The following is a 57,671-nucleotide window of genomic DNA, read 5'->3' on the forward strand; positions in this document are numbered from 1 at the left end:
ACAGGACAATTAACGTGGTAGAGTGCCCGTGCTTTCCACACTCATCCCCGAACTGCTCCAGCTTGAGCATAGACTCAACCATGACTTTCAGTAAGTAATTTTGCTCGCCGCTGATTCTATGGCACTCAATGACTTCAGGTGCAGATTGGCAAAACTCAACAAATGAATTGCATTGATTCGTGTGCACGAGCACGTGAGCCATGATCGGCTTCCCGACTTTCTCATGTGAAACTATGGCGCGATACCCGGTGATAATACCTTTATCCTCCATGCGCCGCACTCTTTCCGTTACGGCAGGCTGGGAAAGCCCAACCTCCTTACCCAGCTCGGTCATGGAGATACGCGCCTGGTTTTGTAGACACAACAAAATTTTATGATCCACTTGATCCATCAAATCTACCTCCTTAATTCCAAGGCAATATTACAAAAACACAATTATTATTATGTATTATTTCGAATATTGCCTTATTATTTTATGATTTATTGAAATATTAGCATGCAAAATCAAGGACGTAAAGCAGGAAGACGTGGAAAGGGAATGAAACCAATGAAATATAGTAAGCCCCTGCTTTTCATTGCGCTTGGCCTATTTGGTGTATACACGATTGAGTTTGGTGTGGTTGGCATTTTGCCGGTCATCATTGAACGTTTTCATATTACGGCAGCTCAGGCCGGATTTCTTGTCAGTTCATTTGCATTGATTATCGCGCTGTTCGGTCCCTTCATGGTGCTATTGATGTCCAGGTTTAACCGCAAGCGAATCATGACAATGTCGTTGTTTGTTTTTGCCATAACAAGCTTGCTGTCAGCCTATACGTCCAACTTTTATCTACTAGTGATTTTACGTATCATTCCGGCTCTGTTTCACCCGGTGTATTTCTCGCTTGCCTTTGTCGCTGCCACTGCGTTGTATCCCCCGGAAAAAGCAACGCAAGCTTCCGCCAAGGCCTTTCTCGGCACGAGCATGGGAATGGTACTCGGTATTCCAATTACGGCCTATATCGCCAATCAATTTTCATACGAGGCCTCCTTCTGGTTTACTGCGGTAGCGAATGGGCTTGCAGGGATCGGTATTTTATTTATGCTGCCGGATACACCGCAAGCCGAAATGTTCTCCTATCGGAAGCAGCTTGGCATTTTGCGTAAAGTATCGCTGTGGCTCAATATCGGGGCGGCTACTTTTATTTTTGCAGCCATGTTCTCGGTGTATAGCTATTCTGCCGAATATTTGGGGCAAAATACAGGGATGAGCAGCAAGGTTATCAGTTTTCTGCTTATTATTTTCGGCATCGGCGGAATGCTCGGCAATCTGTTGGCTGGCAAGCTCATGGGCTTGCATAAGGTACGCACCGCTCTTTTTCATCCAGTAGTCTTGGGGGGCACCTATTTGCTGTTGTACGGGATCAGTTCTTCATTTATCCCTACGCTCTTCATCATTATCGTGTGGGGGGCCGTTCATACCAGCGGACTGATTGTCGCCCAGATTTGGGTGATTGATGAGGCCAAAGAAGCTCCCGCGTTTGCCAATAGTCTTTATATCTCGTTTATTAACTTAGGGGTATCACTGGGCTCGCTGGCAGGGGGGTGGTTTATTGCCAGAGCGGGGATCCATGGGACGCTGTGGAGCGGTTTGCTGTTCGCCATGCTGGCGATGGTATGCATCGGGTCTAAGTTGATTTATCCACGTATTTTGCGAAAATATAAAGGATTAGATGTGCAAAGCTAAAGAGTTGCAAGAGGGCCAAGCCTGTTATCATAAAAAATCGGTTCAACACTTTGTATGGTGTTGAACCGATTTTTGTTCAAAGATTGATTCCTGCCTGTCGGATTGGATCATGCCCAGCGATCACGATGCTTGCCTCTTGCTTTGCTGCTTCTATGGCTGTTGCCAGCCCTATACCTGCACTGCCGCCAATCACAACGACACGTTGATTATGTAAATTCATATTATTCTCAGCTCCTTTATAAGAGTTATATCATAACTATTTTTAAGACATACTCATTTTTATTCGTATGGGCTTTCCTGTACCGTGCTTTTGCGATAGGATGTCGGCGATTGGCCCGACCAGCGCTTGAACTGTCTGCTAAAATGCGCAATATCCCCATAGCCGAGCATATCGGCAATTTGTTGCACCGACCATTGCGGATCAGCCAACAGCAACTTGGCCTCATGCAGTACAAGCCCGGATAGGTATACACGGGGAGATACGCCGAAAACGCTACGGAATACACGATTACAATGGGACACGCTAATACCTAGTTCGGATGAAATCCCCTCAATCCCATCCTGTTTTTCCACCGATCCAGCCTGTCCATAAGGCTGATTTACTCTGCCCTGAAGACGACTGGCAATCTGATGGGCAAGCTCTGCCTGCACATATCCACGCCCCGGCAGATGGGCCGCTTCACTGGATACAGCCTCCCACAATGTTGCGAACAGTTCAAACACAGCAGATTGAATTCGCATACGCTTTGCCACCGAATCACTACCTACTCCTATGTCTTCTGGCGTTGAAAGATCGAGCAGCTTGCTCAACGCTGGTCCCAACTGCCCTGCTACTGTTCCCTCGACTGGAAACAGCACCTGCTCCAGACGACTCAGCAGCGAGAGAAACAGTTTATCATCAATATCGAAATGCATACAAAAATACGTAAATCCCTCTCCGTTACTATGGCTGGAATGGACAATGCCCGGGCGCAGCAGCACCAGATCACCCTGTCGCTGGGTATAGCTGCGACCATCCACAACCATGATCTGTTCTCCCGCAAGCACGATGTTAATTTCATATTGAGGATGCTCGTGTGGCGGATAGCTCCACTCTCTTCCGACACTTCGTGTATGAATGGCAAACAAATTGACCGTGGTCCGTACATCGGGAAAAAAGAATTCCTCTCCGGCAGCTGTAAGGTCTGGATGATGGGGATGCTTCGGTAAACGTGGTGACGACATGTTTTCCCTCCTGGTTACTTACATGGATATACTCCAGTATATCGCTTTCCGCGCGATTTGGATAAATAGTTGCGCGATTTGACAATGGTTCCCCGCCACATGACATGCTAGGCTCTAAGTGAAGTTAGTCAAAGTTAAACCTTACTATGAAAGGGGTTTCATTATATGGCGAAAAATATATTTTATAACACACAGCATGCACCGATCGGTTCTTTTTCCAGCTTTACGCTTGGATTTAAGGGCAATCGCGGCGGACTTGGTTTGGAACTGGGCAAGCCTGCCGATGAAAATGTATATATCGGGCTGCAATCCAGAGATGGCGAAGCATACGAGGCGCTTCCATTTTTTACATCCACACAGGATGAAAGCGCCCGCTACGACGTGGAGAAAAAGGGTAAACGAACGGAACCACAGCTTATGGCCTTTGCCGATTCAGACATTACCCGTGAGCTAAAAGCAGGAACGGATACATGGCAGGCTGGTGATTTGACGTTCCGGCTGTACTCTCCTGTTCGCCCGGTGCCCGAGCCGGGAACCGCGGGTATGGATGAGCTGCGAGCAGCGTTGGTCCCGGCGGTATTCGCTGAGCTAACCGTCGATAACACGCAGGGAACTGCAGCACGAAAGGCTTTTTTCGGCTATCAGGGCAGTGATCCGTATAGCGGCATACGCATTATAGGAGAAGATCCGCGCAGGGACACTACGGATTCTACCCCATTGGAGGGAAGACTCACAGGCATCGGCCAAGGGCGCAGCACGGCCATTGTGACCAACAGCAGCGAAGCAGTACCTGCCAGCGGATTTGCAATGGAGAAGCTGCTTGGGGAGACCATGGCCGAGAATTTATCCTTTGGCCTGGGCGTGACGGGTGCGCTTCTGATGGACGTCCCCGCAGGTGAGAAGCGCACGTATGCCTTCGCCATATGCTTCTATCGCGGCGGCATCGTAACGACAGGCATCGAAGCATCGTATTACTATACCCGGCTGTTCAAGGATATTGAAGACGTGGGGAGCTATGCATTGAAGCATTTTACAGACCTCACCGCAGCCTGTGTTCAGGCTAATCGCTGGATGGAGTCGGCCAACCTGAGCCCGGATCAGGAATTCATGCTCGCTCAGGCGATCCACAGCTACTACGGCAGCACCCAACTGCTTAGTCACCAAGCGGACGGAGAACCGATCTGGGTTGTGAACGAAGGCGAGTATCGGATGATGAATACACTCGATTTGACGGCAGATCAGCTCTACTATGAATTGATTTTAAATCCATGGACGGTGCGCAACGAGCTGGAGTGGTTTGTCCAAAGGTACAGCTATCGGGATGAGGTACGCTTTCCGGGAGAGGAACAGACCTATCCGGGTGGTATCACGTTTACGCATGATATGGGCGTGGCCAACGTGTTCTCCCGGCAGGGATACTCCTGTTATGAGCTGGCAGGGATTGACGACTGCTTCTCTTACATGAGCCATGAGGAGCTGGTGAACTGGCTTTGCTGCGCCACGGTATATATCGAGCAGACACAGGATCAGTCATTTACAACACGCATGCTGCCTGTCTTGTGTGACTGCTTCGAAAGCATGCTACGGCGGGATCACCCCGACCCGGCACAACGAAACGGCTTGATGGGCTTGGACAGCTCTAGAACCCGGGGAGGCGCAGAAATTACAACCTACGACAGTCTGGACGTATCTCTGGGTCAGTCCCGCAACAACATTTATCTAGGCAGCAAATGCTGGGCGGTATATGTTGCACTGGAAAAAATATTTGCCTCAAAAGGGCTTAACTCCCTCTCACAGGAGGCTGGCTTACAGGCGGACAAATGCGCAGCCGCAATCACAGCACATATGACAGACAAGGGCTATATTCCTGCAGTTATTAAGGAAGGCAATGACTCGCAGATTATTCCTGCCATTGAGGGGCTGATCTTCCCTTACTTTACAGGATGTGAGGCTGCGCTTAAGCCTGATGGACGGTTCGGTGGATATATCCAAGCACTGCGGCGCCATTTGGAAACTGTACTGGTACCGGGAGTTTGTCTGTTTGAAGACGGAGGCTGGAAGCTGTCCTCGACCAGTAACAACTCCTGGCTGAGCAAAATCTATCTGTCACAGTTTATTGCCCGCGAGCTGCTGGAACTGCCTTGGGAAGAAGCTGGGCAGGCCGCAGACGCTGCCCACGTCTCATGGCTCCTTCACCCTGAAGAATCCTATTGGTGCTGGAGTGATCAGATACTGTCCGGTATTGCTCACGGCAGCAAATACTATCCACGCGGAGTTACCGCCATTTTGTGGCTGTATGAAGGCAACGGCAACCGTCTGACTCTCCCTGAACATATGAGTCAGGATCAGGAACAGCATGTCTGAGGATCATCTTCACCTGCCCAAAAGGAGGCTCCAATATGAGCAAGCTTATGGATATGCCAAAAGAGAGCGGCTATGCGGCTTGGCTGCATTACAGCCGCAATAGTAAGGTAGAAAAGCTGCCCGCTTGGTGCAGGGTCATCGTGGTCCATGAGACAGATGAAGTGCTTCAATCGGCTGCGAGTGAGCTTCAGCACGGATTGACCTCCATGTTTGGACAGCAGCCGAAAATCAGCGCCGTTCCTGTGGATGCGCCATTCGTTGCGCTGGGTACGTTCCCAGCGCATCCTTTGGTCGCAGAACGATTCAGCGCAGAGGAACAGGCAGAAGTGGGTGCAGAAGGCTACCGAATTCGCGGGATAGAGATGCCAGATCCGGCATACTCAGCTTCGCATGGTAACGATGAGTTCAAAAGACAATACGTTACAGTCGCAGGGCAGACCTCCAAAGGCGTATTGTACGGAGTCTTTCATCTGCTGCGCTACCTGCAGGGAGGACTAGATGGGAAGTTGAAGCCCACCACCGAATCATTGCACGCCCCCATTCTAGACCAATTATCCAACCCTGTTAATCCCATCCGCATGATCAACCACTGGGATAACATGGATGGTAGTGTTGAACGTGGATATGCGGGCGGATCTATTTTCTACGACAATAATGCCTTTACTACAAATATGGAGCGCCTGCGAGACTACGCCCGTCTGCTCGCTTCTGTAGGCATTCAAGCACTATCCATCAACAATGTGAATGTCCATCAGGTAGAAACCGAGCTGATTACAGATAGATTCCTACCGGATGTGGCTAAAGTAGCTGCGGTGTTTCGCGCCTATGGCATACAGATCTACTTGAGCATTAACTATGCCAGTCCTATTCAGCTCGGCGGGTTAACCACGGCCGACCCCTTAGAATCAGCTGTAGCTGAATGGTGGCAGACCAAAGCCCAGGAAGTTTACGCCGCCGTTCCCGATCTGGGTGGTTTTGTGGTCAAAGCTGATTCCGAAAATCGGCCTGGACCGTTCAGCTACGGGCGCCATCAAGCCGATGGAGCCAATATGCTGGCAGATGCGTTGCAGCCCTATGGCGGACGCGTGATTTGGCGCTGCTTTGTCTACAACTGCAAGCAGGACTGGCGCGATCGCAAGACGGATCGGGCCCGCGCAGCCTTTGACCATTTTAAACCGCTGGATGGACTGTTTCGAGAAAATGTCATTTTACAGATCAAAAATGGTCCCATGGATTTTCAGGTGCGGGAGCCTGTCTCCCCCCTGTTCGGTGCGCTAGAATCCACTCAGGTACTGCTGGAATTTCAAATTGCGCAAGAGTACACCGGCCAACAGAAACATCTATGTTACCTTGTTCCGCAATGGAAGGAGGTATTGGATTTTGACACCTACGCCCGAGGAAAAGGCTCCACCATCAAGCGTATCGTGAGTGGCGCTTTGCATTCTCCCAAGCATACCAACTATGGAATAGCCGCTGTATCCAATATCGGTGCAGACACCAATTGGACCGGACATTTGCTCGCCCAATCCAATCTTTATGGCTATGGTCGGTTGGCTTGGGACCCGGACCTGTCCGCAGACGAAATCGCTGATGAGTGGGTTCGGCTGACGTTTGGCAGACAAGGGAATAGCGACGGCGACACAGATTTAATTTCTAGCATTAAGCAGATGCTGCTCGATTCATGGAATATCTACGAATCCTACACCGCCCCTCTCGGGGTCGGCTGGATGGTCAGTCCCGATCATCACTATGGGCCGGATGTAGACGGGTACGAATATTCTATGTGGGGCACCTACCATTTTGCTGATTGCCGAGGGATCGGGGTAGATCGCACGTCCGCAACCGGAACGGGCTATGCAGGACAATATTTTTCTCCCAATACTAATATCTACGAATCTACGGACACCTGCCCGGATGAGCTGCTTTTATTCTTTCACCATGTTCCTTATACACACTTGCTCCACTCCGGCCAAACTGTCATACAGCACATTTATGATACCCATTTTGAAGGTGCAGAACGTGCGGCCCATCTCCGAGACACATGGGTTAGTCTACGAGGACAACTGAATGATGCCATGTATGAACAGGTGCTGGAGCGGCTGGAGCATCAGACTGAGCATGCCAAAGAATGGCGGGATCGGATCAATACGTATTTCTACCGTAAAAGCGGCATTGCCGACCAGAAGGATCGCCCTATTTATTAAGCAAGCTGCCTCGGCAATACTTTCATACAGACTGGAACAAGGCTTCTCTACGCCTAGATTCGCTTTCTCCTATACTGGCATTGTCTATCCACACATCATTAAAAGGCATGCGTCTTACTCAGACCTATGCCTTATTTTTTTGCCTGGAAACTTTTAAGCACACGGTTGCTTACGTAAAATGTCATATTTGTCCACTCTGAGTGTGCAATAAATTCTTCTTTTTATGCAACCGCTTGCTTTATACTATTTTTGTAGACGTTTACAAAATGTTGTCGAATTAGACTATGCTTTGGGGAGGATGATCGGTTTGACCTTGTATCGAAGTCTATGGAAAAAAGGGTGTATGCTTCTACTAAGCCTTGTGCTGTCTCTGACCGCCTTCATTGGCTCACCCTCTAATACGGCGAGCGCTGCGGTTGCAGATGATTTTCAGGCTTCCGTTATGGGACCGCTGGCGAAAATTAATGACTGGGGTTCCTTTAAAAAGCAACTGCAAACGTTGAAAAACAATGGCGTGTATGCCATCACTACCGACGTCTGGTGGGGCTATGTGGAGAGCGCAGGAGACAACCAGTTCGATTGGAGCTACTACAAGACCTATGCAGATGCCGTGAAAGAAGCGGGACTGAAGTGGGTTCCTATCATCTCAACGCATAAGTGTGGAGGAAATGTGGGAGATGACTGCAACATCCCACTGCCAAGCTGGCTGTCGAGCAAGGGCAGTGCAGATGAAATGCAGTTCAAGGACGAAAGCGGTTTTGCCAATAACGAAGCCCTCTCTCCATTATGGAGCGGGACTGGTAAACAATATGACGAGCTATATGCCTCATTTGCTCAAACCTTTGCTAGCTACAAAAGCATCATTCCCAAAATTTATTTAAGCGGTGGGCCCTCTGGAGAATTGCGATATCCTTCATACTATCCGGCAGCGGGATGGAGTTATCCTGCACGGGGCAAATTCCAAGCCTACACTGAAACAGCCAAAAGTGCGTTCCGCACGGCCATGAATGAAAAGTACGGATCAATGGACAAGATTAATGCAGCATGGGGTACCAAGCTGAGTAGCCTTAGCCAAATCAATCCGCCGACCGATGGGGACGGATTTTACACGAATGAGGGATATAATTCCACGTATGGAAAGGATTTTCTGTCGTGGTACCAAAGTGTGCTTGAGAAGCATCTGGGCGTCATCGGAGCAGCTGCACACAAAAACTTCGATTCTGTGTTCGGTGTCCGTATCGGAGCCAAGATTTCCGGTCTGCACTGGCAGATGAACAATCCTGCCATGCCGCACAGCACAGAACAAGCGGGTGGATATTATGATTACAACCGTCTCATTCAGAAATTCAAGGATGCCGATCTAGACTTGACATTTACTTGCCTGGAGATGAGTGACAGTGGCACAGCACCGAATTATTCGTTGCCGTCCACCCTGGTTGATACCGTCTCCTCCATCGCGAATGCCAAGGGTGTTCGCCTGAATGGTGAAAATGCACTCCCGACAGGCGGCAGCGGCTTCCAAAAAATCGAGGAAAAAATCACGAAGTTCGGTTATCACGGGTTTACGTTATTGCGCATCAACAATCTCGTCAACAATGATGGCTCACCAACCGGTGAGTTGAGTGGATTCAAACAATATATCATCAGCAAAGCCAAGCCTGACAATAATGGCGGTACAGGCAACAAAGTAACGATATACTATAAAAAAGGCTTCAACTCGCCTTACATTCACTACCGTCCGGCTGGTGGTAGCTGGACTGCTGCACCGGGTGTGAAAATGCAGGATGCTGAAATTAGCGGCTATGCTAAAATTACCGTCGATATCGGTTCTGCCTCCCAATTGGAAGCCGCTTTTAACGACGGCAATAACAACTGGGACAGCAACAACACCAAAAACTACTCCTTTAGCACAGGCACTTCTACGTACACGCCCGGTAATAGTGGCAATGCAGGAACGATCACTTCAGGCGCTCCATCGGGCGCGAATCCCGGGGATGGCGGCGGTACAACTAACAAAGTAACGGTATACTACAAAAAAGGCTTTAACTCGCCTTACATTCACTACCGTCCGGCTGGTGGTAGCTGGACTGCTGCACCGGGTGTGAAAATGCAGGATGCCGAAATTAGCGGCTATGCTAAAATTACCGTCGATATCGGTTCTGCCTCCCAATTGGAAGCTGCTTTTAATGACGGCAATAACAACTGGGACAGCAACAATACTAAAAATTACCTTTTCAGCACTGGAATTTCTACCTACACACCCGGCTTGAACGGAGCTGCAGGATCTATCCGAACGGGGGCACCTTCAGGAAGTGCCGTCAGCGTAGTGACTTCCACCTACACAACCGACCTCAACGAAGTGGCAGGGCCTATCCAAACAGAAAAACTTTCGGGTGTATCCTTAAATGTAAGCACTTCTACCTACACACCCAATGTTAACGGAGTTGAAGTAACTGCTCAAACGGAGGCGCTTTCGAGCGCCTTCACCTCTATAGATCCGGGCACCTTCTCCAAGCCCACTCCCCTTGGCACAGACTGGAGCAAACAGAGCATTTATTTTATCATGACAGACCGTTTCAGCAACGGAGATCCATCCAACGATAATTACGGTGGTTTCAATTCTAACAACAGCGATCAGCGCAAGTGGCATGGTGGCGATTTTCAAGGTATTATTAACCAACTCGACTACATTAAAAATATGGGGTTTACCGCCATCTGGATTACTCCGGTAACGATGCAAAAGAGCGAATACGCTTACCACGGCTACCATACGTATGATTTTTATGCGGTAGACGGACATCTCGGTACCATGGACAAGTTCAAAGAGCTGGTTGGTAAGGCACACGACAAAAATATCGCTGTTATGCTGGACGTAGTTCCCAATCACACCGGCGATTTTCAACCTGGGAACGGTATCGCCAAGGCTCCTTTTGACAAACCAGATTGGTATCATCACAATGGTGACATTACAGGGGCGGACTACAACTCCAACAACCAATGGAAAATCGAAAACGGTGATGTGGCTGGATTAGATGACCTGAATCAGGACAACCCTGCAACAGCAAATGAGCTCAAAAACTGGATCAAATGGCTGTTGAACGAGTCGGGGGTCGACGGACTGCGGGTGGACACTGTGAAGCATGTACCCAAAGGGTTCCTGAAGGATTTTGACCAAGCCGCCAATACCTTCACCATGGGCGAAATTTTCCATGGCGACCCTGCTTATGTGGGGGATTACACCCGATATCTCGATGCCGCATTAGATTTTCCGATGTATTATACAATCAAGGACGTGTTCGGACACGATCAATCCATGAGAAAAATCAAGGAGCGCTACTCCGATGATCGTTACTATCGCGATGCCCAGACCAACGGTGTATTTATCGACAATCATGATGTAAAACGTTTCCTGAATGACGCCTCCGGCAAGCCGGGTGCTAACTATGACAAATGGCCACAGCTCAAAACTGCTTTGGGCTTTACTCTGACGTCACGCGGGATTCCTATCATCTATCAAGGCACCGAGCAAGGCTTTAGTGGCGGAGATGATCCTGCTAACCGGGAAAACGTTGTGTTTAACGCCAATCATGATCTGTATCAGTACATCGCTAAGCTGAACCGTGTGCGCAACAGCCATCCTGCCCTGCAAAACGGGAGCCAAAAGGAAAAATGGGTAGACGACTCCTTTTACAGCTTCCAGCGCTCTAAAAACGGCGACGAGGCCATCGTACTTATCAACAACTCATGGAGCAGTCAAACTCGCACGATTGGCAACTTCGACAATCTGTCCAACGGTACCCGTCTGACCAACCAGCTGAGCAACGACTCCATTCAGATTAACAACGGTTCGATCACCGTGACTCTCGCTCCAAAGGAAGTTAAAGTTTTCACCAAATAAGTTACACCGAATATTCAATACACTGTACCATCTGTCCATAAAACAAAACAGGCACCTGCAACGAAGCGTACACTTCGTTGCAGGTGCCTTGTTTATATATAAACAACGTGGGATTACTTAGGCCTCAGTAGCCACGTTGATATTGTTCAGGTATGGAAGGCTCCTCGCCGCGCAGCGTCACTGCTGCATGAATCGCCCAATATGGATCGCGCAGCAATCCGCGTCCCACAGCGACCAGATCGGCATCCTCGTTGCCGATAACGGACTGCGCCAAGGCTGGGTCATCCAACGAGCCTACAGCAATCACCGGGATGTTCAGTGCCTCGCGAATTTGGCGTGCGAACGGCACTTGATAGCCTGGATAGTTGCCCGGCTTTCTGGCGCCAGCAGGGCCTTCCCCGCCCGTGCTAACATGGATCACGTCTACGCCTGCAGCCTGATATGCACGGCTCAGCTCAATCGCATGATCCACATCGTACCCACCATCTACGTATTCCACCGCGCTGATGCGTAAGATTAACGGCATACCCGCAGGCATTTGCTTGCGTACAGCCTGAATGACTTCAACGCCAAAACGGGATAAATCCTTACCGTACTCGTCGTCCCGCTTGTTTGTAACTGGCGAATGGAATTGGTGAATCAAGTAACCATGTGCCCCGTGAAGTTCAATCGTATCCACGCCCGCTTGAACTGCACGCCGGGTAGCGTCTGCGAATTTTTGCACCATGCCACGGACTTCCTCCGTCGTAAGCGCGCGTGGCTGTTTATAATTCGCATCCGGGTATGCAATCGCGGAAGGAGCAACTGGCTCAGCTGCATCCTCAGCTTTACGGCCCGCGTGAGCAATCTGGATACCTACCTTGGACCCGTGCGCATGAATGCCGTCAACCAGCTTCTTATAAGCCGGGACATGCTCGTCTGACCAAAGACCCAGATCATAATCTGTAATCCGTCCATCCGGTTCCACGTCCGTCATTTCTATAATAATCAGGCCCGTGCCTCCAATAGCTCGGCTCAGGTAATGGACATGATGCCAATCATTCGGAATCCCGTCCTTGGCTGTCACCGAGTATTGGCACATCGGGGGCATCACCACACGATTCTTTAATTCCAAATCTTTGATTGTATACGGCGTAAACAACGAAGTCTTCAAAACGCTCATCTCCTTTTTCATCTCTACCACATAACTAAAAATACGCTCCAAATTAACACGGTCTATTATAGGCATAATCGGCATAGTCCAAACGGAATAAAGAGATTCCCTCCAACGGGGGATCTCTCACATTTGCAACTTGCAGTCATTATGTATGTTGTATGGTGTAGATATATTGCACACAACCTATTATCCACAACTCAATAACTTTTTGCAAGTAAATATTTAATTATTATTAAGTATTTTTTTATCCATCCCCTCCCCACCTCCTGGCTATAACATAAAAAGACGCCCTTACGGACGCCTCTGCGGAACTAATCTTATTGTGCTGAGCCTAATTGCACCCATGCCTTCTCAATTTCTGCAACCGCCTGATCCTTATTCATGTTACCGCTGATATATGCCTGCATCAACTCGCCAAATTTTTGGTGGAACGTATCCAGCGAGTAGTTAACAGACAGATCACCGGACTTCGACGTTTTCAAAATGCTTTCCATTTCCTTAGGCATTTCCAGATCAGGAAGCGGTGCATCCTTAATTGGAGGAATCACCTTCGCTACCTGGGAGAACCAGTTCTTACCGTATTCCGAAGTGTACAGCCAGTTGAAAAATTCAATCGTTTCCTTCGATACTTCGGAATCCTTGTTGATACGCAGCGCCTGATCTGCACCGGTAATGATGACCGATTGATCCGCTTTGTCACTCACCGGATATCCCATGATGCCAATCTTGAGATCAGGGTTAATTTTCTTGATCGCTTCCTCATCCCACGCACCTTTACCGGTCATAAATGCAGCTTTTCCGGATGCAAAATCACTTACTTCCGCATTGCTGTCCCGTTCCAGTGGCTTATCTGTGCCATGTTTCACCGTCAAATCAATGAAGCTAAAGAAGTTATTGTACAGCACTGGGTAGTCCTTGATTTTTGCTTTGCCTGCGATAAAATCACTAACGAGCTGCTTCGACTCCACGCCTGCATCCTGTGCGGCAGCATCTACATAGTGCATGAAGATGTGCTTCCATACCCACCACTCTTTATATGCGTTCGCAAATGGAGTAATGCCCTTCGCCTCCAGCTTGGTAACAGCATCCTGCATCTCTGCAATCGTCTTTGGCGGGGAGGTTATCCCAGCCTTGGTAAGCAAATCTTTGTTGTAAATCAACGAAAACAGGTTCCCCTTCACCGGGAGTCCGAGCACTTTGCCGTCACTGGAACTCATATTCGCTCGAACGGCATCCGTCATGGCTGCTGCCAGCGGCTCATTGGTCAGATCGGCGCTATAATCCGCATACGTATCGATGTCGCCTCCTGCCGTCGTTTGGAATACATCCGGTGTACTACCTGAGGCTATTTTCGACTTCAGAATCGTGTTGTAGTCTGCCTGCATGATCTCCAGATTGATCTTCACGTTAGGTTTGACCTTCTTATACTCCTCGATATACGCGTTAAAAGCATCGGTATACTCTGGTGAAGCTGTGAACATGTTTATTGTAACCGTTTTCAAATCTTCTTTGCCGCCAGCACTTTCTTTCGACGCATCCGTGCCGCCGTTGCTTCCACATCCGCTCAACAAACCGACCGTCAAAAGCAAACTGCCGGATAACGCCATCATCTTCTTTAACATGGATACTCCCCCATTTGTTTGTGATCAACGTCCATGCGATCATTCTAAAAAATATACTCCCATTTAAAAAGGCAGATTAGTGAAGCGTTAAGGGTAAAAAAGTGGTTTATTGCAGGCTCACGCGATACTCAGACGGTGACACCTGATAATAATTACGAAAAGCCTTACTGAAATAATTTTTATCTTTGTAGCCGAGCATATCCGAGATTTCCTGTATTTTCAGGCTAGAATCACCCAGCAGCTCCTTCGCCTTGTCCATTCTAACCTTCTGTACATATTCGTGAATACCGTAACCAAACTGCTGTTTGAACAGCTTCATCAGGTATTCCCGACTCAAGAAATAGGTTTCGGCAAAAAACGAAATTTTGATATCCTCAAAATAATAACGGTCGATGTGCCTTTTGATGTCCGTTATGTCAAAGGGCTGGTTCCCTGATTGAGTATGTTGGACCCCAGCAATGTAAAGCTCCAGCATCCGATTCAATCTCTGACCGTAGTGGACAAAGCTCGTAAAATCAGCAGACAAATCCTCTTCACCCACGTACTCCGGTTCTTCCAAAGCTCTATCTTGATTCAAAACTGACGTAGACGCACCTAACTCAACCGTAGCTTCTCTCAGTAAAAAATGGAACTCCTTCATCATTCGATCCGCATCCTGTAAACGAAAAATAGGGCCTGATGCCAATTGTTTCAGCAGATCGCCCAGCAGTACTTTTGCCCGGTTCGCCTGACCTGTCTGAGCATCCTTTTGGATCGACAGCAGTCGCTCCGTCCATGACATTTCCTCTAACGTAACTATTTGCCGTGGCACTGTATGAAGAATGGATTCCCCCTCCAGCTTCAACACATCCGTGCTGTGAATGAGCGTCTTGGCATCCATATAAGCAGACGCTAGCTCCAATACATCTGTGCAGAGCTTACCCAATCCGGCAACTACCACCATGCTGAACAGCCCATGCAGGTTCACCACCGCCTTCTGTGTCACTTGTGCCAATAGTAAGGCCATATGTTCTTCTTGTCCTGGGGCCAAGGTACAGATCGAAACGACCTCACGCTCCCGTCGCGGATGGGAGAAGCTAAAACAACTCAACCGTTCATCTGACGTCTGAGCTAACACATTGGTCACGGCAAAATCCATCAGATCGGCATCGCCATGAAAACGCGTCCTGCGAATCTCATCCCTGTTCAGCAGCCGCAGCACGATCACCCCAAAGCGATTCCCCGGCTGATCCGCTCCGATCAATGGGAGCAACGCCGTATTGGCCTGCCTTTTAAAGCTACCGTCCAAAATGGACAAATATAGCTTCTCTTTCAGCTTCGGCAGTGACATATTCAGCGTAATGTTCTGGCTAATGAACTTGTTTTTGCTTTGCTCTCGACTTTCCAGAATGTCCACTGCTTTGCGCAGTGCCTGGTTCAGATCCTGACGATTGATAGGTTTGAGCAGATAGTCCACCACCCGGGATTGAATCGCCTGCCGTGTAAATTCAAAGTCATTGTAGCCACTAATGACAATCGTCAGCAGGTGGGGATATGCCTTTTCGATGGCACGAAGAAATTCGATACCGTTCAGCTCAGGCATTTTCATATCGACCATCACCACATCTATATGGTGCTGACCCAACAGCTCCAGTCCCAACCTTCCATTCGTCGCCTCATAAATATGTTCGATGCCCAGACCGTCCCAATCCCCGATAATACGAATGGCTTCGCGCAATGGCTCCTCATCGTCAATAATCAATACGTTATACATGACTACTTCCTCCCCGGGGAATTTGCATTCTCATTTCCGTTCCCGTTTCATCCGTAAGTATGAATAATCCTGCCTGATCTCCATACAAAAGCTTCAACCGTGTGTTCAGATTTTTCAAACCAATATGCTCGCTCTCCCGTTCTTCCCATTTTTCATGGAATGAATCCAGCACCATTTTCAGCTTGTCCTCTGAAATTCCAGGTCCGTTGTCCCTGACTGTAATTGTGGCATTTGTAGAACTCGATTCGGCTGAAATGACGATCAGAATATCGCTTGATACTTTTTCCAACGCATGCTTGATAGCGTTTTCCACCAACGTCTGCACAGATAATCTCGGAATCGGCAGCTCCATCAGCGTTTCTTCCCATACCACTTCGACCCGCAGTCTCGCTCCGAACCTTGCCTTTTGCAGACCTATATACCGTTCAATGTGCTTGAGCTCTTCGCGGGCAACTACGATATCCTTGCCGTTGATGGAATACCGCAACGTTTGGGCCAACGCATCCACCATATCCGCCATGTCGAACATCTCCCGCTTTAATGCCTGCGTGGATATGGCTTGCAGGGCATTGTACAGAAAATGAGGATTAATTTCAGCCTCCAACGCCTTGAGTATGGCGTTCTTTTCGACCAGCTTCATGCGATAGCGCTCATTAATAAGTTCTTCGGTTCTTTGTACCATTTCGTTAAAATGCAGCGACAAATATGCAATCTCGTCATGTCCCTTCACAGGAGCTGTTGCTCCAAAATCTCCGGTGCTAAACCGCTTCATCTGGGTGGACAGCTTATGTAAAGGTCGGGTAATGGCGTTCGAGGTCAGTGTCACTAATATAATAGACACACCTAAAAATAAAGCTCCGATGGCATAGCTCCAATTCCGTGTTGTCGTAGCTGCTTCATAAATCTGGCGGTATGGGATGGGCTTAATGAGCTGCCACCCCTCTTTTTCACCAACATCATAGACGACCAAATACTCCTGATCCCCACTGCTATCTGACCACGTTACTCGCCCGCTTCCTCCCTTGCCGATCTGTGACAACACTCCAGAATCACGCATCCGCTCATATAGCGGAAAGCTGTTCACATAAAAGGGAACCTCTTTAGGGCTCATTAGCATCAATTGGTCCCCTTTGCCCAGTGGAATGTTCTGCATGATTTCATTCACGGCGCTCGTATTGTAATAAAAGGACAGCACCGCCTGCGGGTGGCGGGATGCAATCGACCTCAGCACTCGATGGTATGCCATAAAGCTGGCTTGTGGTGCCACATAGCCCATATCAGAGCGGGACCCCACAAAGGATTGAAATGATTCGTTCGTGGTACTAGCCATCGCCTCTTTATACCAGGGAAGCTTGGGAATATCCGTGTTTATTCCTTTGCGCACCGTAATGTTGTATGTCTCCCTGGTGACCACATAGTATTGATGTCGGTCCGCCACGTACAGATAGATCGCTTCCAGATCATTACGTGAATAAAACATGCTGCGCAAGTAATTTTCAATGACCATTCTCGAAGCATAGTCTCGATTCTCATTGGCAATGGCGTTCATGATATCGTTATAACGAAGCTGCGGAAGAGCCAACTGCTGCATTCCCTCCAAGTAATCCTCCAAATTCTGATTGACCAGCAATAGATTATTGGTCGTGCTGGCGATGCTATGGTTAACCGACTCCTTTTCAATCATCTGATAGGAAATAATTGTGAGTGAGCCCACCACCAGAATAATCACCGAGGTAAAAAGTAGAATGAGCTTGTTCACTAATTTTTGCGTGATCCTCCTCCACATAGAGCGAAGAAACGTTCCTACACGCTCTGACATCATGATAATCGCCCCTTTTGAAAGCGTACACATTTTTACCCTCAACTGTTTTCTTAAATCCATTGGTCCGGCCCTAGGGGCTATCCTATACTTTCATTATATCTTAAACAGCTTGGAGCGAAAGAGCGGAAAATGTTGAGAAAAAGAGGTGCGTTATGCTGAAAAAAAGGGGAACTTGGGGCGACAAGGGCAGTAAACTGGAATTCGGTTTATTCACACTGCCCGTAATCCTGTGCATTACGATTGCATTTTATATTCCGTTTTTGATGACGATACGCTATTCCCTGACCAAGTGGAACGGCATATCCAAACATCCGAAATTTGTAGGTCTGGATAACTTCAAGCAAATCCTGCTTGGGGACGCCAATTTTGCACATGCAGCCTGGTTTACCGTCAAATATGCCATTCTGTACATTGTATTGGTGAATGTGCTGGCCATTTTGCTGGCGCTCGTTCTCGATATGAAGCTGAAAAGCTCGGCTTGGCTGCGGGCGGCTTTCTTTATCCCGTATATCCTCAGTCTCGTGATTGTCGGCTTTATATGGAAATTCATCTTCATGCAAGGCTTTGAGTCACTGGGACACAGTACAGGCTGGGGCATCTTCCAGCTAAGCTGGCTGGGTGAGGAAGGGCTCGCGTTTATTTCCATTTTGGCGGTATCGATCTGGCAATCCATTGGCTTTTACATGGTCATTTATATTGCAGGCTTGCAATCTGTGCCAGAGGATTTAAAAGAAGCTGCCATTGTCGATGGCGCGGGGCCGATTCGGAGATTTTTCAGTATTATTCTACCGATGCTCGCACCTTCCATTACGATCTCAGTCTTCATGGCACTGACCAACTCGATCAAAGTGTTTGACGTCATTTTATCTCTGACCGGCGGTGGGCCAGGTGGTACAACATACAGCATTGCGTATGATATTTACCGGGACACGTTCCAGAACAATCTGTATGGCTACGGAACAGCCAAAGCATTGATTTTATTCGTTGCAGTCCTGATCATTACGATTATTCAATTGTCTATTTTCAAACGCAGGGAGGTTGAAGCCTGATGCAACGCAGCCGTACGGGACGTATTTTGCTAGAAGCGGGCATGATTGTATTATCATTGTTATTTTTGTACCCGCTGTTTCTCGCCATTAACAATTCGTTCAAAAGCTTCGCTGAGGTCATGACCGACGTTATTGCGCTGCCCAAGCAGCTTTCGCTGGATAACTACGTATATGTATGGAAATTCATTGACTATCCGCGCCTATTTCTGAATAACACCATTATCACCGTCGTCGGACTGGCAGGTATCGTACTGATATCTTCCATCGCGGCCTACAAGCTGGCAAGAACCAAAAGCAAATGGAGCTCCGTGATTTACATGCTGTGCATTATGCCGATGCTGATCCCATTTCAGTCCATCATGCTCACTGTCTTGCGACTGGCGAAAGACTTAAATCTGGCAGATAGCACTTGGGGACTTGGCTTGCTGTATTGGGGCTTCGGCGCACCGCTGGCAGTGTTTATCTATCACGGCTTCGTGAAAGGTATTCCGGCTGAGATTGATGAAAGCGCCAAAATCGATGGGGCCTCGGGATTCCGGCTTTTCTTTTCCGTGATTTTTCCCTTGCTAAAATCAGTCACCGCCACCATTGTCATTATCGACGTGATGTGGATTTGGAACGATTTTCTGCTTCCGTTACTCATGGTCAACGGCTCACCCAGCACCAAAACGCTGACGCTGGCCGCCTACACCTTTGTCGGACAGTATACGTCAGACTGGCAATATGCCATGACCGCGATGGTAATGGCTGTTCTGCCTTCGATCATCGTATTTATTTTTCTGCAAAAATACATTGTTAAAGGCGTCGTTGCTGGAGCCGTCAAAGGCTGAGTCAAGGAATCGAAGCCAGATGCAAAAAAAGAGGACTTGCGTGTTGTTCGCGCAAGTCCTCTTGGTTTCAACCTGTTCAGGCCTAAACAGGCTTGTCCATGGTACACATGCTAAGCCTTAAATTGGCCTAGCGCCTTAAGTGAGGAATCCCCCCCTCTTAGGCGCTCTTATATTATTTATGCTTAACCCATTGTGCGCTATCCACCGGCCAAAAAATCACATCCGCACGGCCAACAATATCTTTAATAGAGACAAAGCCAATAGCACGACTATCCCTACTATTATTGCGGTGGTCACCCATCACAAAAACATAACCCTCAGGTACTTTGGAATCGGTTATGGTCCCATTTGGAAAATCAACATTGTTATATAGTTCTCCCTTGGCGTGCGCATCCTGAATAGCTCCCTGAATGTATGACTCCTCTACTTTCTTACCGTTCACATAAAGATTGTCGCCTTGATACTGAATCGTATCTCCAGCCACTCCAATAACACGCTTAATAAAGTCTCTTTGTTCCTTTCTCACATGGAATACAACAACCTCACTCGGCTTGGGATCACGAAAATCGTAAATCACCTTGTTCACGACCACTCGTTCATCTGTCTTGAAATTCGGTTCCATGGACGCTCCCTCAACAATAAATGGCGCAAATAATAGCCAACGTATAATGAACACGAGCACAATGGCTACAATAATGGCCTTAAGCCAATCGATCATCTCATTTTTCACTCGTGGCCGCTTTTCCTGCAATTGTTCGACAGTTGAATCCGTCAAATGATTTCCACTCTCCATGCGCTAAACCCACCCTTTCCCACAGTTTTCATTCCTATTATATGTATAATGTTTAAGTATAATCAAATTTTCCCAGTCTGGCAAAACTGCATCTTTAGTTGAAACAAAAGTGTGAACTTTTTTTCACAATATCAAAAAAACAGTAAAAAACTGTTGATGCAAACGTTAACATATATTACACTGTGCATATACTTCTTAGAGCGTTTTGGACTAATGGTAGATCAATCTATTCCCCCAGGAGGTGTCCTGTTTTTAGTGGAAAGACAGCATGAGTCACTTTTATAGATGCTATCTTCTTTTAAAATATGAGCTCAAATAAGGAGGAAATTACATGTTTAAACGAAATGATCGTCCAAAAACCGGCTTTAACGCTCTAAGACTCGGTGTTTCTTTTGTTTTTGCTTCTTCTTGCCTTATTGGAACCGCTTACGCAGATACGTTATCCAACGACATCCCTTCTTCCGCACTCACAGAAGAGGCAGTTAGTACAACCGACTCAACCACCGTCTCCACAACGTTAGCGGCAGGTGATTTGTATGTAGCGCCAAATGGTAACGTGTCCAATCCGGGTACAATATCCAGTCCTACCACGCTCGAATCAGCACTTACGCAAATTGCTCCTGGTAAAACCATTTACCTGCGCGGTGGTAACTACACCTACTCCTCAACGATTACAATTCAGCGTGAAAATAGCGGCAATAACGGCTCACTCAAAGGGTTGGTCGCTTACGGTAGTGAAAAGCCGGTACTTGATTTCTCTGCTCAAGCCTTTGGTTCAGCCAATCGTGGACTTCAGCTTAACGGAGACTTTTGGCTGGTAAAGGGCCTTGAAGTAAAGGGTGCCGGAGATAATGGTATCTATATCGGCGGCAGCAATAACCGAATCGAAAACGTGGAAACCCACCACAACCGGGATACTGGACTTCAGCTTGGACGTTACTCCCCTAACGCTTCCACTAGTGAGTGGCCATCGAACAATTTGATTTTGAATTCTTACTCTCACGATAACGCTGATCCCGATAATGGTGAGGATGCCGATGGCTTCGCTGCCAAATTGACTGTGGGATCAGGCAATGTGTTTGATAACTGCTTGGCTGCGTACAACGTAGACGATGGCTGGGATTTGTATAGCAAAACCGAAACGGGTCCCATCGGCGAAGTAACCATTTTGAACAGTGTGGCCCACCACAACGGGCAGACCGCAGATGGAACGTCTACCGCGAACAGCGACGGCAATGGCTTTAAGCTGGGTGGAGACAAAATCAAAGTCAACCATATTGTGAAAAACAGTATTGCTTTCCAGAACAAAAAACACGGCTTCACCTACAATAGCAACCCCGGCAGCATTACGTTGACCAATAATACCTCGTGGGACAATGGACAAAGTAATTTTGCTTTTGACAAGGGTGATCACGTGTTCATTAACAATCTTTCTTTTGAAGGAACAGCAAGTGATAAAACAAGCGGTACAGATCAGGACGACTCTAGCGTTTGGTGGAAAAACAAGAAATCGACGAATGCCAAAGGTCTGGTAGTCAGTGCAGACGACTTTGTTAGCCTCACGCCTTCTATCACTCGAAGTGCAGACGGTTCCATCCAGCTCGGTGATTTCCTTAAGCTGGCCAAAGGAAGCGATCTGATCGGCTCGGGTACTCCGAGCGGAAAAAATATAGGGGCACGTTAAAAGCCCCGCCTAATCAGGACGCCCTGGCCCATCTACCAACTCAGACAATTTTGCATAATATAGCGACCGGTGATTGTCCTCATAACCAGACAAAATATGAGGTGAACAGATCATGGAACGAAGAATCACACTGAAACATACACTCGCCTATGGAAGCGGTAACATGCTAGGAAGTGGCGCACTTGCTATTAGCGGTGCATGGTTAATGTACTTTTATACAACCTTTTGCGGACTGTCTCCCGTTCAGGCCGCGGCCATTTTCTCTGTTGCCAGCATCATAGATGCAGTCAGCAATCCGGTCATGGGCTTTATCAGCGATAACTTTCACCGGACCCGCTTGGGCCGTAAATTCGGCAGACGACGCTTTTTCATCATGATGGGTATCCCGCTGATGCTCGTGTATCCGATGCTTTGGGTAGATGGGTTGGGCTTCTGGTATTACCTGAGTACGTACGTGCTGTTTGAACTGGTGTATACCTCTGTCATGGTGCCGTATGAAGCACTAGCGTCAGAGATGACACGGGACTTCGGCGCACGCTCCAGATTGACTGGATGGAAGGCCATGTTTGGCAAAATTGCCAATTTCGCTGCCGCTTTTATCCCTGGTCGCTTTATTGCCGAGTATGGCAAAGACTCTCCATTGCCTTTCTTTTATACCGGTCTCGTTTTTGCAGCTATTCTGCTGATTGCGATGGCATTCTTGTACAAAAACTCCTGGGAACGTCCAAGTGAGGAACTGCAAAAGGAACTGGAAGGTGAAGCTCCGCTTTCCTTTATAGATTCGATGAAAAAGTTGTTTGTCGACATTTCCTCTACCTTCCGAGTCAAGACGTTCCGTCATCATCTCGGGATGTACCTGGGCGGCTTTTCAGCTGAGTGGCTGTTTACTTCTGCTTTTACGTACTTTATTGTCTTCTCCTTGTTCCAAAGCTCGGAGATGGTATCCAATTTGAACAGCTTTAACTCTGTCATTCAATTGATTTCTACCTATTTCTTCATCCAATTCTGCGTGCGTAAAGGGTTCCGTATGCCTTTCATCGCCGCACTCGTTGTCGTTTGCTTTAGCGTAGCAGGTTATGGCCTGCTCTATATAACGGGAGCCTCGAATACGATGGTATGGCTATATGTCATCACCCTGTTCATGGGGCTTGGTACTGGGGGCGTCTACTACATTCCTTGGAATCAATACACGTTCCTTGCCGATGTGGATGAAGCGTTGACCGGCCGTCGCCGGGAAGGTATTTATGCAGGTATGATGACTTTTGCCGGAAAAATGGTGCGGGCCGTTGTCGTCTTCATTCTCGGCTGGGTGTTACAGCATTTTGGCTTTGTATCCGGGGCTGATAGTCAGCCCGTCGCTGCTCAGCACGCCATCTTTTATGTACTTGTGGTTGGTACTATCGTTCTCGCGATCATCGGTATGATTGCTTCTGTCGTGATGAAGCTGGATATTGACAGCCACAAGAAGCTAATCGCCGAAATTGACCGCCTCAAAAACGGTGGCTCCATGAAATCAGCCAAACCGGAAGCCCGGAAGGTATTCGAGGAACTGACAGGCTTCCATTACGATCGGTGCTGGGGTAACAATAACGTGGGCTTCAAGAACAAACCCGTTGACCCTAAGACACACACTCCATCTATGTAACAACAATAACAATTACAGATTAAACATTTACTAAAGAGGTGACTGTATCATGGCAAATCCAACATCACAACCAACCACCAGTCCTACAAAAACAGATTCTTGGGCTGTACGTATGAGCGATTCCGTTCTGCAACGGAGCCCGGAATTTTATGAAAAATGGGAATATGACCACGGTGTCATTTACAGAGGTCTGGAATGGGTTGGCGAATTGACAGGCGATCCCAAGTACATGGAATTTATAAAAAAACATATGGACCATTTTGTTGACGAAAATGGCGTAATTCAGCGCTATAAAGTAGATGAGTACAATATTGACCACGTGAATAACGGCAAGCTGCTCTTCTCGCTGTATCGTGCCACAGGAGATGAACGATACAAAAAGGCAGCCTACCAATTACGCAGTCAACTGGAAAAACACCCACGCACAAGCGAGGGCGCATTCTGGCATAAGCAAATTTATCCGTATCAAATTTGGCTCGACGGCTTGTACATGGGTGCCCCGTTCTATGCTGAATTCATCCGCGAATTCGGAGATCCATCAGAGTTTGACGATGTGACCTTGCAATTCAAGCTCTGCTACGAACATACGCGTGATCCTGAAACAGGTCTGCTCTACCATGCTTGGGATGAGAAGGGTGAGCAGCATTGGTGCAACCCGGAAACAGGCTGCTCTAAGAACTTTTGGGGACGCTCGATGGGTTGGTTCGTTATGGCACTCGTTGACGTGCTGGACTATATTCCAGAGGATCATGCAGACCGTCCTTTGCTGATCGATATGCTGACGGAAACACTGGAAGCCCTGCTGAAAGTGCGTGATAAAGAAAGTGGAGTCTTTTATCAAGTGCTCAACCTGGGCCATGTGAAAGGCAACTATCTGGAGGCCTCTGCTTCCTGCATGATTCTCTATGCTATTGCCAAGGGCGTTCGCAAAGGCTATCTGCCAGAGCAATATCGTCAAGAGGCAGAAATCATCCGTAAGGGTATTATCGATGAATTTATCACGATCACTGAAGAAGGACTCGTGAATCTGAACAAAACGGTGCAAGTAAGCGGTTTGGGTGGCAAAGATCGTCGGGACGGTACCTTCGCTTACTATATCAGCGAGCCGATTATAACCAACGACCCCAAAGGTATCGGTGCTTTCATTCAGGCAATGGGTGAAGCAGAGCGCATCTAAAACACCCGAACGATATACCTTATTAGCAAAAAGGACGGTGGCCATCAGCCCCGTCCTTTTCTTATATAAACATATCTTACTTCATAACCTTAAACTCATATCCCTGTTTTTTTAGATATTCTATAATTTGCGGCAAAGCTTTTGCAGTTTCTTCTTTACCATAGGTGTCATGCATGAGTATGATGGCTTTTTCTCGACCTTTCACTGATCTCATAAATTGGTTGATTAGTCCAAGGGCTTTCTTGGATGCTCCCTCTGCATCCTTCGTTAGTACATTCCAATCTACCTGATGATAGTCCTTCTGAAGTAAGACTTTATCCAAAGCAGCCATTCCCTGTGGATCTCTTCTATTCCATGTCATGTGTCCCCCAGGAAACCGCACCATTCTTGTGGTGAATTCTGGCCCCAGAATACTTTTTAACACCTTATTGTTCCTCTCAATTTCCTGCATAACATGGTCCGTGCTTACCCGCCTGTTAGGATATAAATACTTATAATTATGAGAGTACGTGTGGTTTCCTATCGCATGACCCTCTTTAACAATTCTTTTGATAATGTTCCTGGTATGTTCATTTTCATCGGCTTCTTTTCCTACGATAAAAAAGGTTGCCTTGACCTTCTGTTTTTTTAGAATGTCCAATATTTTAGGTGTTACCGTCACGGATGGACCATCATCAAAGGATAAGTAGGCCACTTTTTTACCATCGGCTCCATCGGGCATCTGCCCTAGCATTTGCTGCTTTAAATATTTTTCGACAAAGGCACCATCTTCTACTTCGGGGTCGCTTTTTGGAGAGACCGCTTTACCTTTTGATGAGTCCTTGGATACGGAATCTGTTTTTTTAGCAAGCTCCTGTGTTGGCGCCTGTGTTTTGTTATCTGAGACCTTTATTGCAATGAAAGTAATACAACCTGCCACAAATAATAAAATAGCAATCCAAATGAGCCTTTTTCTGTTCCTCTTCAAGCGGTGCTCCATTGTCCTACTATGTGAATAGCCCTTTTCCATTAGCTTATGTACCTCCATACTAAAATAAGAAAAACCACCGGATCAGGGTTGATATACACACCTTAGAATAGACATTGGAAAACCCCTTAGGTTTAGCCGATGAAAATTTAGGGATGTGCTTCAACCAGAGGACAACCTACTCCCGGTGGCTTTCTTGTCTTGCATTTACATAATTTATGAGTATCATTGCAGTTTATTACGATTGCTTCGTTAGGGCCTGAGCCAACAAGGACGCATAAGCTTTAGCACCTTTAGGTTTTAAATGTACTCCGTCATGCTCGAAATAGGAGTTTTTACCAGAGCTGGCTCCGTACCAGTCAATCATTGTAATTCGCGGGTCCTGGGACGCTGCTTCGGCAAGATGCTTGTTCACAATACTCTCCCACGGCCGAGGCACACGGGTATTCACAAGTATAATACGCTTCGCATCCTTCAGGCTAGCCAACAGATCGGATAACTGGTCCTTGGTGAAAGCGCCGTTCGTGCCCAGCTCAATAATAACCGTCTTACCGAGCTGTCCGTTCTGTCTTAGCTGTTCCAGTACGGCAGGCGCCTCCGCCATCTGACGGCCGATCCGCCCATCTACAACAGCTCCCGGGAAGGATTCCTGAATGTACGACTGTACATCCAACATGACAGAGTCTCCAATGGCGGTAACACTCGAGCCATCACCTGTCATAGGCGTAGCTTCTTTGGGTTTGTCCGAAGGTTCCGACGGTTTCGTAACGTCGTCCGTAGTACCAGCCTGGACCGCCGTATTCTTAGGCGTCTGGGTTTGAGACGGGACTGGGGTCTGCACCTTGCTGCCCTCGGACCCTTGCAGCTTGATGGCTTGAGGCTCCTTGGAAGCCACGGATACCGTTCCGTGAAGCGGCGGCATCGCCTTTGCCCTTGCGACTGGATTCTCATCGCTTGATGCCGCCTGAATCGTTGCATCAGGAGAAGCCACGTACAGGTGGACGGTACCCACGAGAATACCTACAAACAGCACAGCCGCTGTAGTTGTAGGCATCCATCTCCATCGCGCCTGTCTACGAACCGCAGAGCGGATTCCTGTGATCCAGTGGCGGAATCCTCCATGGCGGATCGGCTCCTCAATATATTTAAACGAGAGAGACGCCAGCAATACGGTAGCTAGCAATTGTAAAATGATACGCAGCACATGCACGCCATCGGTATCTACCTGAGGCGTCGTTAGCGTGATAACCGGAACATGCCACAGATACAGTCCGTAGGAACGGGCTCCAATCCAACGTAGCGGCTTGATTCCAAGGAGACGACCAAGGTGGCTTACCGGATGTGCCAACGCTGCGACCACAATAGCAGTGACTAAAGCTATGCCCAGTAGGCCGCCCCGGTACAGAGATGGGTCATATTCATTCGAGGCCCACGCCCAGTGACAAAGCAACAGCAAGCTTATTGCACCGATGCTGTCCAGAAGCATACGCGCCTTAGCAGAAGCTTTCTCTTTCAGTTTGCCGCTTGGCCACACCAAGGCCAGTGCCGCACCAATCAGCAAAGCAAATCCGCGCGTATCCGTGCCGTAATACACCCGGCTCGGGTCGCTTCCCGGTACGTAAATCACGGCCATCAGGAGCGCAGATATTAATGCCAGACAAGTTACCCAGCCTGCGAGCACAATACGCTTGGGCATGAATTTTAGCCCGAGCGCCAGCAGTAAGGGCCACAGGATATAAAACTGCTCCTCCACCGCCAGCGACCACAGATGCCCAAGCGGAGAAGGTGGGCCAAAACTTTCAAAATACGAAACCTGATGGAAAATAAACCACCAATTGCTCATATACACCAAGGCGGCAGGTACATCTCCGCGCAAGGCCGTGAGCCGTGACGGATCGAAAAGCAACGAGCACAGGACAATGACAGCCACAACCGTCAACATGGCAGGCAGCAACCTTCTGGCACGACGCAACCAGAAATCTTTCATTTTAAAACTATGATATGTATCCCACTGACTCACCAAAATATCTGTAATCAGATACCCCGACAAAGTAAAAAACACGCCCACACCCAACAAACCACCCGGCAACCAATCCGGATTCAGATGATACACAATGACTGCGATGACTGCCAGCGCTCTTAAACCATCCAAACCTGGCATATAACGACGTTGTGACGACAACCGATTAGACTTCATTTCAGCCGCCGTCCTTCTTGCAAATTCAAGCTCCCTGTCTGTTTCAATGCTCTTCTGCCCTTTCCCTCTCCTGCACATCGTCTGCGATGCCCTGTAGCCTTTTCATTCATTATATAAAACTTCATAATCGTAATGATTTCAATGAAGTTAAAATTAATGACAATGTTTTTATTATATCATTCCTTTCCACAGTTAGGTAACCACTGATAGATATACAAAAAAAGGCATCTCTTCCCTTAGGGAGAAAATGCCTTTTTATTAATATTCTATTCTCTTAAAATTTGATGATACCTGAGGTATGAAGGAAGACCAACAACATCAGGATCGGTGCAACATACCGAAGACCGAATAACCATACGTTGAACCAGAAGGGTTTGATGTTCGCATGCTCAGCCGCAGTCTTCCAGTAATAACCTGTGAATATAACAATCAACAAACCGCCTAACGGTAAGAAGATGTTGGATGCGGTAAAGTCTACGAAATCAAAGAATGATTTATCCCCTACTTTTAGTTCAGGCACCAGCCCCATGGACAATGCAGAAGGGACGCCCAGCATCAAGCACAGGACCGATACGACGAGAACGGAGCGAACCCGGCTCCAACGCATACGCTCCATGACATAGGCTACTGGAACTTCCAGCAAGGATACCATAGAACCTAATGCAGCAACCGCCAGCAGTACGAAGAACAAACCGCCGAAGAATGCACCAAAAGGCATTGCCGAGAAAGCAGCCGGTAAAGCAATGAAAACCAGCGATGGTCCTTGAGCCGGATTAATTCCGAAGGAGAAGGTTGTAGGGAAAATAATCATACCTGCGATAAACGCATAGATTAAATCTCCGCCACCAACGGCCAGCATGGCTCCACCCAGCGATTGACGGCGATCTACGTATGCACCGTACGTGATCATAATTCCCATCCCCAGTGAGAGTGAGAAGAAGGCATGTCCCAAAGCAACCAATGCAGACTCTATACTTAGCTTAGAGAAGTCGGGATTCAGAAAGAAGGATACGCCCGCACCAGAGCCTGGCAGCATAAGAGCGTTAATCATCAACACGAGCAACAGGATGACCTTGGCAGGAATCAAAATTTTATTGAACTTTTCAATCCCGTTCGATACCCCAAGAGTTACCACGACTGCTGTAAATGCAAAAACAACTAACAGCCAAACCAACGGCGCATAGCCGGAGGAAAAAGAAGCGAACTGTCCAGCAAAATCATTATTCGAAAACAGATTTCCGCTAAATGCCTCAACGGCATAATGCAGTGTCCAGCCCCCTACAATGGCATAGAACGACAAGATAACAAACGGCACGATAACAAACATGATGCTCATCTTGCCCCAAATCGGATGACCGCCTACTTTTACCATTGCAGAAGCAGCACTTCCTCGACCTGCACGACCAAGCGCAAGCTCCGCTAAAAGTACAGGCAAACCAACAAGCAACAGGCAGACAATAAACAATAAGAAAAATGCAGCTCCACCATATTGTCCTGTAATATACGGAAATTTCCAAATATTACCCAGTCCTGCCGCACTGCCGATCGCCGCCAATATAAATCCAGCAGACGAGAAGCGTTCATTTTTATCAGACAGGCTATTCTGCCCCTTGCTCAAATTCATTATATCCCCCTCATTCTCTCTACTTACGCATAAACATGAGCATGCGTACATAAATAATTTTTACTCATTATAGCGTAAGTAGGATGTAAGGTCATGCATAATTTTTCACTATTACCGGATTTATTTTCATAATGTTCGGTATCTACAAAATACAACAGAAAACTACATATTTTCTTCAACATCCTTCTTTATTATGGTCTCTCCCATGCGATTAGATACTTTTTGATAAATATACGAAATCGCCAACAGTACAACACCAAAAGAGAAGTAGGCTACAATGGTGCTTCCAGTCGTTAACAGATGTAGATCATACAACAGCAGCTTACCTGTCGACAGCAAGGTCAAGCCCAATCCAAATCTGCGAATGTAGACCACTCGCTTGAGGAAGCCGTATACAATATACAAAATGGCCAGTAGCAAATACACCAGACTGAACACAAGACCTGCATCCCCCAGGCGGAACTGAACTCCGAGAAAGGCCGTTATGATGCCCAGCAAATATACACCCATAATGACCGGATACAACTCATTACTTCTATAATGTCGGGTCATCAGTGCGTTTAGGAAATCCCTGCTGCTGAAGAATACCAGCACATTAAAGGCTGCGAGTACCACCAATGCCACATAATCAGCAGCCGTATTTTGCGCATAATTTTCATGCAAGGTCGGAACCGTTACGGTGACCACCAGTGCCAGCGCGTAGCCTATGACGTACAACGCCAAGCTGTAGTATTTAATCACCCGATCATACAGCAACCTCACCTTAGGCAGGAAATAAGCCAACACCAGCGATACGCAGGTATACAACAATACTTTGTACAAGGTGTAATGAGCAAACTCGTCGGATAAGACGATGTTATACCAATGCCCTGCTTCATACAAAAGGTAGAAATATACGTTCACCAAAGCTACATATTTAAATCCTTGCATGATATGCATTTCGTACAACCGATTGTTTTTGAAAGCATTCGGACGGCTAAATTCAATCGCATAGAAGACGGTAACGATCAACATTCCCAGTGTAATGAGCGTATATTTGAGTCCAAAATAGTCTGTCTCAAATCCTGACAACAGATATATAGGGAAATCGACGAAAAAGAATGCGCCCAGACACAGTAATAAAATGCCCCAGCCAGCTCGTTCCAATTCCTTCAACCGGTAACGATGTCCATATAATGTAAGGAGAACTGCTTCGATCAACCACCCCATAGATAACCATCTAACTCCAAACTGGAACGGAATCATGAGGATGGCAAAGGTCAAAGAAGTCGCATAAAATAATATTTTGGTTTGTTTCTCCTCTGGAATATATCGACGGACCCATTGTCCCAGACCTCCGTACACCAAGCAAAAGACCAGAGCCAGCAAGCCTTTATAATCATCCAGGCCTGCATCGCCGAATAGAGAATACAGAACGGAACAGCTCACGACTGTATTCAGAGCTAATAGGGAGAAATCCAGCCATGACAGTTTTGTTTTTAAACGGAACGGCACCCACAGTGTCATCCCGAGGTACATCGCAAATGTAATGACTGCATACAGCATGCTCGCTACGGTGCTTTCCGATAACCACGCCAGCACAATCATCAAGGGCGTATTAAGCAGAAAGCTGATATATTGCACGACGACCCACCGTTTGCGGAAGGATACAAGCAGAATCAGCAGGTTTAACAGGAACAAATAGCCCATGGCGATATACACGGCGTTCCCTTCCAGCCCGTTGGCTACCATATAAGAAAAGAGCGGAAGATACCCCCCTACTAAACCGAAAGAGCATATCGTTCGGGATTCATACCTTAATGACAGTAGCACAGCGGTCACCGTAACGAGTACGGACAAGCCTATGCCTGTATACATTCCTATGATTTCTAACAAAAAGTAGCTGTAAAAAATCGATCCGTACAGTACAGAAATACCGCCGCCTAAAATACCGAGCGCAAAGGTCTGCTTCTGCTTGCGGTACAGCCATTCGCCGCCTCCCAGCATCAGCGCTCCTAGCAGAAAGAAGGCCACACCTTTCATATTTCCTGTAAACCAGTTCGAATATGAGTATTTAAAAGCGGCTCCCACACCCAATATAATGAGCAAAATCCCCAGCTTGTTGATCCAGTTCAAGCCTAGCTTCATTTCAAACTGATTTTGCTTCATGCGCTTCTGCATCGTTTCCTCGCTGATCTCTTCTTCTCCGAGTTGCTGAAACTCGCTTGCCGTCTGATGAAGCAATTGGCGCTCGGCCTCCTGAAACCGCTCGCGTTGTTCCATGATCCGGTCACGAATCTCCTCTGAGAACAATCGTAATCTGGCGACGATCTCGTCCTGATCTTCTTTAAGCTCATGCGTAGTTTGCTGAATAAGCTGGTCCACCCGGTTTTTAGCCCCATATTCAAAGGATGTCAGCCGATTTTTCCCTTCTGCGGTTCTGGAAGCAAAATAGGTCTCCAGCTTTTCACGTGAAATGCGAATCATATTCGCCTTTTCACTCAGCATTTGCTCCGTCAGCGCAGTGCGCAGCTTTCCATTTTCCTGCTCAATATGTCGTACTCGCTCTTCCAAGTGAATGCAGCGAGCCTGATAATCCCCGAACTTTTTTCGCAGAACCTCATTCTCCAAAATGATATCTGAGGCTTCATAGTCCGCGATTAATGTTTGATACTCCTTGAGCAGCTTGTTCTGTTCTTGGCGGATCGTATGTAAACGATCTTTAAAATCCTCCATGTTCTCCTCCATTGCTGTCCATTTTGGTAATCATTACATTTTACATGAAATTAAAAAGTCATTATAGAGACTATAGCCCATTTTAGACGGTAAATTGGGGCTTTTACTTAAATATTCTTCCAGTTTCATGATCGCAGATGAAGTAGAATGGATATACATATGAAATAAAGCCTACCTTTTCCCTTCGCAAACATGAAATCCGCATGGATGTGTTGCAGAGTCTACGCTGTGTATTTATTTTTATTGGAAAGATCACAATGTAAAAAGGAATTAATCCAATGTGCAGACTCATGCCCTTGATTACCCTGCCGAAAATCCGTATACTAACAAAAAAGCAAACGATATTATGCCTGTGAAGAGCATCCAACTCGGAGGCGTTTACGCCAAGGACCATACGTTAGCGTAGGATATGGCGATATGTACCTAAGTAAACCGGACCCGCCCGTTACAGCGGAGCAAAGTGGATTGGAGAGTCATGACATCAGTCATGCTGTCCGGTCAATTTGGGTGGCACCGCGAGATCAAAGCGCTCCTCGTCCCATGTGGATGAGGGCGCTTTTTGTATTTTTATCCGAAAAGGAGTGCGGTGTCATGTTGGATATCAAATGGATCAGAGAGCATCAAGAGCAAGTTCAGACGGCAGCAGACGGCAAAGGAATACAGGTATCGGTCGTGGAGCTGTTGACCCTGGATGATCAGAGAAAACAGCTACTTCAGGAAGTGGAACAGCTTCGACAGAAGCGTAATCAGTGTAGTCAGGATATTGGCGCGCTAATCCATGCCGGCAAGGGTGAACAGGCAGAAGGGGCAAAGCGGCAGGTCAAAGAAATTAACGAACGGCTAGATCTTCTGGAAGCCCCGCAACAGGAAGTAGAGGAACAGTTTCAACAGCTTTTGCTTCTGATGCCTAATATCGTATCGCCAGATACGCCACGGGGAAGATCGGATGACGATAATGTAGAACTGGAGCGGGTCGGGTCGGTTCCGAACTTCGGATTTGAACCAAAGGATCATATGGCGCTCGGTGAGCTTCACAAGCTTATCGACGTCCCTCGGGGTGTCAAAACAGCCGGTACCCGTAACTACTATCTGACGGGAGCAGGGGTTGCATTGCATCGGGCTGTGCAGCAGCTTGCGGTCGATCTGCTGACTGCACGCGGATTCCAGTTGCTGGATGTTCCACTGATGGTACGTGCAGAGGCGATGCGCAGCACTGGTTTCTTCCCGCTCGGACTGGATCAGACGTACCGCATCACAGGAGAGGATCAGTGGCTTGTAGGCACTTCGGAAGTGCCACTGGTCTCGTATTACAGCGGTGAGATCGTGGATGTTACGGACCCGATACGGCTGGCAGCCGTGTCCGTATGCTTCCGCAATGAGGTCGGCTCGGCCGGAAGGGATGTGCACGGACTGTATCGTGTGCACCAGTTTGCCAAGGTTGAGCAGGTCGTCATCTGCGAAGCTAGCCTGGACGCTTCGGAACAGATGTTTCAAGAAATTACGCGCAATGCGGAAGACTTGCTTCAACAGCTGGAGCTGCCTTATCGCAAGATGGCTGTCTGTACAGGCGACATGGCGCAAAAAACCTACAAGCAGGTGGACATCGAGACATGGATGCCCAGCCGCCAAGCTTACGGCGAGACACATTCGTCGTCCCAGCTGCTTGATTTCCAGGCACGTCGTTCCAACATCCGGTACCGCAATGCGGACGGCAAATTGAAATATTGTTACACGCTCAACAACACAGCGGTCGCTTCACCCCGGATTCTGATTCCGTTGCTGGAGCATCACCAGCAAGAGGACGGTTCGATCCGTATTCCGGAGGCTTTACGCCCATATATGCCGCGAGGTATGGAATTTTTGCGTACTCCCTTGTTATGAAAACAGGAGCGCATTTTGAAAAGTAGTACCCAATGAGCAGGATTTTCGATCGTAATCATCGCAAAAAAGACGAAGGATAAATATCCTTCGTCTTTTTTGATGTTTCATTGTGTCATTGTGCTTCTGCTTCCCATGCGCTGGCAGGACCAAAGAATTCATAGTGGATATCCGAAGTAGGGATATTCCACTCCTTCAACAGGCCGTATACCGATTGCATGAATCCCTCAGGGCCGCAAAAATAATATTGGGCGTTCCGATCCGGTATCACGGATTGTAACCAGGCCAGATCCAAACGGCCTTCCTTGTGAAAAGCCTGTGCCAGCCGATCCTGCTCCGTTGGTCTGCTGTAACACCAGCGAACTGCAGCCTGTGCATGTGTGGCGACCAGCTTTTCTACCTCATTACGCAAAGCATGGTTATCCCCATTGACTGCTGCGTGGACAAAAGTGATAGGCCGATGCGGAGCAGATTTCACTAAGGAAGCCAGCATACTAACCATCGGGGTTAGCCCGACCCCGCCGCTGATCAGCACGACAGGTCTGCGATCTGTCCGATCCAGCGTAAAATCACCCGCCGGTGCAGATACTTGAAGCACATCGCCCTCTTGCACCTGCTCATGCAGATACACGGATACTTTACCTGCCGGGCGGGACTCTACAGCATCCTCACGCTTTACAGATATCCGGTAGTGAGATTGGCCCGGTGCATCCGAAAGACTGTATTGACGAATGTGGGTATTGTGCTCGCCCGGAATTTCCATCTTTAAGCTGATATATTGTCCAGGCTCGAATTCAGGCAACACTTGTCCATCCTGTGGCACCAGATAAAAGGACGTAATTTGGTCGCTTTCCTTAACCTTTTTCTGCACAACAAAGCTCTTAAAGTCTGACCAGCCTCCCTGCTGCTGTCCAGCCTCCTTGTACATTTCAGCTTCCATGTCTATAAATACGTTAGCGATCACACCGTAGGCTTCGGCCCATGCGGCAATGATCTCGTCTGTAGCAGCATCCCCCAGTACGTCCTTGATCGCAGCGAGCAGATATTTTCCGACGATAGGATAATGCTCGGGCTTAATTCCCAAACTGCGATGCTTATGTGCAATCTGGCGTACCACCGGAATAATTTCCTCCAGGCGGTCAATGTGCTGTGCAGCCGCATATACAGCATTGGCCAGCGCTCCCTGTTGACGTCCTTGCTTCTGATTCGCGTGATTGAATATATTGAGAAGCTCGGGATGGGCCTCAAACATCATCTGGTAAAAACGCTTGGTGATTGTAGTTCCGTGTACCTCCAAAACAGGTACAGTCGATTTGATCGTTGCAATGGTTTGCTCACTTAGCATCTTTGTATCCCTCTTCTCTCCAAAATAAGATAACAAAGGGTATTTCAACATATGTCCCATTTGTTAATCCTCAATTTAAAACCCAGTATACCCACATAAAGTAACCGTTTATGTGATTCCAGTCACTTTAAATTTGAAATAATATGAACGTGTCAATGACAAAACGCACAATTAAAACACACTTCCCACATAACTGACGAGCTTTCCCCAAAGTTTCAAATATCTATATACCTATTTTGTATGCAGTAATCAGATTTTTCCTTTCTCGTAACAACAGTTTCACCATGCTAAAGACTTCAATTTATTCCACTTGTAAACGCTTCCAATTAGGATAAAATCGAAGATGAGGTGCCGGACAAGCCATTCCGACCCATCCTATCCGTGTTAAAGGAGGCAGATGATATCGTGAAGTGGATCAACAGCAGCAAATGGTTAGCCGCATGGATTTGTATCCTATTCGCAGTGGCCAGTGCGGGTCTTCAACCCGATACAGCACATGCCCATACAACAGGCGTTACGCAAGCAACCTACGGGACCGAGGTGAACCAAGCGCTGAATGGTTTGGACGTCGCCAATGCTGAACTATCCCTGAGCGCAACAGCAAGCACAGCCATTACGAACGGAATGGATTGGAAAGACACCGCAGGTAACCCGATTCAGGCGAACAGCGGTAATATTCTAAAAGTAGGTTCTACTTATTATTGGTACGGCGAGCACGCCGAAAACTGGAAATTTGAAAAAGTGAACGTATATACCTCAACCGATTTGAAAAATTGGTCCTTCCGCAGCAGTATTCTCACCAAAGATTCCGCCCCTGAGCTGAATTCGAGCAAAATTGAGCGTCCCAAAGTCATCTACAACAAAACCACCGGAAAATATGTACTATGGGCGCACTATGAAAATGGCACGGACTACTCACTCGGTCGTGTAGCCGTCGCTACCAGCGATACACCCGACGGAAATTTTGCCTACCAAGGCAGCTTCCGCCCGCTGAATTACGAGTCTCGGGATATGACGGTGTTCACGGATACTGACGGTAGCGGCTACCTTATTACAGCTTCCCGTAAAAATGGCGGCGCCAACGATACGATGGCGATCTTCAAGCTGACAGCCGATTATACAGGCGTGCAGTCGTTCGTTGGCTGGATTTTTGGAAATGGCTATCGCGAAGCTCCTGCTGTTGTGAAAAAGAACAATACCTACTACCTGTTCACCTCGCAGGCTTCCGGCTGGTATCCGAATCAGGGCGCTTACGCAACCGCCAGTTCCATGACTGGAAGCTGGTCTGCTCTGTCGCCCTTCGGTGACCCGGCAGCTTACGGCTCGCAAATCCATTCCATCGCCACGATTACGGGTAGCGCAGGAACCAGCTACATCTATATGGGCGACCGCTGGAATCCGCTCAATCTGAGCGACCACAAATTCATCTGGTTGCCACTAACTCTGAATGACTCCAACAAAACAGCAACCCTGAACTGGTACAGTAGCTGGGATCTGGATGCTGCGACAGGCACAGTAATCCTACCGTCCCTTGTGAATCACGCACAGGGCAAAACGGCGACTGCGAGCTCAGCCGCATCCAGTTCTCCAGCTTCACTGGCGAACGATGGCAACGCCCAAACCTCGTGGAAAGCTACTTCCGCATCCTGGCCCGCTTGGTGGCAGGTCGATTTGGGCAGTACCAAGACCATCAGCGAAGTGGATATTTCATGGTTTATGTACAAAGGATCTGAAGCGTATTACAAATATAAAATTGAATACAGCACGGATGGAGTTAACTACTCCACGATTGACCGCACAGGTAATACCACGTATGGTTTTACCAGTGACAAAGTTAGTTTTCAGGCCCGTTACGTACGAATCAATCTTGTAAATGCGGTGTTATTTAATAATCCAAACAACTGGTATACCCCGACGGTGCATGAAGTAAGATTGCTTGGCAATTAACTTGCTTCATTAAAAAAGAACATGGCAGGAGAATCCCATATTAGATAGGCTTCTTCTGCCATGTTTGCTTTACCACCTGTTTCGTACTCATTCGCTCAACGTACCCGATTTACTGTGGTAAACACAAATTTATCATACCGATGCCGTGAGAATGAGTATTCAAACGGTATACCCGTATCCAGATAACCTACCTGCTCAATTTCTAAAACCGGATCATCCGCACCACAATCCAAATACTCCCAATCTAGCTCGGTCGACTTGGACGCGCGGATGGTGCGATGTGAACTGACAATATTAAGGCCCAGCTCCTCCTTAATATGTTTGTACACTGAGCCGTGCAACACCTGCTCGGTAATACCGCTGATCAGCTTCGTAGGCATGTATGTGCGCTCTATCACATACGGTTCGCCCTCTACAATACGCAGACGGACTACACGATACACAGGAGAATTGGCATCAATAAATAGATGCGCCGCTACCTCTTCAGATGGAAATTGAACGTCAAAGGCTATGATTTTACTTTTGATTTCTTTCCCGCGCAGTACGTTTGTCAGCCCCAGCATTTCATTCACAACGACATTAACCGGGCCATTGTAGATCGATTTGACGATAAAGGTTCCGTGTCCTCTTTTACGATTCAACAGCCCTTCCGACACCAACGTATCCAATGCCCTCTTAATCGTCATCCGACTTACCCGGAACTCACTGGCCAGTGAAATTTCATCGGGAATCGGATCATCACTGCTATAGGTCTTGTCTATAATACGCTTCTTGACCTCTTGTGCAATCCGTTCGTATTTGTTCATTGGTCTACCACCTGTACTAAAATTTGTTTTATGTCAGCATTTTACCAAAAACATCGGTAGCGCTGGTTCTTTTTGTTCTGCAGGCGGGACGTTAAGGTATCACGGTATAAGTAAGTATACCGAACATTATACTTTCTCACCAGCGGCGTACAGCACAGTTCTATGACGATGATGAAGAAAAAAAGGCGGTCCAGAGGACCACCTTAGAATCCGTTATTCTCGATCACCTGTTTGAACCAGTGCCCACTCTGTTTAACGGATCTCTTGCCACCGTTCTGAAGATCGACAGACACAAAACCATAGCGATTCTTATAAGCATTCGTCCAGGACCAGTTGTCCATAAACGTCCATAAGTGATAGCCCTTTACATTGGAGCCCTCTGAGATGGCCCGTTGAACCCACTTGAGATGCTCACGGATAAAATCAATGCGATAGTCATCGCGGATCATGCCCTGTTCATCTCTGAACTTTTCTTCACCTTGAACGCCCATTCCGTTTTCTGAAATGAAGCATTCAATGTTGCCATAATTTTCTCTGACATTGGTCAGGATGTCGTAAATGCCTTTCTCATAAATCTCCCAGCCCCGCATCTCATTCATCTTGCGGCCAGGCATGACGTAATAATCGAAGAAACGTTCCGGCACAAAAGGAGCATCCAGGTTCGGCAGACTTTCACGAGCCTTGACTCTGCGGGGCTGATAATAGTTAATACCCAGTAGGTCCACAGTGCCCTGGCGTATAATCTCCCGATCTCCGTCTTCCATGCTTGGTACATATCCCTCTTGGCGTAACAGCTCCACGAGCAAAGGATTGAATTCTCCCGTCACAGATGGGTCTAAAAAGGAACGGTTAAAGAACGCATCGCATATTTCAGCAGCCTGCACGTCTGCCGGATGCTGACTACGCGGATAAGTCGGCGTCAGGTTCAAAATAATTCCGATTTTGCCCTTATAACCGCCCTCTCTGTAAGCCTTAATGACACTCGCGCTCGATAACAAGGTATGATATCCCACCTGTACGGCTTTACCGAAATCCACTTCATTCGGATAGTGGAAATCGTATAGATAGCCGCCTTCCACCGGGACAATCGGCTCGTTATGCGTAAACCATTTGGCTACACGATCCCCGAATAGCTCAAAGCAAGTGTTAGCGTAATCCACGTAAGCTTCGACCGTCTCCCGGTTCACCCAGCCTCCTTTTTCCTGTAAAGCCATCGGCAAATCAAAATGGTACAAGTTCACAAACGGCTCAATACCCGCCTGATGCAACTCTTCAATTACGGCATTATAGAATTGAACTGCCTGCTGGTTCAATTTACCTCTCCCTGCCGGAAACAGACGCGACCAGGAAATAGAGAACCGGAAGGAGTTGTGACCAAGCTCTTTCATGAGTGCAATATCTTCTTTATAACGGGTATAGAAACGGGACGTTTCGCCAGGTCCAACGCCGTCATAAAAACGGTTCGGCTCCTGCTCAAACCAATAATCCCAAATGTTCGGTCCTTTGCCGTCTCCCTCCACGGTTCCTTCTGTCTGGGTAGCCGAGGCCGATGAGCCCCACCAGAAGTCGGATGGAAAACGGTATTGAATGGTTTGCTGCTCTATATCTTTCATTTCGGTATGATTCACAGCTCTACTCCTCTCTCTTTTGCATGAATAAGTTGCTAATCTAGCAGCTTATTCACATTACATTCCAACAGTTTGATCCTTACCTGCAATGGCTGTTTGGTTAAGCTCCTCTTCCTGCTCTTTACGAACGTTCATCCGATCAATAATTTTTAGGAACGGGAACCAGATGACAAAGACGACAGCCATATTAAACAACTGCAGTACGCCTCCCATCAGAGATCCCGTAGCCATCATTCCACTAAAGAACAACGGCATCGTCCAAGGAACCTGTATTCCGTTTGGCGGCGGTACAATCCCAGTAGACATGGCGAAGTAAGTAATCAGCGTAACGATCATTGGAGCAATGACCCATGGGACAAAAATAAGCGGATTCATCACAACCGGCAAACCGAATATGACGGGCTCGTTGACATTAAACAGACCCGGTCCAAGGGCCAGCTTACTGACCTGCTTCAATTGCTTACTCTTCAGGAAGATCAGAATCGTGAGCACTACGGCCAGTGTCATACCTGTACCACCGATACCTACGGTATAAATATCAACAAACTGCTTGGTGATAATATGCGGCAGTTCCGCTCCTTTGGAGTACGCTTCGTAGTTTTCAAGTGCCAGCGTATTCCAGATCGGTTCCATGACTGAGTTGATAATAATCTGACCATGAAGCCCAAAGAACCATAAAAGCTGAACAAAGAAAATAGCAATTAATGTAGGTATAATACCACTGCCCAAGTGCACCAGAGGTGCCTGTACAGCATGATAAATCAGATCATGCAGGTTATTATGAAGAGTCAGTGTAACTACAACATTAATGATCAAAAATATGCCCAATGTGATACACGCCGGAAGCAAAGCGGCAAACGATTTGGCAACGGCTGGCGGAACGCCTGGAGGCATTTTGATAACAATGTTCCGCTGTGTCACTCTTCGGTAAATTTCAGCAGCTATAAAAGCAACGATCATGCCAAGGAACATGCCTTTGGCCCCAATCCGATCCAACGGAATGACACCAGCAATCGTGGCACCGCTTTCTTGTGTCAGCACAAACGGGGTGAGCATCAAGAAGCTGACCAACGCGATCATGCCACCGAATATGGGCTCGACCTTATAACTTCGGGATAAATAATAGCCGATCCCGACAACCACGAATAAGGTCATGATGTTCAGGGTGGCACTCGGCGCAATGTTCAGCAGACTGTTAAAAGTCGCATAATTACCGTCGCCCATCCAATCTTTTAGAAACGGCAGATTGATAATAACGACAATGATGGAGCCAAAAACTGTTAATGGAAATGACAACATAAATGCATCACGCAGTACAGTAAGATAGCGGTTGTTGTTCAGTTTACCGGCAATAGGTATCAGTATCCGGCTTAATTTCTCAAACAAAGCCTATTCCTCCCCGCGAAGTGACTTGCATCAATAGGGTTGCAAGCTTTTCATGTCCCAAATTTCACAAACTTACATGTTCCGTTATAAATTTCTGGATTTGAACAGCTCCAGCAATTCTAGAACCAGATCCTTCATGGTAACCGTGGACATCAGATGATCCTCGGCATGCATTAGAAGGAGCGAGAAAGGGGTTTGGGTACCTCCCGCTTCCTTCTTAACCATTTGAAAATGGATATCATGCGCAGCACGTAAATCCTGCTTGGCTTGTTTGAGCAGTTCGTCCGCACCCTCTACATTCTCATTTCGGTATTCGGTCAGCGCCTGAATCACTTTACTGCGAGCGCTTCCACTATGAAGAATAAGTTGGAAACTAATTTGCTCTTCCGTCAGTTCGGCTATATTGACTTTATCCATTTTTGCGTTCCACCAGCTTCACTGCTTGCTCATAGGCTTTCTTACCGTCAACCATCCCGTAGGCCATCATGTCAATCACTTCTACATGAATACCATATTGGGCTGCTTCCTTTTCCAGCTGTCCTTTAAGAAAACTCATTTGCGGGCCAATCAATACTGCGTCAGCCTTAGCCATGTCTTCTGCCGCCTGATCTTGACCTACTGCCCAAATTTCAGCCTCGTCTCCGATGGACTTAGCATAATCCTGCATCTTAGTAACCAGCAAACTTGTAGACATACCTGAGCTGCACGCCAGCAAAATTTTCTTCATGATTGTTCCTTCCCTTCAAGGTCTGATTGGATGTTAACTACTAGAAAACGTTTACAGCGTAATTATAAATCCAGTTTTTTGATTTGTCTATACATTTAATATATATGTATAGACTTTTTTTTAAAATGACACTGTTTCTTCACTTTTTTTCTTGAAAATGAACGTGATCTCTTATCTTTAATCTCTCAATAGAATCGATTTTCACAATAAGAGGTTCTGCCAAATGATATGTTATTCGATTCTGTAAAATGTTAACATGAGCTTACGGAGTAAACTTGGTTGCTCCTCCGTAGCCAAAGAATAGCTGAGGTGAGAAGAGATGAGTAGAGATGAGAAGAGAAGAGTCAAAGTAAAACCAAGCAAGAGTTAGACCGGGTCGTGTTCATCGGCCGCACGTTTGAGGAGTACGTCCAAATGTTCAATTTGCACATTTCTGAACTTGTAGGCAAAAAGATTTTGGACTGTCCTGCGGGAGCATGTTCCTTCACCGCTCTGGGCACCAAAGCCTCGCTGGATATCACCGCAAGTGATATCGCCTACGATCACAAGATTGATGATCTGAAACGCAAAGGCCTATTGGATATTGAGCATGCAATGGAAACGCTAGAACGTGCAAAAGATAATTATGTTTGGAGCTGTTATGGAGATGTGCAAGGGCTTAGCGAGCAGCGCCATCAAGCACTCCAGGATTGCACGCAGGATATGAGGAAGCATCCAGAACGCTACGTTGCTGCGGTACTGCCGGAGCTTCCCTTTGAAGATGAACAGTTTAATATCGTGCTGTCTGCCCATTTTCTGTTTATGTATAGTGATCGACTCGACTATGAGTTTCATAAGAATACGGTACACGAACTGCTGCGAGTGGCTTCAGAGGAAGTCCGCATTTTTCCTCTGACCGATTTAACGGGAACTCGTTACGATCTGCTAGATCGTTTGATTCTTGAGCTGGAGGCAGAAGGCTTACGGGTGACAGAGGCCAAGGTTCCGTATGAGTTTATGCGTAACGGCAACTCTCTGTTAAGCATACGAAAGATATAGGGCAGGTTTAGGTGTAGAGGGAGCAAGCGATTAGCTTGCTCCCTCTCTGGTTATTGAGATGAAAATTAGAAAAATTTAGAATATTATGAAACATTCCTACATTTTTATCGTCTATATTATGGAATACCTTACGTATGAAGGTAAGATTTTTCGAAGCCCGAAGTTAAAAAAACAACTCACAAAGGAGCTTATGCATGTTAAAAAAGTTAGGATTAGCTGCATTGATTCTGGTTACTAGCCTCTCCGTTATGGGAACAGGCTGGGCCGCATCCGGCACAACAACCATTGAAGTTTCTAAAACTGCTCTGGATTACAACGTTGCTCGCCCGCTGAGCGATGGTGCTTTTCATGATGGCTTATTGGCTGCTGAAACATCTGCTGGAAACCTCGTGTATTACAATACCAAAGGAGAGAAAGCTTTCTCACTTCCCGCCGAGCTTAAACCCATTGGTGATTTTCATGAGCAGCGAGCCGTAGTCAAAAATACAAAAACAAATCTCTATGGATACATTAACACCAAAGGGACACTGGTCATCCCTTGCCAATATACCGAAGCCAATTTCTTTTCCGAAGGAAAAGCCAAGGTTACCATAGCAGACACCAAAGAAAATGCAATTATAGATCGAACGGGAAAAATCATTTCTCATTTTAAAGAAAATGGGGATTCAGAATATATATTTACGGACGATCTGGCTCTTGCCTACGCCCCCAACACTGGCAAGATCGGTTTTGTGAATGCCTCTGGTCAACTAGCAATTCCTTATAAATATAAATACAGTCGTGGTTTCTCGGATGGCTTGGCTATTGTTCAGAATAGCAAAGGGCTATACGGATATATCAATACAGCAGGAAAAGAAGTTATTCCTCCTCAATATAAATCCGGTGGAGACTTCTCGGAAGGATTGGCCCCGGTGCAAAATACTAAGGGAAAATGGGGATTCATCAACAAACAGGGAAAAGTCGCGATTCCCTTTAAATTTACGGATGCCCAGGATTTTAGTGAAGGCCTGGCGAGTGTGAAAAATGCAAAAAACGAAGTCGGATTTATTGATAAAAACGGAACGCTGGTCATTAAATATCAACAAAAATATGATGTTACCTCTCCGTTCAAAGAAGGCTTAGCTTTAGTCGGTAAACAAACACAATCATCCGTCTCAGACGGCAAATTCGGTTACATCAATCGTCAAGGGCAACTGCTAACTAAACTTGAGTACAGATCCGAATCTTCTTCCTTCTCCAATGGCTATGCTGTTGCTTTTATCAAACCAGGCAAAGCGTTTATTATATCTAAACATTCCGTTTCAAAATAAAAAAGACGACCCCGGAGGCAGATCGAGTGGATCTGCTTCCGGGGTCATTAGATTTTCAATATCTTGTATACAATTAGTCGTGTGTGTAGAATTTTACCCCAGGCAGATCTGCTGCCACCCACGAATAATTAATGGTATTACTGTTGTAATTTTTGGTCCCCGCCTGTGCAACCTGTACCTCCTTCAAAATCGTGATCGATGAACCCTTCGGTCTGACAACAACCACATGACCATGCCCATCTGCTTTTTTGATTCCGATGGTAGGATACCCGAGATTTGCTCTTTTTTGAGCATCCTGAAAGGTTACAGTGTACCATCCCGGCGCATTGTTGCCCAGTAAAGCATCAGCCATTTGATTGGCTAAGCCACTTGGCAGGGAAGCCGACATCGCAGACATCACATCTTGTGCAAAAATATTACACTTCGTTCCACCTACTGGCGAATACTTTTTGTTCGTTTCTACCTTAAAACCGTCAATTACAGATGCGTAAGTACTTGCACTTCTAGCCATTGAAATTCCCCCTGAATATAAGTTGTAGAGGAAACGACGGAGTCGCTTGAACATCTGAATGGCTCCACATTCATTGATGTTGGCCTCAATTCCCTCTCAACTATTAGGGTGATTTCCGGCTTACTTTAACAACGTAATACTACAAAAAATTAACCTCATTCTCATAACTGAAGGCTTTCTTCACTGATTACGGTTGGAACGATAAGCTCAGGAGTAGTCGTAGGCTTAGCTTGTGTTAAATAGTCTGCTGCCCCCATCATCAGAGCGATGCCGATAAATAGCACGACCCAATTACGATTCTTTTTCATCATCTGTACCTCTCATTCTTCACTGCGCCCGTTCAGCCACTTGAACCAATGGAGCAGATGGCTGAATCGGTATTCATGCTGCGAAGCGTACGTCCATACTTCTGGCTCTTCACCGGGCTCCTTCCAGACGAGCATGGAAAAGTGACCCTCTTCCTCGCTCGCAACCGATAGCAGCGAAAGACGATCATCTCCGAATCGGTATGGAGCCGATTCCACCCAGTAATTCCGCATATCGCTGATCCAGCTGCGGAACTGCTCTGTACCTGCAATCCGCAGGACTTCATCAGGTAGGAGCAGATGCTCGTCGATATCCTTCCAATCCCCCGCATATCGGTACCGCGCTGCCAGCATTGGACTGAGTGGTCGGATTTTACCGGGAGCCAACGTAGGCATATAGGCGACGGGAACGACCGGACCGATACTCTGGATAGCATAAGACCGAGCTTCCTCCTCACTCATTCCGTAAGACATAGCCTCCACGAGAAAATCGTTCCGTCTTACACCAAACTGATGCTGATACTGTGACATTTCATCCTGTAGCTCCAGTACCATACCCTGTGCCGTTTCTGTTCCGATCATTCCCAAACACCTCTCATTCCAAAATATAGTCGTGCAATTCCCGTTGCGCTCGATACTTTGCCCAATTGAATTCAGGCCAAGCCGATTCTTCTCTCGTCATGCTCGTCAAACGGGCTTGTAAAAACTCATCTAGTGATCCATGTTCCTTACGACTAAAGTCAATCAGCAGCGGAATCGCGTCTGCCGATAGCTCACTCAAATATTCCTTATCTATCACCGATGTCGTGCGATACCGTTCGAGATTATTTTCAGCAATCCGTATATCAATGCCCACATAGTTCACGACGACATAGGCGACCAGAGCGAGTACAATATAATATTTCGCCAACGGCAGTTGACGAAAATGAATGCGCATTGCTGCAATAAGCAGTAGCAAGCCCAGAAAAATCATAAACGCGTGTACCAAATAGCGGGTGTACGTATAGCCGTATGCTTCTTCGTACATAACCAGCCGGGTATATCCCGAATACAGCATCACACCCGAACAACCCACGAGTATGTACAGCAGGCCACTGTTCATTTTTTGCACTATACCTGAGCCAAATTCAGTCCACTTCAATACACTGATCATCAGCACAAAGTTGATACCTGTTACCATAACCAGCTCCCCGAATCCTCTTCTCGCATATTCGGCATACGAGGTTCCTTCGGGCAGAGCACCTTCCCATGCACCAAACAAATATCCAAACTGCAACACGACGAACACAACATACACCAGATTCATGACAATCAGCACCGTAGCGGTAATGACAGGGTCAAATTTAATCGCGACCGGCTCGTGGTAAGGCACCGTTGGTCGGTCAATCATCACTGAAGAGTGACCATCATGCTCGGTGGTTTGGCCATTCGTGCGCTCATTTAACCCGTGCCATGATTGGGTCTCTCTCTGCGTATTACGCGGAGCAGGCTGTACAAATCCCCACAAATAACAGAAGAAACAGAAGGTGAAAAAGCAGGTCCAGATCAGCCGCAGCATGCCATTCCCAAAGGACAGCGTTCCGATCCATTCGGGTACTCCAGCTAACAACTTTTCGAACATCCCATCCGCCGAAGCCAGCAAAGATATAATAATGAACAGTAGCGGCAAGGCAATAAGTAAACCGATCAGCACTTTTCCCAATACACGCTTACGCTCATCCTTTACATTTCGAAGGGCTACTGTCTTGACCATCCGAAAGGGGGTCACGATATGATGAAAGTTTTGATAAAACCAATGGCTTAACGCCTGACCGATAATACCGGGTTCTGACCAGCCATGCCTTTTCTCCCCGAACAGCAGCACCATATGTACGCTAATCAGAGCAGGTATCGCCAGCGCATTTAACACGTATAGGACCGGATTATTGAACAGCGCGTATGTCAATGCCAGCATGAAAATGATCACAAACAGCAAACGCCCTATCCATGATCTGGACTGGAAACGATCTCGGTTAAAGGCATACATATAGGCGTAAAACCCAATAACAAAAATTGGCATAGACACGCCCAGCCCATGTCCGTAAAACAGATATTGATGAACCAGCGCCAACACAATTGCGCCAGCAAAGGCGGACAGAAACGACGTTTTCGGCAAAGACGTTCCATTCATCTTGTCATGCATGGTAAATACCTCCACAAATATGCTTTATAACCCTTATTGTAGATGATAAAATAAGAAGATAAAGAGAAATTAATTCAAACAAAATTTCCTATTTTATAAAAGTGACTACGCTTTCAATCAAATATAGGGGAAACGGAGCAACCTTGAATGAAACTCCATGCCCAATTTTTACGGCTTCACTCACACGCAGCTGACAACAAGGACGAAAACCATACCATAGAGACGACGCTGGATGAGCTTGCGGCTATTTTTGACTGTACTCACCGCAACGCCTTGATGATCATTCAGAAAATGGAGCAGCATGACTGGATACAATGGACTCCCCGCCGAGGCAGAGGTCGTCGCTCCAGTCTGCGCTTCCTCATTCAACCGGAAGACATTGCCGTGCAATCCATGATGCAAGCCATAGACCGCCATGATATCAAACGCGCGCTGGATGAAATTCGAGTTCATTCACGCTCCTCCACCATGCAGGAGCATTTGCAAGGCTGGTTGCTGAATTATTTTGGGCATCACGCAGAGGTGCGCAGTGATCAGCAGCAGATCGACACGCTGCGTCTGCCTATTCGCCAGCAGCTCTATACGCTGGACCCGTTGTATTTGAACTGGCTCGCCGAGTCCTTCGTATCCAGCCACGTCTTTGATGGTCTGGCCCGCCGGGCGAACGAAAGCGGCGAGATTTTGCCAGGATTGGCGCACGCTTGGGAGGTGGATACCACTCGTACACAGTGGACCTTTTTCCTGCGTAAAGAAGTGCTGTTTCATAACGGAAAAATACTGACCGCTGAAGACGTCGTCTATACCTTTGAGCGACTGAGTCGGGCACCGGGAAGGAGACTTTACCATTTTATCGTCCGGCAAATTCAGCACGTCCAGGCGCTAAGTCCAACGATAGTACGCTTCGTACTAAAGGAGCCGAACGAGCTGTTTCTATCCTTCCTGTGTACCAGCCGGGCTGCGATTGTGCCGCGTGAGCTTAATCAGGTGGGTGAAGCCGCCTTTGGCATCCGCCCTGTCGGTACAGGGGCATTCAAAGTCACGGAAATGAACGAAAGCCTGTGTACACTGGAGGCTTTCGCACCTTATTTTCAAGGCCGGGCTCATCTGGACCGAGTGGAAATTGTCCAACTCCCATGGGCGACTAAGCTGGAATCGTCGGATACGGAAGACACCACTTCTTCTTTTCACATTATCCATAATCCCGTATCGGCGGGAGATACGGATACCGCATGGAGCCAGATTCACTCGGCGGCTTCGGTACGCAAATTTATCACATGTAATACACATAAGGATGGACCACTACGCAATCCAGAAATACGTGCCCGCATTGTAGCATGTCTCGATCATCGCTCCCTTCCTCCAGCAGTGGATTCATCTAACGATTCTTATGAACCTCTGGCGGCGCTGCAAATTGCTACCATTCCCGAGTATAAAGCAGACGCAGACCGGGTTGCGGCTCAGCTCGAATCCTGTGGGTATACCTGTAACATCGTGGCTGCATCTATGAACGAATTCAAAAGCTCATCTATCCGTATGGAGTCAGACTTAATCATCTTTTCTCTCTTTCGTGACCGTGATGAGCAATTACGCCTGTTTGACTTGTATCTCAATGTATCTGGGCATGTGGAGCCTCATAGCCGTGTGGATATCGAAAGACTGCTGCGTGAAATTGCACGGGAGGCCGATCATACTGTTAGGGCGCAGCAATTCGAACATATCGAAACTCGGCTCATGGATGAGCACCAGCTGCATATTTTATATGAAAAGCCCGTTCAGACGGCCTATCTCCCTTCTGTGCGTGGCGTATCTTTTAACAGTCAGGGCTGGGTGGATCTGCGTCATGTCTGGTTTCCGCCTGCTCAACTTCCAACTCCTCAATCTTGACGGCAAAAAGTGCTCCTTCAAATGCACTTCACATCAAAAAAAGGTATCCTCTTCTTCATAAGAGAATACCTTTTTGAATGCCGCTTTCTAGATCCTCTAAGCGGATGGTTCAAGGGATGAAAAAGCCCATCCCCCCAACCCATGACTGTGGACGTCGCTAGGATCTTCCATAGGGGGGGTAACGGGTGAAAAATTCAATAGGACAAAAACATTAAATGCGAGCAGAGAAAAAACGATCTTTTTTATCATGGATGTACTCTACCTCTCCAAGTAAGTTTTTATATTCCTCTTTGTCCTCAGAAGTGGCAGTATGCCGATACTTTTCAAATAGTCCTACACATTTAATGGTGACAGGATTACCATTCAGCACTACAGAATAGGAAAGACTCTCAAGCAAGAATTTCATGCCTTTGGTATAACGGTGTTTGTTGAGATCATAACAAGCCATCTCTGCCAAAAATCGTGCATAAAGATCTGCTGACATTTGCTCCGTATAGGTGCCTACCTTGACATGCTGATCTGCAAATGCCTCAATTTGTTTTTCAAAGTGCAACAGTACATGATCTACATTAAAATCATAACGGTTGGCCGCTACCATAATTTTATGCAACCCCACCAGAATTTCGCCTTCGTTTTTTTCCAAATAATCCACATATTGTGGAATCACATCCAGGCTGCCTGACATCAACTGATATAAATACCCGTTGGCCTCAGCCCAGTTGCTACAAAGGGCCTTTAAACGCCGAGCTTCTTCCGTATCCTCTTGCACCCAGCTCAAATCAGAGTATAGGGATACAAATTCCAGTGCCTTATGATAATCCCCGCGCTCATCCCACACCCCGGCACGCAGCACGTAAGAATATACAATATACATAAACAAAGGACCCTTAGGTTCCTTGCCACGCTCCGGTCTTCTGGTATTTCCGTATTTTTGCTCGTATTGTACCTTGGCTTTTTGAGCCATTTTTTCAGCAAACCATTCTACTTTATCCCAACGCCGCAAGGAGGCATAGGTATTAGCCAGGTCTCTTAAGGCATCCAGTTGGTCTGCTTCACCCAGTCGGTCCACAAAGCTTTCGAAGTGTGTGGCTGCCCATAAATTTCCGTCCTGGTCATCGCCAACGGCAATCGTAAATAAACGATATTGGCAGAGCGCCAGACGCTCTGAATGTTGGTACTTCTCACTTTCCGAAACATTTTTATAAATAATTGCCGCAGCCTCAAGCTTACCTTCACTGAATAATTCTTCTGCTGTCTCAAACAAAGCTGGGGCGTATATGAGATAGTCCATCATAAACTCCACGACTTGCTTAATACAATCCAGTTTGTTCAGCTCTGCACAGCGATGCAAAAAGGGACGAACCCGTCGCCAATTCGGTGCCGTATTCCGTATAAATTCATCAATGTATAACTCATAGAGGCTCCCTTCTTCAAGCCCCATGCCTGCACCAATCCGATCCAACAGCAGCATCGCAATCGGACGATTACCGTTAATAATGGCACTGATTGTTCCTGCATTAATACCTGTGTTCTCCCCAAACTTACTAATCGTAATTCCTTCTCGTCTGATGTACTGCTCCAGCTCTGCGCGAATTGTGGTTGTTTCCTTCAAATCAGGCACCCCCAGGGATTACTTGCATGATTACAATACAAAAAAAGAAAATTCCCGTGAATATTCCCTTAATTATACAAAAGAAAGACCACTTAGCCAACTGCTCAAGTAAATTTATATCAAAAAATTCAATAATTCTCCGAATTGCCGTATACTACGGGGAGGTGAGCCGAACAGCTACACCCAATCGGTACGCAGGAAAGGATACGACAAATGGACAACACCCCTACAACAGAACAAGAGATTGCACAATGGATGGTCGCGCAGATCCGTGAAGTGGGCACCCTGAAACAAGAAGATGCAATTGCATATGTACGCTCTGAGTATGGAGAGCAGTATGTGTTTATAAGCGAGCATGGTCATGTATCTCTGGAAAAAGAAATCAAAAAAGCATTCCGCAAGCTTCATGGTGGCAGAATTGCCTGGGATCGTGACGGATTTCTCTGGGCCTGGACTTAACAAGCAAAGCATCTGCCCTAGGCAGGTGTTTTTTTAATCATTTATCCATATATCCTCTGGAGTCGGTTAATTTCTTCCTTCACAAACTGTCGGAGTGTTACAGGCTGTTTCAAGTTCGCCGTATAACCCTCCATTAAATAAATTCCGCCCTTCGGGCCGGATGCGGTAACAATCGGAACGCCGGCTTCAGCCAGGAGATCGATGTCCCTGTAAATAGAGCGTACAGAGGTTTCCAGTGCCAACGCCAATTCTTTGGCCTTCATTCTCCCTCTAGATTCGATACATAATAAAATCGCGATTAAACGATGCAGTCTCACAATCATACCTCCACAATAGATGGGTAACCCGAACCTTGAAAAGATGATGCAAAGATTGTTGACACCCTGTTGGCAGTAATAGGTGTGTATCATAGAAGTAAAGGGGTGTAATGGATGATGAATATTGGAATATTGGGGACGGGATTCGGCGCGTATCATGCCTCACTGTTAAACAACCATCCCAAAGTAAACAGAATCATGGTATTTGGAAGGAACGAAACCAAGCTGCAAAAGCTGAAAGAGGAGCTAAACGTAGAAGTCACACAAAATATAGAGGATATTCTGCTGGACCCAGACGTGGATATCGTCGATCTATGCCTGCCCTCCCAGCTGCATAGGTCCTATGCCGTGGATGCGCTGAAGCACGGTAAGCATGTATTTTGTGAAACACCGGTTTGCTTTGATCTCGAAGACGCTCTTCTTATGCAACAAGCTGAGAAGCAATATGGCAAAAGGATTCTGGTCAACCAGTTCATTAAGTTTGATCCCGCCTATACCTATCTGTATGAGGCATACCGCCAACAGAAATACGGGAAGCTCATCTCCTTATCTTTGAAAAGAGAAACGCCTCCTCTGTGGGGGGATCTTGGACTAAGCTCCATTCCTACTCAGTTCATGAAAGGCCAAGCTGGTATTTCATGAAAGTGACGAAAACGATCTTATACCTACCGCATTATATGAGTATACCGCATCAGGACAGCAAAAAATCAACCTCGAATCTGCCAATCCATATGAAAAAAGTTTGGATCATGCACTTGAATGCTTTGGCGGACATTCGGAAAGCCTGATTCCACTGGAATCGGCTGTACAAGCGCTGAAAGTGGCTGTTGAGATTAAAGGCAGACTGGGGCAAGCCCAGCGTTAACCCCGTATTTTTTCTTATGCCTGTTCTTATCTACGGAAATCAGCTTCCTATAAGGAAGCTGTATCCGCAGGCAAGGAAACTTCGTCCGCGTAGTTCGTTGCCATAATCTTGGCTACCCCTGCCGGGTCGGTCGTCTGCCCCAACGCCCACATCATTTTCGTCACCAGCGCTTCCGTTGTCATGTCATACCCCGGAATAACGCCCTTCTCCAGTACCTTTTGTCCCACTTCGTAAATCGTCAAATCCCCGCCCTCATAAGGACATTGAGTAGTCACGACAATACTCATACCGTCCTTCATCAGCTCCTCGATTTTGCTGATCAGGCTTCTTTCTTTAAAAGGAACGCCACCCATACCAAAGCCCTCAATGACGATACCTTTATAGCCCAAGCCCTGAATGGCATCGAAAATCGCCGGATTCGTACCCGGAATCAGCCTGAGCAGGAATACCTCCGAAGCATACCCGTCGTTGTATGGGTGACGAGCGGTACCGCGATTTGCAAATACGCCCTCCGTATAGACCACCTTACCGTTCTCCACGAGTCCGATATACGGATAGTTAATACTCTCAAAAGCATTATAGCTGCGTGTTCTGATCTTCGAGCTGCGGCTGCCGTTAATAATTTTGCCGTTAAACACGACAAAAACCCCGGCCACCTCGCCACATGCGGTCAGGAATGAGTCGATTACATTTTTTTTGGAATCGCTGTGCTCCGCCAAAATGGAAACCTGCGAACCTGTCACGACGACGGGTTTGTCTACGGTTCCCAGCATGAAGCTCAAGGCTGAAGCCGTATAAGCCATCGTATCCGTGCCGTGTGCAATGACAATACCGTCGTATTGATCGAGCGAACGATGTACCATCCGGGCGATAGAAGCCCAATCCTCAGGTTGTGTATTTGTGCTATCAATGCTCATCAGATTATGGGCATCAATCTCGCAAATCTCCTTCAGCTCCGGAATTTCCGCCAAAATATTTTCAGCCGATTGGGTCGGTGTCAGGCCGTTTTCCTGATAGGAGGAAGAAATGGTCCCTCCGGTATTAATGAACAAAACCTTTTTCATATGCCAATGTTCCTTCCCGATTACATCTTCACTGTATTGTTCTTAGAATTTATCATGAATAAGTGTGATAAGCTACTTTGCAATGGAAAAGAATTTGGGATATGAGGGGCCAAAAAAAGCACGACAAACAAGCGCGGGCTTTCCTTCCTCCTGCGACTTGTCTAACGTGCTTTTACTATAGGTGCAATACTCTACAGCGCTGCACATACCTATAACCCATCCACGTACTTCTTATGGGGATACAGGCTGCTCCTGTGGCGCTCTCTGCTGTACCAACGCTTTGCCCAGAAACTGCCGTGTCCGTTCTTCCTTCGGATTGGTGAAAAACTGCTCGACGGGTCCCTGCTCCACGATCACGCCATGCTCCATTAGTACAACCCGATCCGCTACATCTCTCGCAAAACCAAGCTCATGTGTGACAATAATCATCGTATTGCCTTCACTCGCCACCTTTTGAATCACGGACAACACTTCATCCACCAATTCAGGATCAAGTGAGGATGTCGGTTCATCGAACAACAACACCTGTGGATTTAGTGCTAAAGCACGGGCAATCGCAACTCGCTGCTGCTGTCCACCCGAAAGCTGGGCAGGATAATAAGTCATACGATCCTTTAACCCGACCTTTTCCAGAATGCCTTCACTGATCTCTCTCGCCTGCTTACGATCCAGCTTTTTCACACTGGTCAGACCAATCATCACATTGTGGAGTGCATTCAAATTTTTAAACAACTGATATTGCTGAAATACCATTGCCGTTGCCATCCGTAGTCCGAGAATGTCCTTTTTTCCCGCCTTGGCGGCATCGACCTTTACACCGTCAATTTCAATAACACCACTGGTCGGCTGTTCCAAAAAATTAATGCTGCGCAGCAGCGTGGACTTCCCCGATCCGCTTGGGCCCAGGATCACTACGACTTCTCCCTTGCCTACCGTCAGGTCTATGCCCTTCAACACGTGATGCTGTCCAAAATGCTTATGAATTTGATGAAGTTGAATCATACCCTTACTCACTTCTTTCGTAAATTCGAATACGCTTCTCCAGCACGACAAGCCCGCGCTCAATAATAATGCACACCAACCAGTAAATCAGAGACACCGCAACATATACCTCAAAAAAAGCCAACGCTCGCGCGCCCATAATTTTAGCCTGTCCCATCATATCGACGACACCGATCATAAAAATAAAAGACGTATCCTTCACCGTACTGATCAGCGTGTTTCCCAAATTGGGCAAAGCGACCGTCAACGCCTGCGGCAATACAATTTTGAGCATAATTTGTGTTTGGCTCATACCGATGGAATTAGCAGCCTCAAATTGTCCCCGGTCGACTGAATGAATCGCCGCCCGGAACGTCTCCGACAAATATCCCCCGAGGTTCAATGAAAATGAGAGCAACGCAAACAGCTCGGGCGGGATGACATAGACATTGAATTGCTGTAAGAATCCATATTCGCTCTGGAAATAATACAGAAACTTGGGTATTCCGTAATATACGAGAAACAGCTGCACAATGAGCGGTGTTCCCCGAATGTACGAGACATACAACGTAGACAATGGCGCCAAGACAGGCACCTTGTATATCCGGATTAAGGCCGTAGCTAACCCGATGATCCCACCCAGCAGCATGGACACAAACGCAATCCATAAGGTCACGGGAAGATACTCGACGATCTGGGGAAGGCTTTTCAGCATATAATCAAGATCAAACAGCTTTTCCATAGGAACCCCACTTTACCCTTTACATTGTTATTACTGAGGAATAAATTCTCCACCTGTCCACTGCTCAGACAATTTTTTCAGTGTTCCGTCCGCTTTCAGCTCTTTAATAATCGGGTCGATTTTAGCTTTCAACTCTTCGCCCTGCTTATCCTTTTTGAACACCAGGTTGATGTTATCGCTTTGCACCGGCTCACCCACAGCTTCCACCTGCAAGCCTTCCTTCTTGATCGTTGCCGCCGCCATAACCGGATCATTCACATAAGCGTCCACTCGGCCATTTTGCACGTCTTGAAGGTTATCGGACGAAGTACCTGTATCATTGTATTTCAAAATAATTTTATTTCCGTTCTCCGCATTATACTGTTCCAGCAACTGTGTGTAGGAATCGCCTACCGAGGCTGCTACCTTCTTGCCTTCCAAATCCTTGAGGGAATGAATATCCGTTCTACCCTTTTTCACAATAATAACCGACTGAGCCGAGAAATAGGACTCATCCGAGAACAAATACTTCTTCTCACGTTCAGGATTTTTGGCAACTTCATCGGCGATCATCTGAACTTTATTTGAATCTAGTGCAAGGAATATCGCATCCCAGCCCGAAGGTACAAATTCAATCTTATAGCCGTCCAGCTTCTTGTCGATCTCCTTGACTACTTCCACATCGTATCCAGTCAGCTCGTTTTTATCATTCGTAAAAGCAAACGGTGGGTAGTCATTTTGTGTGCCGACATAGATTACCTTATCCCCCGATGCCGCATCCTTCGAGGAACATCCACTCAAGGCACCCGTTAATAACACAAGAGATAGGCCAATCGCTGCTACCAAAGCAGATTTCTTCATATTATGACATCCCCTTTTTAATATCCAAGTAATTTACTATGATTTTATATTATAACGGGTTATTCAAATAATACAACAAGTAAATTTCATATTGATTATTTAGCTATATGTTGCACAAAAAAAGGACCCTTGCGGGTCCAATGTCATCCATGAAGCGAAAAACGCTCTGCTGGATGTTCCGGCAAAATGGACGAGATCAACCGTCGTACAGCCGGATGAGCAGATTCAAAAATCTGATCCTTCTCATCACAGCGCTCGATCAGTCTCCCCTGCTCCATCACAGCAATGCCATCGCAGACAGCATAAGCTGCCCGAATATCATGCGTGATGAACAGATATGACAATCCAAACGAAGATTTCAGTTCTCCCAGCAGGGATAAAATATGCATCTGGTGAACCATATCGAGGCTGCTGACGGACTCATCCAGCACGATCAGCTTTGGTTTGAGCGCAATCGCCCGTGCAATATTGATCCGCTGCAATTGTCCGCCACTGAACTGATGCGGATATTTAATCCGATCCTCTGGCTTGAGGCCGACCCGTTCCAGTAGGCTTTCGACCGTTCTTTTTTGTTCCTGCACCGATAACCGTTCGTAATTGTCCAATGGCTCCCCAATAATCTGCCCGGCGGTCATTCGGGGGTTTACAGCAGAGTAGCAGTCCTGAAATACGACCTGCATATCCCGTCGCATTCCCCTGCGGACTTGAGGGCTCGCATTATAAATGTCCTGTCCCTGGAACAGCACCTGACCCTCCTGCGGCTTCTCCAGCCCCAGAATAACCTTGCCCAGCGTGCTTTTACCGGCTCCACTGGTTCCAAGTAAGCCTAGGCAAAACCCACTCTCTATAGTAAGTGAAACGTTAGCCAACACAGGGGGGCGTGGTTCAGAACGGCCCAGCCATTTGCGCCTTCCATAGCTATGAGTTACTTTCTTCACTTGTAGCATACGCATTCGCTCCCCTTTTGAAAGTGTAACTGTCGAACAGGCGACTAACCACCTACCTGATTCATGCCCCGAATGGACAACTTGGGTCTGACATGCAGCAGCATTTTGGTATACTCATCCTGCGGGTGATCGAACAACTGATGGACCTCAGCCTGCTCAACAATACGACCCTGCTGCATGACAGCCACTTCATCCGCTAATTGGGAAATGACGCCCAGATCATGCGAGATCAGCAAAATGGACGTATTGTATTCCGTACGCAAGCGATCCAGCTCTCTTAGCACCTGTAGCTGATTGACCACATCAAGCGCCGTCGTTGGTTCATCCGCAATAACCACTGCTGGCCGCAGGCACATGGAAATGGCAATCATGACCCGTTGCAGCATCCCGCCGCTCAACTGAAACGAATAACGCTTCATCAGCTTGGCTGGATCGGGCAAATTCATA

At 47.1% G+C, this 57,671-nt stretch carries 43 protein-coding genes and 3 pseudogenes (2 of these 46 running past the window's edge); 16 read left to right on the forward strand and 30 right to left on the reverse strand.

All coding sequences use genetic code 11. The features are described from left to right. Positions 1–391, reverse strand: the 5' portion of a protein-coding gene (locus ACUYLD_RS13040) for an Lrp/AsnC family transcriptional regulator (RefSeq protein WP_023990936.1). It extends 53 nt beyond the left edge of the window; 391 of the gene's 444 nt are visible here — the first part of the coding sequence; the start codon lies at positions 389–391; the stop codon falls past the left edge of the window. A gap of 156 nt (positions 392–547) precedes the next feature. Here ACUYLD_RS13040 and ACUYLD_RS13045 point away from each other — a divergent pair, with 156 nt between their 5' ends. Next, positions 548–1,726: an MFS transporter gene (locus ACUYLD_RS13045; protein ID WP_069292038.1), complete on the forward strand. Its 1,179-nt coding sequence runs from the start codon at positions 548–550 to the stop codon at positions 1,724–1,726. Between the two features lie 112 nt (positions 1,727–1,838). On the opposite strand, the pseudogene ACUYLD_RS13050 reads toward ACUYLD_RS13045, so the two are convergent. Continuing rightward, positions 1,839–1,946: pseudogene (locus ACUYLD_RS13050) on the reverse strand (SDR family oxidoreductase); the annotation flags it as partial. A 59-nt stretch (positions 1,947–2,005) separates the two neighbouring features. Continuing rightward, entirely contained in the window at positions 2,006–2,950 is a 945-nt protein-coding gene (locus ACUYLD_RS13055; protein WP_446675230.1) for a helix-turn-helix domain-containing protein, read from the reverse strand. 165 nt (positions 2,951–3,115) lie between these two features. On the opposite strand from ACUYLD_RS13055, the gene ACUYLD_RS13060 reads away from it, so the two are divergent. From ACUYLD_RS13060 to ACUYLD_RS13070, 3 genes are all read left to right on the forward strand, one after another. Further along, entirely contained in the window at positions 3,116–5,314 is a 2,199-nt protein-coding gene (locus tag ACUYLD_RS13060) for a glycoside hydrolase family 52 protein (protein WP_446675231.1), read from the forward strand. Positions 5,315–5,349: 35 nt separating this feature from the next. Continuing rightward, positions 5,350–7,518 (forward strand): alpha-glucuronidase family glycosyl hydrolase, encoded by a 2,169-nt coding sequence (locus ACUYLD_RS13065; protein WP_446675232.1) that lies wholly within the window; start codon positions 5,350–5,352, stop codon positions 7,516–7,518. Positions 7,519–7,825: 307 nt separating this feature from the next. After that, entirely contained in the window at positions 7,826–11,416 is a 3,591-nt protein-coding gene (locus tag ACUYLD_RS13070) for a family 14 glycosylhydrolase (RefSeq protein ID WP_446675233.1), read from the forward strand. Positions 11,417–11,540: 124 nt separating this feature from the next. Here the strand turns inward: ACUYLD_RS13070 and ACUYLD_RS13075 are convergent, their stop codons facing one another. From ACUYLD_RS13075 to ACUYLD_RS13090, 4 genes are all read right to left on the reverse strand, one after another. Beyond that, the gene (locus ACUYLD_RS13075) at positions 11,541–12,569 is read right to left on the reverse strand and encodes an NADH:flavin oxidoreductase/NADH oxidase (RefSeq protein ID WP_446675234.1); all 1,029 of its coding nucleotides are present in this window, start codon (positions 12,567–12,569) and stop codon (positions 11,541–11,543) included. Between the two features lie 320 nt (positions 12,570–12,889). Then, positions 12,890–14,194 (reverse strand): ABC transporter substrate-binding protein, encoded by a 1,305-nt coding sequence (locus ACUYLD_RS13080; protein WP_446675235.1) that lies wholly within the window; start codon positions 14,192–14,194, stop codon positions 12,890–12,892. A 106-nt stretch (positions 14,195–14,300) separates the two neighbouring features. Next, complete coding sequence (locus tag ACUYLD_RS13085; protein ID WP_446675236.1) at positions 14,301–15,947, reverse strand: response regulator transcription factor; 1,647 nt, start codon at positions 15,945–15,947, stop codon at positions 14,301–14,303. Next, a complete protein-coding gene (locus ACUYLD_RS13090; RefSeq protein ID WP_446675333.1) occupies positions 15,940–17,799 on the reverse strand; it encodes a histidine kinase in 1,860 nt (619 codons plus the stop codon). Before ACUYLD_RS13090 ends, ACUYLD_RS13085 begins: the two co-directional genes overlap by 8 nt. Positions 17,800–17,921: 122 nt before the next feature. On the opposite strand from ACUYLD_RS13090, the gene ACUYLD_RS13095 reads away from it, so the two are divergent. Continuing rightward, entirely contained in the window at positions 17,922–18,818 is an 897-nt protein-coding gene (locus tag ACUYLD_RS13095) for a carbohydrate ABC transporter permease (RefSeq protein WP_134904268.1), read from the forward strand. Next, a complete protein-coding gene (locus ACUYLD_RS13100; protein WP_013312583.1) occupies positions 18,818–19,648 on the forward strand; it encodes a carbohydrate ABC transporter permease in 831 nt (276 codons plus the stop codon). Before ACUYLD_RS13095 ends, ACUYLD_RS13100 begins: the two co-directional genes overlap by 1 nt. Positions 19,649–19,820: 172 nt before the next feature. On the opposite strand, the gene lepB is transcribed toward ACUYLD_RS13100, so the two are convergent. After that, positions 19,821–20,441: a signal peptidase I gene (gene lepB, locus ACUYLD_RS13105; RefSeq protein WP_446675237.1), complete on the reverse strand. Its 621-nt coding sequence runs from the start codon at positions 20,439–20,441 to the stop codon at positions 19,821–19,823. Between the two features lie 331 nt (positions 20,442–20,772). Here lepB and ACUYLD_RS13110 point away from each other — a divergent pair, with 331 nt between their 5' ends. The 3 genes from ACUYLD_RS13110 (at position 20,773) to ACUYLD_RS13120 (ending at position 24,947) form a co-directional block, all read left to right on the forward strand. After that, on the forward strand, positions 20,773–22,125 hold the full coding sequence (locus tag ACUYLD_RS13110; protein ID WP_446675238.1) for a right-handed parallel beta-helix repeat-containing protein: 1,353 nt from the start codon (positions 20,773–20,775) through the stop codon (positions 22,123–22,125). A 112-nt stretch (positions 22,126–22,237) separates the two neighbouring features. Then, positions 22,238–23,770, forward strand: coding sequence for an MFS transporter (locus ACUYLD_RS13115; protein WP_025719365.1), 1,533 nt, complete (start codon positions 22,238–22,240; stop codon positions 23,768–23,770). Positions 23,771–23,819: 49 nt separating this feature from the next. Beyond that, positions 23,820–24,947: a glycoside hydrolase family 88/105 protein gene (locus tag ACUYLD_RS13120; RefSeq protein WP_446675239.1), complete on the forward strand. Its 1,128-nt coding sequence runs from the start codon at positions 23,820–23,822 to the stop codon at positions 24,945–24,947. 76 nt (positions 24,948–25,023) lie between these two features. Here ACUYLD_RS13120 and ACUYLD_RS13125 read toward each other — a convergent pair whose 3' ends face one another. The 4 genes from ACUYLD_RS13125 to ACUYLD_RS13140 all read right to left on the reverse strand — a co-directional run bounded on the left by ACUYLD_RS13125 (position 25,024) and on the right by ACUYLD_RS13140 (position 32,450). After that, positions 25,024–25,956 (reverse strand): polysaccharide deacetylase family protein, encoded by a 933-nt coding sequence (locus ACUYLD_RS13125; protein WP_446675240.1) that lies wholly within the window; start codon positions 25,954–25,956, stop codon positions 25,024–25,026. A 196-nt stretch (positions 25,957–26,152) separates the two neighbouring features. Next, complete coding sequence (locus tag ACUYLD_RS13130; protein ID WP_322159143.1) at positions 26,153–28,111, reverse strand: acyltransferase family protein; 1,959 nt, start codon at positions 28,109–28,111, stop codon at positions 26,153–26,155. Between the two features lie 274 nt (positions 28,112–28,385). Further along, positions 28,386–29,735: a sodium-dependent transporter gene (locus tag ACUYLD_RS13135; RefSeq protein WP_061829525.1), complete on the reverse strand. Its 1,350-nt coding sequence runs from the start codon at positions 29,733–29,735 to the stop codon at positions 28,386–28,388. Between the two features lie 162 nt (positions 29,736–29,897). Continuing rightward, on the reverse strand, positions 29,898–32,450 hold the full coding sequence (locus tag ACUYLD_RS13140) for a DUF2339 domain-containing protein (RefSeq protein WP_446675241.1): 2,553 nt from the start codon (positions 32,448–32,450) through the stop codon (positions 29,898–29,900). A 591-nt stretch (positions 32,451–33,041) separates the two neighbouring features. Between ACUYLD_RS13140 and serS the strand changes: the two genes are divergently transcribed. Further along, positions 33,042–34,331 (forward strand): serine--tRNA ligase, encoded by a 1,290-nt coding sequence (gene serS, locus ACUYLD_RS13145; RefSeq protein ID WP_446675334.1) that lies wholly within the window; start codon positions 33,042–33,044, stop codon positions 34,329–34,331. 112 nt (positions 34,332–34,443) lie between these two features. Here the strand turns inward: serS and hmpA are convergent, their stop codons facing one another. Then, entirely contained in the window at positions 34,444–35,673 is a 1,230-nt protein-coding gene (hmpA, locus tag ACUYLD_RS13150) for an NO-inducible flavohemoprotein (RefSeq protein ID WP_235306700.1), read from the reverse strand. Between the two features lie 405 nt (positions 35,674–36,078). On the opposite strand from hmpA, the gene ACUYLD_RS13155 reads away from it, so the two are divergent. Further along, positions 36,079–37,620 (forward strand): family 43 glycosylhydrolase, encoded by a 1,542-nt coding sequence (locus tag ACUYLD_RS13155; protein ID WP_446675242.1) that lies wholly within the window; start codon positions 36,079–36,081, stop codon positions 37,618–37,620. A 95-nt stretch (positions 37,621–37,715) separates the two neighbouring features. Here the strand turns inward: ACUYLD_RS13155 and ACUYLD_RS13160 are convergent, their stop codons facing one another. From ACUYLD_RS13160 to ACUYLD_RS13180, 5 genes are all read right to left on the reverse strand, one after another. Further along, the gene (locus ACUYLD_RS13160; protein WP_039271892.1) at positions 37,716–38,426 is read right to left on the reverse strand and encodes a GntR family transcriptional regulator; all 711 of its coding nucleotides are present in this window, start codon (positions 38,424–38,426) and stop codon (positions 37,716–37,718) included. 203 nt (positions 38,427–38,629) lie between these two features. Then, positions 38,630–40,039 (reverse strand): glycoside hydrolase family 1 protein, encoded by a 1,410-nt coding sequence (locus ACUYLD_RS13165; RefSeq protein WP_446675335.1) that lies wholly within the window; start codon positions 40,037–40,039, stop codon positions 38,630–38,632. A 72-nt stretch (positions 40,040–40,111) separates the two neighbouring features. Next, on the reverse strand, positions 40,112–41,440 hold the full coding sequence (gene celB, locus ACUYLD_RS13170; RefSeq protein WP_039271894.1) for a PTS cellobiose transporter subunit IIC: 1,329 nt from the start codon (positions 41,438–41,440) through the stop codon (positions 40,112–40,114). A gap of 84 nt (positions 41,441–41,524) precedes the next feature. Continuing rightward, positions 41,525–41,857, reverse strand: coding sequence for a PTS lactose/cellobiose transporter subunit IIA (locus ACUYLD_RS13175; protein ID WP_013312602.1), 333 nt, complete (start codon positions 41,855–41,857; stop codon positions 41,525–41,527). Beyond that, complete coding sequence (locus ACUYLD_RS13180) at positions 41,850–42,167, reverse strand: PTS sugar transporter subunit IIB (RefSeq protein WP_013312603.1); 318 nt, start codon at positions 42,165–42,167, stop codon at positions 41,850–41,852. Before ACUYLD_RS13180 ends, ACUYLD_RS13175 begins: the two co-directional genes overlap by 8 nt. Before the next feature lie 414 nt (positions 42,168–42,581). On the opposite strand from ACUYLD_RS13180, the gene ACUYLD_RS13185 reads away from it, so the two are divergent. Together ACUYLD_RS13185 and ACUYLD_RS13190 are read left to right on the forward strand one after the other, a co-directional pair. Next, positions 42,582–43,205, forward strand: coding sequence for an SAM-dependent methyltransferase (locus ACUYLD_RS13185; protein ID WP_446675243.1), 624 nt, complete (start codon positions 42,582–42,584; stop codon positions 43,203–43,205). A gap of 194 nt (positions 43,206–43,399) precedes the next feature. Next, positions 43,400–44,515: a WG repeat-containing protein gene (locus ACUYLD_RS13190; protein ID WP_446675244.1), complete on the forward strand. Its 1,116-nt coding sequence runs from the start codon at positions 43,400–43,402 to the stop codon at positions 44,513–44,515. Between the two features lie 73 nt (positions 44,516–44,588). Here ACUYLD_RS13190 and ACUYLD_RS13195 read toward each other — a convergent pair whose 3' ends face one another. The 4 genes from ACUYLD_RS13195 to ACUYLD_RS13210 form a co-directional block, all read right to left on the reverse strand. Then, positions 44,589–45,026, reverse strand: a complete 438-nt coding sequence (locus ACUYLD_RS13195) for a hypothetical protein (RefSeq protein WP_069012257.1) — start codon at positions 45,024–45,026, stop codon at positions 44,589–44,591. Between the two features lie 161 nt (positions 45,027–45,187). Next, a complete protein-coding gene (locus ACUYLD_RS13200; RefSeq protein WP_172828237.1) occupies positions 45,188–45,337 on the reverse strand; it encodes a hypothetical protein in 150 nt (49 codons plus the stop codon). Positions 45,338–45,346: 9 nt separating this feature from the next. After that, positions 45,347–45,913, reverse strand: a complete 567-nt coding sequence (locus ACUYLD_RS13205) for a hypothetical protein (protein WP_061829536.1) — start codon at positions 45,911–45,913, stop codon at positions 45,347–45,349. A gap of 13 nt (positions 45,914–45,926) precedes the next feature. Then, entirely contained in the window at positions 45,927–47,513 is a 1,587-nt protein-coding gene (locus tag ACUYLD_RS13210) for a DUF4153 domain-containing protein (protein WP_446675245.1), read from the reverse strand. A gap of 147 nt (positions 47,514–47,660) precedes the next feature. Here ACUYLD_RS13210 and ACUYLD_RS13215 point away from each other — a divergent pair, with 147 nt between their 5' ends. Further along, on the forward strand, positions 47,661–49,397 hold the full coding sequence (locus tag ACUYLD_RS13215; protein WP_446675246.1) for an ABC transporter substrate-binding protein: 1,737 nt from the start codon (positions 47,661–47,663) through the stop codon (positions 49,395–49,397). Positions 49,398–49,608: 211 nt separating this feature from the next. Here the strand turns inward: ACUYLD_RS13215 and ACUYLD_RS13220 are convergent, their stop codons facing one another. After that, positions 49,609–51,009, reverse strand: a complete 1,401-nt coding sequence (locus ACUYLD_RS13220; protein WP_446675247.1) for a transcriptional regulator — start codon at positions 51,007–51,009, stop codon at positions 49,609–49,611. Positions 51,010–51,222: 213 nt separating this feature from the next. Here ACUYLD_RS13220 and ACUYLD_RS13225 point away from each other — a divergent pair, with 213 nt between their 5' ends. Then, positions 51,223–51,468: a DUF6953 family protein gene (locus tag ACUYLD_RS13225; RefSeq protein WP_013312611.1), complete on the forward strand. Its 246-nt coding sequence runs from the start codon at positions 51,223–51,225 to the stop codon at positions 51,466–51,468. Between the two features lie 104 nt (positions 51,469–51,572). Here the strand turns inward: ACUYLD_RS13225 and ACUYLD_RS13230 are convergent. Continuing rightward, positions 51,573–51,731: pseudogene (locus tag ACUYLD_RS13230) on the reverse strand (helix-turn-helix transcriptional regulator); the annotation flags it as partial. Between the two features lie 168 nt (positions 51,732–51,899). Between ACUYLD_RS13230 and ACUYLD_RS13235 the strand changes: the two are divergent. Beyond that, a pseudogene (locus ACUYLD_RS13235) lies at positions 51,900–52,650 on the forward strand (Gfo/Idh/MocA family protein). A gap of 47 nt (positions 52,651–52,697) precedes the next feature. Here ACUYLD_RS13235 and ACUYLD_RS13240 read toward each other — a convergent pair. From ACUYLD_RS13240 to ACUYLD_RS13265, 6 genes are all read right to left on the reverse strand, one after another. Continuing rightward, on the reverse strand, positions 52,698–53,714 hold the full coding sequence (locus tag ACUYLD_RS13240) for an asparaginase (protein ID WP_029518796.1): 1,017 nt from the start codon (positions 53,712–53,714) through the stop codon (positions 52,698–52,700). Positions 53,715–53,945: 231 nt separating this feature from the next. Beyond that, complete coding sequence (locus ACUYLD_RS13245) at positions 53,946–54,716, reverse strand: amino acid ABC transporter ATP-binding protein (protein WP_250266967.1); 771 nt, start codon at positions 54,714–54,716, stop codon at positions 53,946–53,948. Positions 54,717–54,720: 4 nt separating this feature from the next. Beyond that, the gene (locus ACUYLD_RS13250) at positions 54,721–55,437 is read right to left on the reverse strand and encodes an amino acid ABC transporter permease (RefSeq protein WP_013312615.1); all 717 of its coding nucleotides are present in this window, start codon (positions 55,435–55,437) and stop codon (positions 54,721–54,723) included. Positions 55,438–55,467: 30 nt separating this feature from the next. Continuing rightward, positions 55,468–56,277, reverse strand: a complete 810-nt coding sequence (locus tag ACUYLD_RS13255) for a transporter substrate-binding domain-containing protein (RefSeq protein ID WP_039271912.1) — start codon at positions 56,275–56,277, stop codon at positions 55,468–55,470. Between the two features lie 143 nt (positions 56,278–56,420). Continuing rightward, positions 56,421–57,230, reverse strand: a complete 810-nt coding sequence (gene nikE, locus ACUYLD_RS13260; RefSeq protein WP_254349863.1) for a nickel import ATP-binding protein NikE — start codon at positions 57,228–57,230, stop codon at positions 56,421–56,423. 38 nt (positions 57,231–57,268) lie between these two features. Then, positions 57,269–57,671: the 3' portion of an ABC transporter ATP-binding protein gene (locus ACUYLD_RS13265; RefSeq protein ID WP_446675248.1), read on the reverse strand. It continues 422 nt past the right edge of the window; the window shows 403 of its 825 coding nt (coding positions 423–825); the start codon falls outside the window, past its right edge; it ends in the stop codon at positions 57,269–57,271.

Source organism: Paenibacillus sp. SER-28, assembly GCF_052906305.1.

Excerpts from the sequence above, each read along its gene's own strand:
- ACUYLD_RS13045 (WP_069292038.1), top strand. The coding sequence starts at position 548 with ATGAAATATAGTAAGCCCCTGCTTTTCATTGCGCTTGGCCTATTTGGT.
- ACUYLD_RS13055 (WP_446675230.1), bottom strand. The coding sequence starts at position 2,950 with ATGTCGTCACCACGTTTACCGAAGCATCCCCATCATCCAGACCTTACA.
- ACUYLD_RS13060 (WP_446675231.1), top strand. The coding sequence starts at position 3,116 with ATGGCGAAAAATATATTTTATAACACACAGCATGCACCGATCGGTTCT.
- ACUYLD_RS13065 (WP_446675232.1), top strand. The coding sequence starts at position 5,350 with ATGAGCAAGCTTATGGATATGCCAAAAGAGAGCGGCTATGCGGCTTGG.
- ACUYLD_RS13080 (WP_446675235.1), bottom strand. The coding sequence starts at position 14,194 with ATGTTAAAGAAGATGATGGCGTTATCCGGCAGTTTGCTTTTGACGGTC.
- ACUYLD_RS13085 (WP_446675236.1), bottom strand. The coding sequence starts at position 15,947 with ATGTATAACGTATTGATTATTGACGATGAGGAGCCATTGCGCGAAGCC.
- ACUYLD_RS13090 (WP_446675333.1), bottom strand. The coding sequence starts at position 17,799 with ATGTGTACGCTTTCAAAAGGGGCGATTATCATGATGTCAGAGCGTGTA.
- ACUYLD_RS13095 (WP_134904268.1), top strand. The coding sequence starts at position 17,922 with ATGCTGAAAAAAAGGGGAACTTGGGGCGACAAGGGCAGTAAACTGGAA.
- ACUYLD_RS13100 (WP_013312583.1), top strand. The coding sequence starts at position 18,818 with ATGCAACGCAGCCGTACGGGACGTATTTTGCTAGAAGCGGGCATGATT.
- lepB (WP_446675237.1), bottom strand. The coding sequence starts at position 20,441 with ATGGAGAGTGGAAATCATTTGACGGATTCAACTGTCGAACAATTGCAG.
- ACUYLD_RS13110 (WP_446675238.1), top strand. The coding sequence starts at position 20,773 with ATGTTTAAACGAAATGATCGTCCAAAAACCGGCTTTAACGCTCTAAGA.
- ACUYLD_RS13115 (WP_025719365.1), top strand. The coding sequence starts at position 22,238 with ATGGAACGAAGAATCACACTGAAACATACACTCGCCTATGGAAGCGGT.
- ACUYLD_RS13120 (WP_446675239.1), top strand. The coding sequence starts at position 23,820 with ATGGCAAATCCAACATCACAACCAACCACCAGTCCTACAAAAACAGAT.
- ACUYLD_RS13125 (WP_446675240.1), bottom strand. The coding sequence starts at position 25,956 with ATGGAAAAGGGCTATTCACATAGTAGGACAATGGAGCACCGCTTGAAG.
- ACUYLD_RS13130 (WP_322159143.1), bottom strand. The coding sequence starts at position 28,111 with ATGAAGTCTAATCGGTTGTCGTCACAACGTCGTTATATGCCAGGTTTG.
- ACUYLD_RS13135 (WP_061829525.1), bottom strand. The coding sequence starts at position 29,735 with ATGAATTTGAGCAAGGGGCAGAATAGCCTGTCTGATAAAAATGAACGC.
- ACUYLD_RS13140 (WP_446675241.1), bottom strand. The coding sequence starts at position 32,450 with ATGGAGGATTTTAAAGATCGTTTACATACGATCCGCCAAGAACAGAAC.
- serS (WP_446675334.1), top strand. The coding sequence starts at position 33,042 with ATGTTGGATATCAAATGGATCAGAGAGCATCAAGAGCAAGTTCAGACG.
- hmpA (WP_235306700.1), bottom strand. The coding sequence starts at position 35,673 with ATGCTAAGTGAGCAAACCATTGCAACGATCAAATCGACTGTACCTGTT.
- ACUYLD_RS13160 (WP_039271892.1), bottom strand. The coding sequence starts at position 38,426 with ATGAACAAATACGAACGGATTGCACAAGAGGTCAAGAAGCGTATTATA.
- ACUYLD_RS13165 (WP_446675335.1), bottom strand. The coding sequence starts at position 40,039 with ATGAAAGATATAGAGCAGCAAACCATTCAATACCGTTTTCCATCCGAC.
- ACUYLD_RS13175 (WP_013312602.1), bottom strand. The coding sequence starts at position 41,857 with ATGGATAAAGTCAATATAGCCGAACTGACGGAAGAGCAAATTAGTTTC.
- ACUYLD_RS13180 (WP_013312603.1), bottom strand. The coding sequence starts at position 42,167 with ATGAAGAAAATTTTGCTGGCGTGCAGCTCAGGTATGTCTACAAGTTTG.
- ACUYLD_RS13185 (WP_446675243.1), top strand. The coding sequence starts at position 42,582 with ATGTTCAATTTGCACATTTCTGAACTTGTAGGCAAAAAGATTTTGGAC.
- ACUYLD_RS13190 (WP_446675244.1), top strand. The coding sequence starts at position 43,400 with ATGTTAAAAAAGTTAGGATTAGCTGCATTGATTCTGGTTACTAGCCTC.
- ACUYLD_RS13195 (WP_069012257.1), bottom strand. The coding sequence starts at position 45,026 with ATGGCTAGAAGTGCAAGTACTTACGCATCTGTAATTGACGGTTTTAAG.
- ACUYLD_RS13200 (WP_172828237.1), bottom strand. The coding sequence starts at position 45,337 with ATGATGAAAAAGAATCGTAATTGGGTCGTGCTATTTATCGGCATCGCT.
- ACUYLD_RS13205 (WP_061829536.1), bottom strand. The coding sequence starts at position 45,913 with ATGATCGGAACAGAAACGGCACAGGGTATGGTACTGGAGCTACAGGAT.
- ACUYLD_RS13210 (WP_446675245.1), bottom strand. The coding sequence starts at position 47,513 with ATGCATGACAAGATGAATGGAACGTCTTTGCCGAAAACGTCGTTTCTG.
- ACUYLD_RS13215 (WP_446675246.1), top strand. The coding sequence starts at position 47,661 with ATGAAACTCCATGCCCAATTTTTACGGCTTCACTCACACGCAGCTGAC.
- ACUYLD_RS13225 (WP_013312611.1), top strand. The coding sequence starts at position 51,223 with ATGGACAACACCCCTACAACAGAACAAGAGATTGCACAATGGATGGTC.
- ACUYLD_RS13240 (WP_029518796.1), bottom strand. The coding sequence starts at position 53,714 with ATGAAAAAGGTTTTGTTCATTAATACCGGAGGGACCATTTCTTCCTCC.
- ACUYLD_RS13245 (WP_250266967.1), bottom strand. The coding sequence starts at position 54,716 with ATGATTCAACTTCATCAAATTCATAAGCATTTTGGACAGCATCACGTG.
- ACUYLD_RS13250 (WP_013312615.1), bottom strand. The coding sequence starts at position 55,437 with ATGGAAAAGCTGTTTGATCTTGATTATATGCTGAAAAGCCTTCCCCAG.
- ACUYLD_RS13255 (WP_039271912.1), bottom strand. The coding sequence starts at position 56,277 with ATGAAGAAATCTGCTTTGGTAGCAGCGATTGGCCTATCTCTTGTGTTA.
- nikE (WP_254349863.1), bottom strand. The coding sequence starts at position 57,230 with ATGCGTATGCTACAAGTGAAGAAAGTAACTCATAGCTATGGAAGGCGC.